The following is a 57,671-nucleotide window of genomic DNA, read 5'->3' on the forward strand; positions in this document are numbered from 1 at the left end:
AACTCGGTATTAATTTTATTCAAATTGGTTAACCCATAAAAGCCTACAAAGCCCAAAACGATTGCCATCAAGGCAAACGCGGAAATTAATTTTACCCCAGTTTTCAAGTTATAAAACCATTTCATTCTAATACACCTCTTCTTAGTTGATAATGCCTGATTGCTTTTCATTCTTTTTGACTATTAATTAGTTGATTGGCAATAAAATGCTTTAAGAATTTATTTGTAAAGATATTAAAACCCCTACGCCTAGCATTACGGTAGGTAGAAATACCCTCTACTAAAGCACCAAAATCTATAATCCTGAGTATACCAATAATTAAATGCTTTTCAACAAATTTCGACAATAATTCTTAATTTTTCAACATATCTTGACATAAAGTGTTCACATTTCATGGTAAATGTCAACATTGTGATACTGGGTCGCAAAGAAGATTTTTCAAGAAAGGTAGTTTTACTATAGTCGGCTCATATTAAACAACATCGGTAACAGTTCTTAAAATACAGATAAAATAAATTCACTTTTTATATTTAACTCAAAAAAAATGGACCATTTATTTGGTCCATTTTTCTAAAACGTGACGTCTCCGAAAAGGCATTTTCCTATAGAAAAAGTCAGTATGAAATCCTCGGTATTGGTCTGTGGCAGAGCTGGATATTTGATTTCTACATATAAAAAGTCATTACATGGGTTTCATTTATAATTACTTAAATATAAAATACCCCGCTGAAACATCTTCAGCGGGGCGGATTGTATATTCTTTTACCCGATAGAACCTTCCATTTCGAACTTGATTAAGCGGTTCATTTCTACCGCATATTCCATTGGAAGTTCTTTCGTGAAAGGCTCAATGAAGCCCATTACGATCATTTCAGTAGCTTCCTGCTGAGAGATACCGCGGCTCATAAGGTAGAATAACTGTTCCTCAGAAACCTTGGATACCTTTGCTTCGTGTTCTAATGAAATATTATCGTTTAAGATTTCATTGTAAGGAATGGTATCAGAAGTAGACTGATTATCCATGATTAATGTGTCGCACTCGATATTAGAACGGGCGCCATCTGCTTTACGACCGAAGTGGACAATACCGCGATATGTTACTTTACCGCCGTGCTTGGAAATCGACTTAGACACAATCGTTGAAGATGTGTTCGGTGCAAGGTGGGTCATTTTAGCCCCTGCATCCTGATGCTGACCTTTACCGGCAATCGCGATTGATAATGTCATACCGCGTGCGCCTTCCCCTTTTAGGATAACAGCCGGGTATTTCATTGTAAGCTTCGAACCGATGTTTCCATCAATCCATTCCATTGTTGCATTAGCATCGCAAACAGCACGCTTTGTAACCAGGTTAAACACGTTATTGGCCCAGTTTTGGATTGTTGTGTAACGGCAGTACGCATCTTTTTTGACGATGATTTCGACAACCGCACTGTGAAGTGAATTGGTTGTGTATACCGGTGCCGTACATCCTTCAACATAGTGCACATGTGCGCCTTCATCCACAATGATCAAAGTACGCTCGAACTGCCCCATATTTTCTGAATTGATACGGAAGTATGCCTGCAGCGGTGTATCAACCTTTATGCCTTTTGGCACGTAGATGAAAGAACCGCCGGACCATACAGCTGAATTCAATGCAGCGAATTTATTATCTGTTGGAGGAATCGTTTTTCCAAAATACTCGCGGAAAATATCTTCATTTTCCTTAAGTGCTGAATCGGTATCTTTAAAAACAATACCCATTTCTTCCAGGTCTTCCTTCATGTTATGGTAAACAACCTCGGATTCATACTGAGCGGATACACCAGCCAGATACTTTTGCTCTGCCTCTGGGATACCGAGTTTATCAAACGTTTGTTTAATTTCTTCCGGAACTTCATCCCATGATTTTTCTGATTTCTCGGATGGCTTAACATAGTACGTAATCTCATCAAAGTTTAAGCTTTGTAAGTCTCCGCCCCATTGCGGCATTGGCATTTTGTAGAAATGCTCCAATGATTTCAAGCGGAAATCGAGCATCCATTGCGGCTCCTCTTTCATTCGTGAGATCTCTTCCACGATTTCTTTCGTTAAACCGCGTTTTGACCGGAAAATCGATACGTCTCTATCAGCAAAGCCATATTTATAATCGCCAATCTCAGGCATTTTCTTCGCCATATCACTTTTCCTCCATTTCAATTAGCATCCGGTGTGAAAACACGCCATTGCTTGTGTTTTGTTTATTCCTGTAAGCCCTTTTCCATCGCTTTCCACGCAAGGGTCGCACATTTAATGCGGGCAGGGAACTTTGACACCCCTTGAAGGGCCTCAATGTCACCAAGGTCAAGACCATTTTCGTCATATTCTTTCCCCTGGATCATTTCCGAAAAAGTGTTTGACAGCTTCATCGCTGTTTCGACATCCTTCCCTTTGATGGCCTGGGTCATCATTGAAGCTGAACTCATTGAGATCGAACAGCCTTCTCCATCGAATTTAGTGTCTGTCACTTTACCGTCTTCCACTTGCATCGTTAACCTGATCCTATCACCACATGTTGGATTGTTCATATCCACTACAAGGTTGCCATTTTCCAAGCTGCCTTTGTTGCGGGGATTCTTGTAATGATCCATGATTACTTGACGGTATAGTGTATCTAGGTTATTAAAAGACATTGCTGAAATACTCCTTTGTTTTGACAAGCCCTTCTACAAGCTTATCAATGTCTTCTTCCGTGTTATAGAGGTAAAAGCTGGCTCTTGCCGTTGCAGATACATCGAGCCATTTCATAAGTGGCTGTGCACAATGGTGGCCAGCGCGGACGGCAATCCCCTCCGCATCCAGTACGGTGGCAACATCATGAGGATGAACATCCGCGATATTGAAAGTAACCACCCCTGCACGTTTGCCCGCATCCCGAGGTCCGTAAATGGTTAGCCCATCGATGGCGGACATTTTCTCAAGTGCATAGGCTGCCAGCTTATGCTCATGCGCTTCAATGTTTTCCAATCCGACTTCTTCCAGGAAATCGATAGCAGCTCCGAGCCCGATGGCTCCCGCGATAATCGGGGTACCGCCCTCGAACTTCCACGGAAGCTCCTTCCAGGTGGATTCGTATAAGCCAACGAAATCGATCATTTCACCGCCAAATTCAATCGGTTCCATTTTTTCGAGATGCTCTTTTTTTCCATAAAGTGCGCCGATACCGGTGGGACCGACCATTTTATGACCAGAAAAAGCATAAAAATCACAATCTAAATCACGGACATCCACTTTAAGGTGGGGAGCGCTTTGGGCACCGTCCACGACCATCACCGCTCCTTTTTCGTGGGCGATTGTTGCGATTTCTTTAATCGGATTAATAACACCTAGGACGTTGGAAACATGCATAATGGAAACAATCTTTGTCCGTTCGGTTACTGTATCTCTCATATCTTCAAGTGAAATCGTTCCATCCTCTTGAAGTGGCACATATTTTAACGTGGCACCGGTTTCCTTGGCAATTTGCTGCCACGGTATGATATTGCTGTGGTGCTCCATATAGGAGATGACGATCTCATCTCCAGCTGATAAATTAGCACCCCCGTAGCTTCGCGCTACAGTGTTTAAGGATGTTGTCGTGCCTCTTGTGAAGATCACTTCTTCGGTAGAGGCCGCATTGATAAACTTTCTGACCTTTTCGCGTGCCCCTTCGTACGCATCCGTAGCTTTCGTTCCAAGGGTATGGACTCCGCGGTGTACGTTAGAGTTGTAACCGCGATAATACTCCTCAATTGCTTTAATCACTGAAACGGGCTTTTGCGATGTTGCGGCACTATCCAGATAAACCAGTGGTTGACCGTTCACTTCCTGATCCAGTATTGGGAAAAGCTTACGAATTTCGTATGGGTTCATTATTTAACTTTCCTTTCAATGACCTCAGTCAGCTGCTTCTTAACTCCTTCAATTGGAAGCTGATTGACGACCGGTGCAAGGAAACCATGAATGACAAGCCTTTCTGCCTCAACTTGCGGAATTCCCCGACTCATTAAATAGTAGAGCTGAATCGGATCAACCCGCCCAACAGAAGCAGCATGTCCTGCGGTAACATCATCTTCATCAATAAGCAAGATCGGGTTGGCATCTCCGCGTGCTTTCTCACTTAACATCAGAACGCGCGATTCCTGTTCAGCATTAGCCTTGGTAGCGCCATGCTCAATTTTTCCGATGCCATTAAAAATGGTAGAAGCGCTGTCTTTCATTACACCATGCTTCAGGATATAACCTTCAGAACGCTTGCCGTAGTGAATGACTTGAGTCGTGAAGTTTTGTTTTTGCTCTCCACGGCCAACAACTACTGATTTGGTATCGCCAAATGATCCGTCTCCCATTAGATAGGTTGTATTGTCGGAAATCGTATCTCCGTCATTCATAAGACCAAGTGCCCATTCAATGCGAGCATCACGGCCTGCAACACCTCGACGATTTACGTATGAAGTATACCCTTTAGCTAATGTATCAACCGCACCATATTCAACCTTTGCATTATCATTAACAAATACTTCTGTGATGATATTTGCTACACCATTTTCTGCTTCTACAGTGGAAATGTAGTTTTCAACATACGTTACAGAACTATTTGCCTCTGCAACGACCAAGACATGGTTGAAAAGCGTAGTATCAGGATGATCAACAATGAATACCGCTTGGACGGGTTCTTTAATTTCGACATTCTTAGGTACATAGAGGAAGGTTCCGCCATTCAATAGAGCAGCATGCAGAGCCGTTAAACGATGCTCATTTACTTTCACGCCGTCTTTCATGAAATACTTTTGTACTAATTCTCCATGCTCGCGAGCTGCCGTGAAAATATCAGTGAAGATAACTCCTTGGCTTTTCAACTCGTCACTAATACTAGCGAACGCAGGTGTGTTATTGCGTTGAATGTATAGATTTTTTGCTTCTTCTATATTAATAAGCGATTTCACTTCCTCTGGAAGTTCTTCCAAAGAAGTAAATGTAGTGCTTTCCACTATATGCGATTTAAAGGAAGTGAAGTTCCATTTATCGATCTTTGTTTTATCAGCCTTTGGCAACGGAAGGTTTTCGAATTCAGCCAAGGCTTGAACCCGAAGCTCTGAAAGCCAGGATGGTTCATTGTTTTGTTGTGAATAGGAGCGGATATTCTCCTTATCAATCGGTAGTTTCGTTTCCGTAGTCATTTCAAATCCCCCTACTTACGCTTCTTGGCCTACTGTTTCGTCTTCAATTCCTAATTCTTGCTTAATCCAATCGTATCCTTCTGCTTCAAGACGCTTCGCAAGCTCAGGTCCGCCAGATTTCACGACACGGCCTTGCATCATAACGTGAACGTAATCAGGAGTAATGTAATTTAGGAGCCGCTGATAGTGAGTGATGATCAAGCATCCGAATTCTCCACCACGCATTTCATTGATGCCTTTTGAAACGACCTTCAACGCATCGATATCCAATCCGGAGTCTATTTCATCGAGGATTGCAATCTTTGGCTCAATCAGCATAAGCTGGAGAATTTCGTTTCGTTTCTTCTCCCCGCCTGAGAACCCCTCGTTAAGATAACGTTGAGCCATATCCTCATCCATTTCGAGAAGCTCCATTTTTTCATCCATTGTGCGAATGAACTTCATCAATGAAATTTCATCGCCTTCCTCGCGGCGACTGTTAATCGCTGAACGAAGGAAGTCCGCATTTGTCACACCATTTATTTCACTCGGATATTGCATCGCAAGGAAAAGTCCGACACGCGCACGCTCGTCAACTGCCATTTCAAGCACATCTTCACCATCGAATGTGATGCTTCCGCTCGTTACTTCATATTTAGGGTGACCCATTATCGCTGAAGATAAAGTGGATTTACCTGTACCATTCGGACCCATAATTGCATGGATTTCTCCACCTTTAACCTCAAGGTTTACCCCTTTTAATATTTCTTTACCTTCGATAGATACATGTAGATCTTTGATTGTTAATGTAGAACCAGCCATTATCTTTACCTCCGTGGAAATTCCTAATTTATAGCATGGAAGCGTTCCGCATTCCTTCTATAATTTCATTCATTCTCAATTTATTCTCATTACAATCTTATAACAAATAAAAAGTGTAAGCAACTAATAAAGGCTTTATAACCCTTTGTACATAGTGGAAATTCTCAGGCAGGCAGTCCAATTAACGAGGAATGGAATAATATGTGTGTTTTTCATGTCAAATACATTGTTATAGCTTTTGTCAATTCGAGTTTCTTCATTCGAAAAACATAGCGATTTATAAACGAAAAGAAGTCTCAAGGCAGCAAGTGCTCATGAAACTTCCATTGTTTAAACTGTATGAAGGTCAAGTTTTGTCTTCTTTTATAAAGCAAACTTACGGATGAAGCTTGCGCTGAAGATCATTAACGATCTGATTGCATTGCTCATACTCTCTTTCTCTTCGTTTTTCCACCTGGAGCCGGACATCTAACTTTCTGCTGTACTCACTATAGCCAATCCCGTGTGACTGTTGCATCGCCTTTTCCATTTCGCTTGTAACGTTTAAATCTAGAGAGTTGATAATGAATCAATCCTTTCTGATTTTCGTTTCTCTTTTATTCTAACACCTGAGCTTTTGTTCACTCAAACTTCATATACCCCTGTAGTTTGCGATTAAACTGGAAATTCCTTACTCTCGAAACGCTCATAATGAATCGGCTCCTTAATCCTCCAAATAGAGAAGTTTAACGGCCTTTTTTAGAATGGATGCATGAATTTTGAATGATAAAAGTATAAGTGAGTCCGAAAATAAATAAAAACCTAAGTTGAAAGTATCGGTACCTCGCCCTACCGAAACCTTCATCTTAGGTTTTTTAATGAACCTCTTTTAGTTCCTGCAAAGCATCCTGAACGAGTGTAACAGCCTGACTCATGACCGCACCACCACCGAAGGCCATCGAAACCCCCATTGCTTCCATGATTTCTTCTTCACTCGCCCCATTATCCAAGCATCCCTTTACATGGTAGAGAATGCAATACTCATCTTGTGTATAAAGGCTAATCCCCAGTGCTATAAGCTGTTTGTTCTTTTGGGAGACTTGGCCGTCCTTGAAGCAAGCTTCTGTAAAGGCGTTATAATGCTGTGCGAGATCAGGCATTTTTTGCATAAACATCCCTAGACCTTCTTTGTAATCATGGATCGCAGTCTCTGTGGCGTTTCTTGGTTCATTGCTCATCAAATCATCTCCTCATTCATTATCCCGTATAGTATTTACATACCGAAAACATATATACGAGTCCATCAAGAGTAAAAAAGAGGCAGATGACTGAAACCGAACTTACGATATTCAAATAAATACATGAAGAATTCAGCGGGAATCTATTAAAATTCAATCACATTTGTGAATCATTCAATCAACTTCAAAAATAAATAAAGAGGACAGCTCTTTATGAGCCGCCCTCTTATCAAATTATTCTGCAGGCACTACCGCACCTTTGTATTGTTCATTAATATAATCCTGAATTTCCTTGGATTTTAAAACTTCAACTAACTTTTTAATTTCCGCGCGGTCTTCATCGCCTTTACGGACAGTGATAACATTCACATATGGGTTATCTTTTTTAGATTCAACAGCGATTGGATCGTTGACCGGATCCAGTCCGGCATCTAACGCATAATTCGCATTGATAACAACTGCATCGCCTTCATCATTGTTATAAATTTGAGGCAGCAATCCAGCTTCAACATCCGGCTTAAACTTAAGCTTCTTAGGATTTTCTACAATATCATCAATGGTTGCGCTTGTCTTATCAATGCCGTCTTTTAGTTTAATAAGGCCTTTTTCTTGGAAAATCATTAAGATTCGGCCATGGTCAGCTACAGAATCCCTCATGATAATTGTTCCACCTTCAGGGATATCTTCAAGGCTTTTGTGCTTCTTGGAATAGATTCCAATCGGCTCAATATGAATTCCGCCAGCATTGGCAAATTTATAGCCTTCTTCCTTCATCTGCAATTCCATGTACGGAATGTGCTGGAAGTAGTTAGCATCGATTTCCTTATCTTCAAGTGCCCTATTCGGAAGGATATAATCCGAGAATACCTGAACTTCAAGCTCTACGCCTTCTTCTTCCAAAATCGGCTTAGCCTTTTCAAGAATTTCTGCGTGTGGAATATTTGATGCACCCACAACAATCTTCTTGTCTTCTGTTTCAGGTTTTGATTCTGATGCACCGCCATCTTCGTCAGTGCCGCAAGCTGCTAAGCTTAATACCAACGCTGTTGAAGCAGCCAATGTTTTTAACCACTTTTTCATTTCTTTTCCTCCTGTAAACTACTAAATTTGATTATCTTTTATCTATTTTAGATGAGATAATATCGCCAATAAATTGAATAATAAACACAATCACTAGGATAAGAACGGTAGCCAGCAATGTCACATCGCTATTACTACGCTGAAACCCTTCCAGATAGGCCAGATTTCCAAGCCCTCCTGCACCGATTGCACCTGCCATGGCAGTATAGCCAACGAGCGCAATCGCTGTTACCGTTATTCCAGAAACCAAAGCAGGCATGGACTCAGGCAAAAGCACTTTAAAGATGAGCGTGCTTGTTCTCGCCCCCATTGACCTGGCAGCCTCAATGACCCCTTTGTCTACCTCACGCAAGCCGATTTCGACCAATCGTGCGTAAAACGGCGCGGAACCTATGATTAACGCCGGAAGCGCCGCGCTTGGTCCGAGCATCGTATTCACGATTGCCTTTGTAAACGGAATCAACAGGATAATCAGAATGATAAAAGGAATTGAGCGGAAAATATTTACAACAGCCGAAACAATAACGTTGATGAATTTATTTTCCCACAGCTGACCTTTCGATGTCAAAAATAGCAACAGGCCGAGCAAGATCCCTATAAAAAAGGTTGCCACGAGCGAGATTCCCGTCATATACAGGGTTTGTTCTGTAGCCGTCCACATTCTTTCCCAAATAACATTCGGAAACAACTCACTCATCATCGGAAATCACCTCCACGCCAACCTGCTGCTCTTTGATGAATTCGATGCCGCGATTGATTTCCTCGATGTCCCCGTTTAGATGAATAAACAAAGTCCCGTAAGAACCGTTTTGAGTTTGCGAAATTTTCCCCTGCAAAATATTCACATCCAGATTATAAGTACGGATCAACTTGGTAATCACAGGGCTTTCTACACTGTCTCCCACAAAGGACAATTGAATCACTTTTCCGTCCGGAAATTGATTCAAAAGATGTGCAATTGTTTCCTTCGTTTCCTCAGGTTCCGTAACCTGTTGTACGAAACGCTTGGTGATTTGTTCAACAGGATTTTTGAAAACATCCAAAACCGGACCAAGCTCGACAATCTTTCCGCTTTCCATAACAGCTACCCGGTGGCAGATTTTACGGATTACATGCATTTCATGCGTGATCAAAACGATGGTTAATCCCAAGCGTTTATTGATATCAACGAGCAAATCCAAGATAGAATCCGTTGTCTGTGGATCGAGAGCGGAAGTGGCCTCATCACACAAAAGGACTTTTGGGTTATTTGCGAGCGCTCTTGCGATACCCACTCTCTGCTTTTGCCCACCGCTCAGCTGGGAAGGATATGCTTGTTCCCTGCCATCAAGGCCAACGAGATTAATCAGCTCTTCGACTCGTTTCTTACGTTGCCCTGCTGGAACTCCGGCAATTTCTAACGGAAAGGAGATATTGTCAAACACAGTTCTTGACCATAGCAGATTAAAATGCTGAAAGATCATGCTTATTTCCTGGCGGGCTTTTCGTAACTGGGCTCCTTTAATTTTGGAAACCTCATTGCCTGCAACCGTTACAGAACCTTCCGTTGGCGTCTCTAACCCGTTCAGCATTCTGATCAAGGTACTTTTCCCTGCTCCGCTATACCCGATCACGCCAAAGATTTCCCCATCCTTAACGGTTACATTCACGTCGTCTACTGCCACTATTGGATCGCCTGATGAAAATCCAGACCGAAATATTTTACTTAAATTTGAAAGTGTAATCATTTGCACTCACCTCTTATCCATAAAACTGTGAACTTCGTAGTATAGTCGACTCTTTTTAAGGCCAATAAAAAAACCTTCCCGCGTGAGCAGAAAGGCAGATTAATTATGAAGCCTTTCTCTCATCTCCCAAAGCATTCGCTTTGCGTGAATTGGCACCTTTTCAAGGTAAAAACCTTGCCGGTTGCCGGGCTTCGTCGGGCACATCCCTCCACCTCTCTTGATAAGAGCTAACTATATTAAATTGACGAAATTTCTTCGTTACGTTCATTTATGATTACTTTTGTGATTTTATCACGGAAAAAGAGAGAGTGTCAAATGTATATCATTTCTACGAGATTATTAGTTATACCTCTGTTGGTATCTATTCCACTTATATAAAGCGTTTTAGCAGCTTTGGATATTTATCCTGTCGCTTTCTCAATCGCCTGTTCTAAGTCCTCGATTAAATCTTCCACGTTTTCAATCCCAACTGATAAGCGCACCAGATCCTCACTGACACCTGACTTCAAAAGGTCCTCCGCGTTCAACTGTTGGTGTGTCGTGCTTGCGGGATGGATAATTAAACTTTTCGCATCACCCACGTTAGCCAGATGCGACCATAGTTCGATTGAATTAATTAATTTTGCTCCCGCTTCTCTTCCCCCTTCTATGCCGAAAATAACAACAGCCCCTGCTCCTTTTGGCAAATATTTATCTGCGAGTTCTTTATCCGGATGATCCGCTTTTCCGGGGTAACTAACCCAAGTTACAGCAGGATGGTTTTCCAAATACTCCACTATCGTCTTCGTATTTGTAATATGCTCCTTCATCCTCACATGCAAAGTCTCTAATCCAAGCGTAAACTGGAATGCATTTTGCGGGCTTATGGCTGGGCCTAAATCACGTAGCAATTGGACCCGTGCTTTCGTGATGAAGGCAGCCGCTCCAACCGCTTCGCTATATACGATCCCGTCATAACTTGGATCCGGTTCAGTAAAGCCAGGGAAGTTCGGAGAATTCCAATTGAATTTTCCGGCGTCAACGATGATCCCGCCAAGTGTTGTTCCGTTTCCTAACAGCCATTTGGTTGCTGAGTGAACGACGATGTCCGCTCCAAAGTCAATCGGACGGCACAAGTATGGAGTAGCAAATGTATTATCAATAATTAATGGGACACCTGCTTCATGTGCGATATCTGCAACCTTTTCGATATCAAGGATTCGAAGGCTCGGATTGCCAATCGTTTCTGCAAAGACCGCCTTTGTTCTTGGTGTAATGGCTTTTCGGAAATTTTCCGGATCAGCCGGATCAACAAAATGCACCTTGATCCCATATTTAGGAAGTGTGTTCGCAAATAGATTATATGTCCCTCCGTACAAGGTAGATGCCGAAACGATCTCATCCCCCGAGCCGGCTATATTCAAAATGGATAACGTAATCGCAGCCATTCCGCTTGCCGTTGCCAGAGCTCCGATCCCACCTTCAAGCAGGGACACCCGTTCCTCAAAAACGGTAACTGTCGGGTTGTGGATACGTGTATATATGTAACCTGGCTCCTTCAACCCGAATAAGTTCGCGGCATGATCGGTATCTTTAAACTGATACGCATTGCTCATGTAAATCGGCAAAGCCCTTGCCCCTGTTACCGGATCAGCTTTTAGTCCTCCATGAATACTCAAAGTCTCAAAACGATAGTCTCTCTTCTTTTCCGTCATAATACAACTCTCCTCCACCATTTGTTTTTCCAGCTCTGATTGTTATCTATTTCATGATGCTATAAAAGATAAAAAAACCTCTTCATAAGAAGAGGCTGATCTATCTCTCCTTATCTTCCAGAGCCAATACTCTGCTGGATTTAGCACCGTGTATGTGTTTACCGGTTGCCGGGCATCGTCGGGCCAGTCCCTCCGCCTCTCTTGATAAGACAATCTGAATATTCAATTTGTTTTGCTCATTTCCTGAAAATATATCATACAACACTACCGTGGTCAACAATGATGCATTTTGTTTTTTTCCTGGCTGTCCCCTTGTTAAGATATCTCCTTCAACACCTCATACAGGTATGGTACTGATTGAAATGCATATATTTTCCTTTCAAGTTTTCCTTCTTTGAATACCATCAGACAGGGGACGCTTTCGATTGTATATTGCGCCGCCAGGTTCTTCGAAAAATTCATGTTCATTTGACCGCAAGTGACGTCTGGAAACATTTCAAGTGACACGGATAACATTTTGGATGCGACCTGGCATGTTCCACACATGGGTGTATATAGATACAGGCAAAATGTTCGCTTCCATTGTATCGCCGTATTTAATTCTTTTTCTGTCCATTCCTCCATAACCCGTTAAATCATCCTTTGTTCTACAAATTCCATTTTCACATCGATATTCGCGCTTAACAGCACGGTAGCAATATGATAGGCCGGGGCCGAGGCAACTTCCCGATACATCCTATCGATATAAAGATGCGAGGCCTCGGGCATTTCCCTTTTGAATTGTTTTCTAAGCTTCTCACCCGACTCATCCGCATCCACAAGAATATAAACATCCCTGTTAAATAACTCATCTACCAGCTCATCCAGCTTCGTTAACGAAATCGTACCATTCGTGCAGATGATTTCAATGTCTTCCTTGAGCACACTTTTCACTTTCTTTTTATCAGAAGTTCCTTCCACAATGATAACTTTATCAAGTAATAGTCCGCTTTCCATTGTCATCACCCGCTATCACAGCCCAGAATACGAGCCCTAAATTATTATTTTTGCAGCTATGGTAAATTCCATTATTGATTTTCAAATGGTCAGGAAATCCACTCGCTTTCCGCGGACGAACTTCACTCGTGCCTCGCTGCGGGGTCTTGCAAGCCCGTTTTTCCGCAGGACGTTGAATCATCATCCTTGAATAGACACCGCACGAGAAAATGCGTATGCATTTTCGAGGAGTCTCGCAGATTCCCTTCCCAAAAGAACATTATCGTTTAACAGAGCCATTTTTATAAAGTGAAACTTCCATCGGTGGGGGTTTTGTTTATCCCCCACCGATGGTTAGTTGAACCAATCGGACTTTTACGGGCAGTTGTTCCCCCACTTATCTTTGTTTTTCCATCCAAGTCTTGAAGTGGGGGTCTTACTGCCCGTTAAAGCGGGATAAAAATGGAGAAGACTTAGACAGCCTTCTCCAACATCTTATCCTTCGTTTGTCATTTCTTCGTATTGTTCTGCAGTCATGAGGTTGTCGATTTCACTCTTATCAGAAGGCTCGATAACAATCATCCATGCTTTTTCGTATGGAGATTCGTTCACATACTCAGGGTTATCATTCAGGTCTTCATTAACCTCAACAACCTTCCCGCTAATCGGTGCATAAAGCTCGGAAACCGTTTTTACCGACTCGACGCTGCCAAATGGCTCGTCAGCCTTCACTTCAGCCCCAACTTCCGGAAGCTCAACGAATACGATGTCTCCAAGTTCGGATTGTGCAAAATGCGTAATGCCGACACGCACATTTTCCCCTTCCGTCTTTACCCACTCATGCTCTTCAGAATAACGAAATTCCTTTGGTGTTGTCATAGTAAATTCCCTCCATACCTATGTAATTAAATGATATCTATTGTTGTTAATAGATTTAGATGATCTTTGGCAATGATTATGAATGCCATATTCGCTCATACTCTTCTTCATTAAAGCCGACTGTTACCTTGCTGCCGTCAGTGGCAATCGGTCTTTTAATCAGCATTCCGTCGCTCGCTAACAAATCCAGCATTTCATCTTCGGTTGCGCTTTTTAGCTTATCCTTCAGGCCAAGTTCCCTATACTTTTGTCCGCTAGTATTAAAGAATTTTTTCAGTTCCAATCCACTATTTCGATATAAATTTTCCATTTCATTTCTTGATGGCGGATTTTCAGCAATATGAACTTCCAGATATGGAATCTCATGGCTATCCAGCCATTTCTTCGCTTTTCGGCAAGTTCCGCATTTTGGATACCAGTAAAAAGTTAAGGTCATTGTTTCACCACCTACTGATAGAATACCCGTTTTTCTTTTCCAATACAAAGTATATGATGTAATTTTTTTTGATTTTACATTTCATAATATTGTTTTAAAGTGAAAAACGGAAATACCCTTAAAAGGATATTTCCGTCTGGCAACGGTCTGACATGTTAAGTTGGATTATAGAGCGTATTTCTCTGTTTCGATCAACTTAGCAGAAGCTTCGCGCTTCTTAGCAATTACGTTGATAGGATTGTGTCTTGTCAATTTACGGAAAGCAGACAGCATCGTGCGTAGAGTGTCTCCGCTCTGTGCAGCAATAAGCGTTTCTCTTGCATGCTGTTCAATTTGGTTGAAAGCTTCCTGACAGAAAATTTCAGTGTAAAGAACCTTTTGTTGGTTCTTTTCAAGTCCTGTAGCTGCAATTGCTTTTTCGGTGCGCAATACCGCTGATTCCATCGCATAGGCGAAAGAGGCAATATCCGCAATGTTAACAAGCACTTCTTGTTCCTGCTCCAGTTCTTTGCCAAATGTTTGGGCAGCAAGGCCTGCAGCCAGTAAGCCGATTTTCTTGGCGTTCTGCACTAGCATTTTTTCTTGTGCCAATGGCTCATCGCCTGGCTCTTCAGGCATCATCATCATTAATTCTTCCTGCAAAGCCTGTGCTTTTTGGAACAAAGGAAGTTCGCCTTTAAGTGCTTTCTTGATGAATGTTCCGGGTACCAAAAGGCGGTTGATTTCGTTTGTTCCTTCAAAGATACGGTTAATACGGGAATCACGATATGCTCTTTCGATTTCATACTCCTGCATGAACCCGTATCCGCCATGAAGCTGAACACCTTCGTCAACAACATAATCTAACACTTCAGATGCAAAGAATTTGTTAAGTGAGCACTCTATTGCGTATTCGGCAATGGAGTTCGCCACTTCTTTACCGTTTCTGACTTCCTCGTCAGTCAGCTTGCTCATTCGGTCTTCAAAAAGCCCAACCGTACGGTAAACAGAGCTTTCAGCAGCATATAGCTTCGATGCCATAGTAGCCAGTTTTTCTTTTGTTAGGTTAAAGGAAGAAAGCGGTGTTTTGAACTGCTGGCGCTGATTTGTATAAGCTGCAGTTATAGCCAATGCATGCTTGGATGCACCTACAGCACCTACCCCTAATTTATAACGTCCAATGTTTAAGATATTGAATGCAATGACGTGGCCTCTACCAGCTTCACCAAGAAGGTTCTCTACAGGAACCTGTGCATCTGCAAGAATTAAAGTACGTGTAGAAGAACTCTTAATACCCATTTTCTTTTCTTCAGCCCCGGTAGAAACGCCAGGGTATTCGCGTTCAACGATGAAAGCTGAGAACTTGTCGCCATCGATTTTTGCATATACTACGAATACATCCGCAAACCCGGCGTTTGTGATCCATTGCTTCTCACCATTTAATACGTAATGAGTGCCTTCAGCGTTCAATTTCGCTGTTGTTTTTGCACCAAGTGCATCAGAACCAGAACCTGGCTCAGTCAGTGCATATGCAGCAAGTTTCTCACCAGTTGCCAGCAATGGAAGATATTTCGACTTTTGCTCTTCATTACCGAATAAAACGATTGGAAGAGAACCAATCCCAACGTGAGCTCCGTGAGTAATCGAGAAGCCGCCTGCACGTGCCATCTTTTCGGAAATCAATGCTGAACTTATTTTATCAAGTCCCAGCCCGCCGTATTCCTCAGGAACATCAGCCCCCAATAATCCGAGGTCCCCGGCTTGCTTTAACAATTTTACGGAACGGTCGAATTCATGGTTTTCAAGGTGTTCAACCTGAGGAAGAACTTCATTTGCTACGTAATCCTCAGTGGTTTTCGCAATCATTTTTTGCTCATCTGTGTAATCTTCCGGTGTGAATACTCTTTCGTAAGAAACGTCTTCGACTAAAAAGCCGCCGCCTTTTATTAAAGCTTCAGTTTGATTTGACATTTTTTAGGCCCTCCTGGATTTAAAGTGGAAGCGCCCTGATTAGCCGCGACAGGTATAAGACACACCGCGCAGGAAATCCTGATTTCTGGAGTGGGGTGGCTTATAACCCCGAGCGGCTGGGCGCTGCAACTAGATATTAGTTTCAATTTAATTTCATTATCCGCTCTGACCATATCAGGGCGGATCGTGTATTCACTTTAAGCTAGTAATTCGAATACACCCGCAGCGCCCATTCCGCCGCCGATACACATGGTAACGATTCCGAATTGCTGGTTTCTGCGTTTCATTTCATGTAGAAGGGAAAGTGTCAACTTTGCACCTGTACATCCAAGTGGATGACCAAGGGCGATCGCACCGCCATTTACGTTAACGATTTCTTCATTAAGGCCCAGCTCACGAATAATTTGGATCGATTGCGAAGCGAATGCTTCATTCAATTCGAATAATCCGATATCCGAAAGTTCCAGACCAGCTAGTTTTAGCGCTTTCGGAATCGCCGCCACAGGCCCGATTCCCATGATTTCAGGAGGAACTCCTGCTACAGCAAAGGAACGGAATTTGCCCATTGGCTGAAGGCCAAGAGATGAAGCCTTTTCACCATCCATTACCATTACAGCTGCCGCGCCATCACTTGTTTGTGAAGCATTTCCGGCCGTAACGGATCCTGTCACGGAGAAAGCAGGCCGTAATTTACCAAGAACTTCGGTAGTAGTTCCAGCGCGCACTCCTTCATCCTGGGAAAATTGGAATGTTTTTTCCTTAAGCTTGTTATCTGCGCCAACGGAACGAAGCGTTACGTCAACCGGTACAATTTCATCAGTAAATTTGCCTTCGGCGATGGCCTTAGCTGCTTTTTCGTGGCTGCGTACGGCAAAAGCATCCTGATCTTCACGAGAAATTCCGAATTTCTTTGCAACTTCTTCAGCCGTGTGGCCCATTCCCATGTAGTATTCCGGAGCTGTTTCCGCTAGCTTCGAATTCGGACGTGTTACATGGCCCATCATTGGTACAAGACTCATTGACTCTGCTCCGCCTGAGATAACTGTATCGCTTTGGCCGAGCATGATTCTTTCAGCGCCGTATGCGATACTTTGCAAGCCGCTTGAACAATAACGATTGATCGTGATGGCAGGAACTTCGTGCGACAGCCCAGCCAGCGCACCGATATTCCTAGCCATGTTCAATCCTTGTTCTGCCTCAGGCATTGCACAGCCTATAATCAAATCATCGATATTTCCATCGTAATTCCCCGCACGCTTTAAAGTCTCTTTGACAACAAGAGCCCCTAAATCATCCGGGCGTACGTTAGCAAGAGAACCTTTTTTCGCTTTACCTACCGGTGTACGTGCCCCGGCTACAATTACCGCTTCTCTCATGGAGATCCCCCTTACTTTTTTTGACTCAATCCATTAAGCAAGTTCTTTTAGTTGCGCAACGGCTTTCCTTTTACAAGCATGTGCTGCATTCTTTGTTGTGATTTTGGTTGAGCGATTAAGCTTAAGAAAGCTTCTCTTTCTAGATCCAACAAATATTGTTCATCCACTTCTGTGCCATACGGTAGTTTACCGCCTGCAATGACATATGCCAGTTTCTTGGCGATTGCCATATCGTGGTCAGAGATGTGACCCGTCAGCCTTAATGATTCCGCACCCAGCAGAAGTGCTGCATAACCAGTCTCGCCTACTACAGGAACTTTAGCTCTTGCAGGTGCCGTATACCCTTGCTCATGTAGGGCAAGAGCAGCCTGTTTCGCATCATGTAACAGGTGATCCGGGTTAACAGAGATTCCGTCTGCGAAGTTCAAGAAATTGTTTTCTCTGGCTTCTTCTCCTGATGTGGAAACCTTCGCCGTCGCAATCGATTCGAATACTTTGTTGGCAACCTTTTGCAGGTCGAACTCAACGCCTTGAGGCATGCTCTTTAAATGCTTGATATAAAGTTCTTTGTTTCCGCCTCCGCCAGGAATCAACCCGACGCCGACTTCAACTAAGCCCATATATGTTTCGCTTGAAGCCTGGATGTGTGTTGCTGGCAGACAAACCTCAGCGCCACCACCAAGCGCCATATTGAACGGAGCGGCTACAATCGGCTTTCCGCTGTATTTGATTTTCATCATCGCTTGCTGGAAGTGACGGATGACCATATCCAACTCAGGAAGGTTGTCATCCTGGGCTTCCATCAGCATCATGGCAAGGTTCGCACCGACGCAGAAGTTTTTCGCCTGGTTGCCGATAACAAGACCCTTGTAATTTTTTTCTACTTCATCTACTGCAAAATTGATCATTTGAATGATATCAAGACCAATTGCATTGTTTGGAGAAGTAAATTCTAATAAAGCTACACCGTCGCCGATATCAATCAAGCTGGCACCGCTGTTGTTCTTAATGACTTTGCCTTGTTTTTTCAATGATTTCAGATTGATGACCTTTGGATTCTCAACCAACTCTTTATATTCACCATTTACATAGTAGGAGATTTTACCTTCTTCGTTTTCCTGATAGAAAGAAGTAGCCCCATTAGCAAGCATGTCTTTAATCCACCCTGGAACTTGAGTGCCCTCTTCTTCCATACGGGCAACTGATTTTTCAAGACCAATGGCATCCCATGTTTCGAATGGGCCCGTACTCCAGCCGAATCCCCATTTCATTGCTTGATCGATTCCTACAATATCATCAGCAATTTCGCCAACTAATTCAGCCGAGTAAACAAGAACAGGGCTAAGGATATTCCATAGCAATTCACCCGCACGGTCATCGCTATATACAAGCGCTTTCATTTTGTTCGCTAGTCCTTTTTGCTGTTTTGCTGCCTCAGTAGAGGCTGTCTTTAATTTCTTTCTTTCAACGTATTCCAATGTTTCCGGGTTCAATTCAAGGATTTCCTTGCCTTTTTTCAGAAAGAAACCTTGACCTGATTTGCTGCCCAGCCAGCCATTATCGATCATTTTTTGCAAAAAGCCGGGAATTTCAAATACTTCCTTCTCCGCACCTTCCACTTGGTCATACACATTCCTGGCAACGTGCGCGAAAGTATCGAGTCCCACGACATCAAGTGTACGGAAAGTTGCGCTTTTCGCTCTTCCGATCATTGGGCCTGTAATGGAATCTACTTCCCCTACACTGTAACCGCCTTTAAGCATTTCACGGACAGTTACAAGCAAGCCGTAAGTACCGATCCTGTTGGCGATGAAGTTCGGTGTATCCTTTGCTTCAACCACGCCTTTGCCAAGAACATCTTCGCCAAATAGCTTCATGAATGAAAGCACTTCAGGATCAGTGTCCTTTGTAGGAATCACTTCCAATAGTTTTAAATAACGAGGCGGGTTGAAAAAGTGTGTCCCTAAGAAATTCTTTTTAAAATCTTCCGAACGACCTTCAGCCATTGCCTCGATCGAAATACCTGAAGTATTCGAACTGACAATGCTGCCCAGCTTTCTGAATTGGTCGACTTTCTCATATACTTGCTTTTTCACCGCAAGATTTTCGACAACCACTTCAATGACCCAATCGACTTCACTAAGACGGTCGATGTCATCTTCCAGGTTACCCGCTTCAATTAACGCTAAGTTCTTCTTAGCTGTCAGCGGTGCCGGCTTTTGTTTTAAAAGCTTTTGCACAGAACTTTGGCTGATGCGGTTCCTGACTTGCTTGTCATCAAGTGTCAGCCCTTTTTTCTTCTCATCCTCTGTCAGTTCACGAGGAACAATGTCTAATAATAAAGTTGGAATGCCAATGTTCGCAAGGTGTGCAGCAATCCCGGATCCCATAACTCCCGACCCCAGAATAGCAGCCTTTCGTATTTGTCGAACCAAATTCATATCCCCCTTACTTAATGTATTGAATGAATACTCATTCATTTTACTTTCAAAAAAATATACATGTTTTTTCCTGCTGATTTAAATATAAGATATTTTCGAAAATTCCGCAATTAAAAACTACTTTAAAAATCATATTTTTCTCATATTTCTTTCTTCTATCATTCTATTCATTCGCAGATAAAGAAAACTCGCCGATTGGCGAGCTCTGAAAGGCGAGGACAGAGGCGTAGTTACACTTATGCAGATAAGAAAGTGCGGCAACTGAGCGTTAGTATATGGACGGTTATTATAATTCGGTTCGGAAAAAATAAACGGGACAAGCAGGAGGTGAGATCAATATGGCGAGACTGAAAAAGAATCCCTCCAAAGCCGGAGTAAGTGCTGCGAGTGTAAAGGGGAATGCAGGTCCTACTGTGGAAAACGATGGCGGCGGGAAAGTGAACAGTCAGAATAACCAATATAAAAAATAAATAAAGAAAACTCGTCGATCGACGAGCCGTAAGGCGGAGATTAGACGAAGTTGAGGCCCACAGGATGTGGGTCACACAGACGAAGACATAAGGACGTGGCGCACTTAGTCTGTGTTCTGTTTTATATGCAGAAAGGAAAGTTTATATTTTTGCCTTAGGAATAGAATGAAAAAATGCGGAGAAATCATCAGGTAGATGTTTTTCCGCATTACGCATTCCCATTATTTTTTAAGCATTCCTTTTAAGACGAAGGCCACGTTAGCCGGACGCTCAGCGAGGCGGCGCATAAAATAACCATACCAGTCTGTGCCGTATGGCATGTACACTCTCATTTTGTAGCCTTCCTTCGCTAACTCCAACTGGCGCTCATTCCGGATGCCATAAAGCATTTGAAATTCGAATTGATCATTTGGAATGTTGTACTCTTTTACCAGCTGTTTTGTATAATCAATGATCGCATCATCATGAGTGGCAACTGCGGTATAGTTTCCATTTAATAAATGGATCTTGATGATCTTTTTATAGTTTTCATCGACATCTTTTTTATCAGGAAACGCCACTTCGTCGGATTCCTTATAAGCGCCTTTTACGAGACGGAGGTTCGGGTTAAGGCTGTTTAGATCATCTATATCCTTTTCGGTTCGAAATAGATACGCCTGAATGACCGTTCCGACATTCTCATAGTCTAGCCTTAATTTCTTGAAGATGTCGATCGTAGTCTCACAACGTGAATAGTCCTCCATATCAATCGTTACAAATACGTCGTTTTTTTTCGCAGCGCTGAGAATCTTTCTCATGTTCTTCATGACGACTTCCTCGGAGATATCCATTCCCATTGAAGTCATCTTTAAAGACAGCTGTGAATTCAATTTATGCTTGCCGATCGCTTCGATAGCCAAGATGGAGTTGTCCGCCATTTCATTCGCTTCTTTTTCGTTATCGACAAATTCGCCAAGATAATCAACCGTTACAGCAAGGCCTTTTTCATTTAAATCTTTTATTTTCTTTACCGCCAAATCAATGGTTTCTCCAGCGACGAAACGGGAGGCGCCAAAGTGCAGGCCATATTTTTTAGCCAGCTTGGTCAGACTTTTATTTTTAGAAAGAAAGAGAAAGAAATCCCTCATGATTTGCTCCATGCGTATAGCCCCCTATATATCTATAAAAGCGACGTATTTATTTTACCATTTGTCATAATATTTGAATATGAAAAATTATTTTGCGTTAATAGAAAATTTCAATGAAGTAAGGTGGCGTAATTTTAAATGTTCGAAATTCCTTTTTCTATATAATAGTTTGTAAACAATTCATAAAAAAAGGCTCTTCCCATCGGAAGAAGCCTGCTCATTATTTATCGGTCTGCTCTGAGCGTTTTGCATCATTTAGCTGTTTGATTTCCTTAATAATATCCATTAGCTCGTTCTTGGCTTCCGGATATTTTTCATTCCAATGCTTTGCGAGGGGTGGCATGGATTTGGCGATGTACGTATAAAGGATGTAATACTGGACTTTTGCTTGCAGATCCTGGTCGGTTTCACCAGTCAACAATTCGGTGTACTTCTCAAGCAGGGCATTAAATTGGGAATCAAATTCTTCATTCATATTATCACCCTTTCATCTTGCAGATACGAGGACAGCCTCCGCAAAAATTATTATTGGTAGATATCTTATATGAAAAGCAACAGGTTTCACGAATCCTCACTTGCTTATCTTGGGCCGGTACATAAATCTTCTCTGTATAATAATATCCTAATGGATTTTCAGCCAGTTTGCCAAAGATACTGCCAGGCGCTTGAACTAATAGATAATGAAAATCAGATTGTATGGTTTCAGCTTCATTTGCATCCTTATACTGTTCAAGAAGATTTTCATACAGCCAAAATAAATAGATGGCTATATTTTCCCACATTATCAACTTTGATAATCCCGTTTCTACTGAAAGAGATTCAATAACAGGATACAAGTGCTCCGCAAAAGTTCCCCTGCAGACCTCCTCCCTCCGCTTAACCCTATCCGATTTCAACGGAACGACCGAGAAGTCTTTATATACAATATTCGGGATCCACCCAGTTTTCCCACTATCCTGAAAAGTAATGTTCTCTATAGGAGAATATATTTTTTTGTTTAAAACCGACATCGTATACATATTAATGACAGCATAAAAACCGTACCGTTTCATCAGCAATGATGCAGCAACCTTTAAATCTGGGGTTTCAAGCCTTTTCTGTATGGCCAAAAGTATACCATTAAGTTTATCTGTACGAAGCAAATCAGTGGCAGGGAAAGAGAAAGATGAGGAATCGGCATGACAAGCAAAACGAAATGGGCTTAAAGCCTCGATTTCCTGTTCCGTTAATGCATGGTTCATTTACAAAACCTCCTTGATAATGCGCCTTCCCTTTCCGTGCGGTATGCAAAGAGGTGTCCCAAATAAAGGATCGACCGTAACCTCACAATCCATTTGGAATACTTCTTTTACCAAAGAACAGTTAATAATATATTCAGGTTTACCCTCGGCAAAAACCTCTTTGTTTTTCAATGCAACAATATGATGTGCGTAACGGCATGCTAAGTTCAAATCATGAAGCACCATAATAATGGTCCGATTTTCTTTTTCATTCAATTCAAACAATAAATCGAGAATATCAATTTGGTGTGCCATATCTAGATAAGTAGTAGGCTCATCTAAAAGAAGTATCTCCGTATCTTGCGCCAAAGTCATTGCTATCCATGCTCGCTGACGCTGGCCACCAGAAAGGGAATCGACAGGACGGTCTTCTAATTCAGCCAGTCCGGTAGCATCAAGAGCCGCTTTCACCTTCCGCTCGTCTTCTTCCGTCCACTGCTTTAACCAACTCTGGTAAGGATATCTTCCCTGTTTGACAAGCTGCATGACTGTCAAGCCTTCAGGTGCGATAGGAGACTGGGGAAGAATCGCCATCTTCCTTGCTACCTCTTTAGTAGGGAACTTCGCGATCGCTTCACCATCCAACAAAACAGAACCGGACTTTGGTTTTAGCAATCGGGCGATAGAGCGTAGGAGGGTAGATTTACCGCAACCATTACTGCCAATGAATACAGTGATTTTGCCTTTTGGAATTTCTAAGTTCAATTCATTAATGATCACATGCTCGCCATATGATAACGTTAATGATTCAGTTTTGATCGCACTATCCATTTTGCTTACTCCTTTTTTACGTATTTCGAGTCCTATACAGCAAATAGATGAAGTAAGGGGCACCGACGCTTGCTGTGAAAACTCCCGCCGGAATTTCCAGAGGCGCAAACATTGTTCGGCCAATTAAATCAGCAGCTATTACCAATACTGCCCCTATCAAGGCAGCTACAGGCAACAGCGCTCCGAAAGCACTTCCTACTAGTCGCCTGGCTATATGCAGAGCCATAAGCCCCACAAATCCTATGCCGCCGGCAAAGGCTACAGCACAACCGGTCAGGGCTGTAGCCATAAGCAATAAAAACAACCTTTGTCTTTGGACCTTGCTGCCAACACCAAGTGCAAGGTCCTCTCCCAACTCCTGAACATTCAGGTCACGAGCCAGGACAAATGCGATCACCATTAAAATTAAAACAAACGGGACAATGATAGAAGCGTCATCCCATCTAGAACCGTTAACCGATCCGGTAATCCAAATATTCGCCTGAGATGCCCTATAGATTGGGCCAAGTATCATCATTGTTGTAGTGCCTGCCTGCATCAGGGCAGAAATTCCAATCCCAATTAGCACAAGGCGGATTGGGGAAACACCATTTTTCCATGCTAAGAAATAAACGAGAAGAGCGGTAACCGCAGCCCCTATAAAAGCTGCAAATGGAAGCCAGCTAATGCTGACAGTAAGCGCATTGTCCTTAGTGCTGAACAAGGTTAAAAACGACACTACAGCAAACGAAGCCCCACTCGTCAAACCGATTATGTCTGGTGATGCAAGCGGATTACGGATAATCCCCTGCAGAATTCCACCGGCAATCGCAAGTCCCATTCCCACCATCATCGCTACCACAATTCTAGGCAACCTGAATGAAGTGATTACTGTTGTATGCAATTTGCTTCCAAAACCGAATATTGCTTTTGCTACATCCAAAGGTGATACATACAACTGGCCGATCCCTGCGCTCAGCAAAAAGACTAAGAGCAAAAGTAAAAACAAGCCTGTAAATACAGCAACTGCTTTTTTATCTACTAAAATGGACAGATAACCATTAAACAAACGGAAACTTTTAAATTTGTTCAATTTGCGTTGAACCCCTTTCTTGCAATGTGTATAAAGAATGGAGTTCCAATTATAGCTGTCATAACGCCAACCGGCACTTCCTGGGGCATGATGACATACCTGGCAAGGATATCCGCAACAAGAAGAAGTATACTTCCGAGCAAGGCGCTGTATGGAATGACCCATCTATGGTCAGTTCCGACAATTGCTCTAGTAATATGAGGGATAACAATTCCGATAAACCCGACTGGTCCGGCAATCGCTACAGCCCCTCCTGCAAGCAAAATGACACAGGATGCAGCAATTAATTTAATGAGGCCAACTTTGAGGCCGAGCCCTTTGGCAATATCATCTCCCATGGAGAGCAAGTTTAATTTTGAAGCAATCAACAAAGAAATAACCCAGCCTACTGCCATATACGGAAGAACCGCTGTCAACGTTTCAAGCTTTCGCCCTTGGACAGAACCCGCCAGCCAAAACAAAACCTGGTCGAGCGTTGTTTCACTTATAACAAGAAATCCTTGTGTAATAGAAGCAAACAAAGCAGCGACAACAGAACCAGCTAACGTCAATTTCAGCGGGGTAAGTCCACTGCTTCCCAACGAACCAACTATATACACTCCAATTGCTGCGATTGTAGCTCCTAAAAACGAAACCCATGTATAAGCAGGCGTACTGCCTACAGAAAAAATCGTAACCGTGATAACTACTGCAAGCCCTGCCCCCGCGTTAATACCGAATATATCAGGAGAAGCGAGCGGGTTCTTCGTAAGCGTCTGCATTAAAACTCCTGAAATGGCCAGGCTTGCTCCAACACAAGCTGCAATCAAAGATCTCGGCAGCCTTACTGACTGCAATATTAGATGTTCCTTTGAACCATTAAAATCAGTAAAGGCCTCCAGCGCGATTTCCCAGGAGGTGTCAGTGTATCCGTAAACAATACTTGCGCACATTAACAAAAGCAAAAGTATTAAAGACAAGTAAAATCCTACTCTTTTTAGAGACCGGGTTTTTAAAAGCATAAAACGTTTTTTCCTCTCATTAAAGCTTAATACTCACCGCCAATAATATGGGGTAAACTTTCTCACATTATTAGTCTAGTGAAAACAGGAAACCCTGTCAATGATATTGAAAATCGTTTTCAATTAGTTATTGACAAATCGTGCGATTGATTCTATCATCTAAATGTGCACAACTGATAATGATTATCACTAGCAAGTTAACTTACATATAAAGGAGTGGTATAATGCCAAAACAACGTGCAATGTTAATGGCAATGCTAACTGTTATTTTGGCTGTGGTGCTGACTGCTTGCGGCGGAAATGACAAACAAGACGAAACTAAAGAAGTTTCAGGACCCAAGAACGAAAGCTACACAGTTAAACATGCCATGGGTGAAACAGAAATTCCTTCAACCCCAAAAAAAGTTGTTATCTTAACAAACGAGGGCACCGAAGCCCTGTTGGCAATGGATGTTAAACCTGTTGGAGCTGTCCAATCATGGTTAGGTGATCCTTGGTATGACCATATTGCGGACGACATGAAAAACGTTGAAGTAGTAGGAACTGAGAGTGAAATTAACCTTGAAGCAATTGCAGCTGTTCAGCCAGATTTAATCATCGGTAACAAACTGCGCCAGGAAAAGCTATACGACCAGTTGAGCGAAATTGCGCCAACTGTTTTTTCGGAAACGTTAAGAGGAGATTGGAAAGAAAACTTTAGTTTATATGCAAAAGCATTAAATCGTGAAGATAAAGCAAAAGAAGTATTAAGCCAGTACGATCAAAAAGTAAATGATTTAAAAGAAAAATTAGGCGATAAAACCAACCAAGAAGTTTCTATTGTCCGTTTCATGGCCGGAGTTACCCGTATCTATTATACAGACTCATTTTCAGGAGTTATCTTTGATGAATTAGGTTTTAAACGTGCTAAACATCAGGCAACACTGTTTACTGATGAAAACAAGCTGGGCAATCTCGCAGTCGAGGTTGGAAAAGAGGCCATCCCTGAAATGGATGCAGACGCGCTTTTTTACTTCACTTATGCGCCAAAAGGTGATAATAAAGCCCTTTCCACCGAAAAAGAATGGACAGGTGACCCATTGTGGAAGAATTTAAATGCTGTTAAAGAAGGCAACGCTCATCAGGTTGATGACGCAACCTGGAATACGGCTGGCGGTGTTATAGCAGCCAACATTATGCTTGATGACATTGAAAAGATTTTTTTAGGTAACTAAGGAGAAATGGCATACAAAAAGGGGTTCGGAATGGTCTCATTCCGAACCCCTTTTTAGTGATTATTTCTATTTTTGCTTATTTTGAGTGTGAATGGACCTCACTTAGCCTTATTTATTAAGCCATTTCTGGACCTTGCCATGTCCAGTTTGCCATCTTCTTCAAATTCATGGCAGCGAAAACGGCGCTCATGTTTCTTGCCGAAAGTGGAGAAATGGGGCACCTTGTCATGGAACCCATAGCCCAGAAAACACCGTTAGGCCATATTGGTTTCCGTCTCCTTGATTGTCTGCCGCGTCAATGCTTGGGCGGCCCACTTCCGAATAGATATCCTTCACCAAGTCATAGATAAATGAGAAGTCAAGGGCTGCTTCCATCTTACGGACCAAATGGTCCTGTGGGACAGGCTGGTCTAAAGTAACCATCTCTAATTGATCTCGCTGGATAGGATTGTTTTCGAAAACATCTTCGTCACCTCAATCATTTTATGTATCCATTTTAAAAAAGATTTTAGGAACGTTCCATAATAAACGTTTAAAAGCCTGTTGATTGGAGTGGAAGGCGCGAAGACTCCTGCGGGAGCAGCGGGACAGGTGAGACCCCGCAGGAGCATGCGACGAGGAGGCTCACCTCCCGCCCCGCGGAAAGCGAAGCGCCTGGAACGGAAATCAACAGACCCCATTAACAGGCCAAATAAAAAAACTTGTGGCAAACTCGATTTCATCGAGTTTGTCTACAGTCTGAGGCATTTGATGCCGCAAATGTCTTTTTAAACGTCAGTAGCAAACATATATTTTTTATAATGATAGCGGATGCTGAAAATGATTCCCATCGCAAGCATATTGCCCATCAAAGAGCTTCCCCCGTAACTGATGAACGGAAGCGGAATACCTGTAATCGGAAGCACACCGATGGTCATCCCGACATTCTGGAACACGTGGAAGGTAATCATGCTGATGACACCGACACAAATATAGGTATAAAAATTATTTTTCGTCTCCATGCCGATTTTCGTGATTTGATAAATAAGCAGGAAAAATAAACTGATGACAATACTTGAGCCGATAAATCCGTATTCTTCACCGATGATGCTGAATATAAAATCGGTCTGGCTTTCCGGCAGATACACCTCGGAGGTACCGACTCCCTTGCCACCCGTTTGCCCTGAACCTATCGCAAGCAGCGATTGAGTCAAATGATACCCTTCAGTGTCCTGATAATTATACGGATCGATCCAGGAATAAATCCTACCGAACTGATACTGCTTAACTCCTAGATATTTTTCTAATATTTCAGGATTCCAGAGTACAAAATACATAATTGTCCCAGCTAATGTGATCCCCACAGAGAAAATCGGTACTAAAATACGCCAGCTTATACCTGAGATAAAAATCATCCCTACTAAAATAGCCAAAAGGACAAGGGAAGTCCCAAGGTCGCGTTGCATCATAATGAGTGTAATGGGAAGAGCTGTAACAAGACCAAGCTTCAACATGAGCCCAAAGTCGGTTTTCGCTGTTTTAATCGGTGTTTTCAGATGATGGCTCGAAATGACATTTGCCAGAGCCACAATCAGAAACACTTTCATAACTTCCGAGGGCTGAAAGGATCCCATCAACGGGACCTGGAACCAGCTTTTCGCTCCATTGATAGGCCTGGCTATACTTTCAGGAGCAATGAGTAAAAATACAAGTAAAAAGCAGCCAAATCCGTATGCGTACCAAGAGAGCTTTTTCAATTGGTCAGAGTCAAAAGTGATAACCCCAAAAATGATGACAACGCCAATCGCATAAAAAATGATTTGTCTAATAACAAAGTTGCCTTCATATTGCCCTGATGTCTGAGCACTATAGATGGCTATAGTACTTGCAAGAAACAAAAGAAATATGATAAATGTCAATCCGTAATCTAAACGGGACGTTAAATTTTTTTCTGACTGCATGGTAACTCTCCCTTTAAAAGGCTCAAGCAAAAAATCAAAGTGATTTACATCTTATTATTATACTTGATAAAGAGAAAATCACAACAGAATAGTAGGATTGGGTATTTTTTCTTATACTTCGAATTTATTGCTTTGCTTTTATCGCAAAATAAGCGGCAACCAATTCGATCGTGCAAAGTAATACTAGACTTAATAGGCCCTGAAGCATTTGAAATCTCCCCTTTCTTCTTAAAAACATGATAAGGGATGAAACGCATACCAGAACAATACCCTTTATTCCCTTTATTTCGTGAGTGAATTTATCGCCCACACACCTTTTCTTGCTCTGAAACGCATTTCATAAGTTAAACTAGTAGTAAAAGATAAGTGGTGAGGGATCATATGGCCAATATTAAGCAAATAGCCGCAAAAGCGGGTGTTTCCGTAACGACTGTTTCAAGGGTGTTAAACAGTCATCCGTATGTGAGCAGCGAAAAAAAAGAAGCTGTTTTGTCGGCGGTTGAGCAATTGCATTATACGAGGAACATCAATGCGATTCATTTAGCAAAAGGAAAAACGAACTTGATAGGCGTGGTGATTCCGTATACGAATCATCCCTATTTTGGCGCGATTATGGAGGGCATTTCGAAGCGGGCAAATGCATTCGGCTATCATTTGGTAATCTTCCAAACTCATTATGAAAAAGACAAAGAGTTACAGGCACTGGAAATGCTAAAAATGAAACAGCTGGACGCGCTCATCATTTGCTCGCGAATCAATGAAGTGAAAACTTTGAATGAATACTACCGATACGGTCCGATTATCTTATGTGAAGATTCAGCTCAATCAGCTTTTCCTTCGATAAGCATTGATCAATATACCGCTTTTTCAACCGCCCTTACTTATCTTATTGAAAGAGGCCATCGTAAAATTGGATACAGCCTTGGACGTAAAAAAGGCCGCAATAGCCATTTGCGTTCAAAAGCCTATCAAGATATTATCCGTGAATTCAAGCTGGAGACCAATCCGGATTGGATCTTCGAAGGCTGTTACAACATGAAGGACGGTGCGGATATTTTCAACAAATGGATCCATTTTGCAGATAAACCTGATGCTTTGATTATTACCAATGATCAGGCTGCTGCCGGATGTATGTTAGCAGGTAAAAATGCGGGAATCGATTTCCCGGAACAATTAGCCGTCATTGGCTTTGATAACGATGAAATCGCTAAGCAGATGGATATTACAACAGTTTCCCTTCCGCTTGAATCCATGGGGAGAACAGCCGTCGACTTATTCATTGATGGAAACGAGCCCCAACAAATTAAACTCGATTTTCAATTGATTGAGCGGAGTTCTTGTTAGTGATATAAGTTGAACTAAAGAATTACGCATCGGTAAATAATATTGTTATTTTTGGCTCATTTAACCTTTCAGCTTTGCTGAAAGGCATGTGAAACCCTGGTTTCACATGAATGAGTCAAAAAAATACTGGTCAACTGTTTGAAATTCATAAATTCGACTTATACATAAAAGCATGAGTAATATTTTATCGGAAAAATAATAGTATTTAAATAATAAGGAAGGGATATTTCTGCCGTGTTAGTGGAAGCTTAGGTAATATTCATATTTATTGCATATCTGCCAAAAAAATATATTGCGTTCTTCATAGACTTAAACTATACTTCAATAATGTAAAACAGAATACTTCCTCATTAACCGATGAGGTAGAGGCTGCGGCTTATATAAGTATGTCGGACGAGATACAGAGAATATCTTTGACTCCGTCAGAATGGATAAGTCGCCGAAGTTTGGATATATTCACTGTATATCCAGGCTGGCGGTGTTACCGAACAGGAACACCACTGTCACGTTTTTAGAAACGTGGGGAGCTACTTTCGGAAGGATTAAACGAGCTATTCAAGCAGCCGTCGATCTTTTTCGACGGCTGTTTTTTTATTTCCTTCCTATTTATTAAAGGAGTGTTACAAATGGAAAACGTAAATACGAATCCTACTGAGCTCAAAAGAGGATTGAAAGCAAGACATTTAACGATGATTTCACTCGGGGGAACGATAGGGACCGGGCTGTTCCTTGCCAGCGGTGGAGCTATTCACACTGCAGGTCCCGGAGGCGCTCTTGTTGCCTACGGAGCCATCGGCATTATGGTTTATTTCTTGATGACCGGTCTTGCGGAAATGGCGGCATACATGCCGGTAGCCGGTTCCTTCAGGGTTTATGCGACAAAATTCGTCGATCCCGCCTTCGGATTTGCACTTGGCTGGAACTATTGGTATAACTGGGCCATTACAATTGCTGCCGAATTGGCGGCCGTGGTCATTATTATGAAGTTCTGGTTCCCGGATAGTCCTTCTATGCTATGGAGCGCGCTATGCCTTGCGATTATGTTCGGCTTGAACTATTTGTCAGTAAAAGGCTTCGGGGAAGCTGAATATTGGTTCTCTATAATCAAAGTTGTAACAGTTGTTGTGTTTTTAATCGTCGGTTTCCTTATGATTCTCGGAATCATGGGTGGGGAAGCGATCGGCTTTAAAAACTTTACGATGGATGACGCACCGTTTAATGGAGGGTTCTTCGCAATCATAGGAATTTTTATGGCCGCCGGATTCTCATTTCAGGGTACTGAATTACTCGGCATAACCGCTGGGGAAAGTGAAAATCCAAGAAAGAATATTCCTTTGGCCATCCGCCAAGTGTTTTGGCGAATTCTTTTGTTCTATATTCTGGCCATCTTCGTGATCGGTTTGATTATTCCTTATACAACAGAAAGCCTTGTAAGCTCCGATATATCCGATATTGCCGTCAGTCCGTTCACGCTGGTTTTTGAAAGAGCCGGACTTGCTTTTGCTGCTTCTGTCATGAACGCAGTCATCTTAACAGCCATTCTTTCAGCCGGTAATTCGGGAATGTACGCTTCAACCCGAATGCTGTGGGATTTAGCACGCGATGGGAAGGCTCCGAAGTTTCTTGGGAAACTTGATAAAAGGGGCGTACCGGTGAATGCCCTAATTGTGACAGCTTTAATGGGAACTCTCGCATTTCTAACCACATTTTTTGATGACGGTATTGTGTATATCTGGTTGTTAAATGCTTCTGGGATGTCCGGATTCGTTGCATGGGTAGGAATTGCCATTAGCCATTACCGGTTCCGCAAAGCATATGTTGCACAAGGTCGTGATTTGAAAGATCTGCCATATCGCGCAAAATGGTTCCCGTTCGGCCCGCTTTTCGCTCTGATTTTATGTATAATCGTCATCCTCGGGCAAAATTACACGGCGTTTACAGGTGGTTCGATCGATTGGACAAGCGTGCTCGTCTCCTATATTGGCTTGCCTCTGTTCCTTATCCTTTGGCTTGGTTATAAATTCATAAAGAAAACAAAGGTCGTTTCCCTGGAAGAAGCAAACTTTGATGTAAAACAATAACTCTTTCTCTATCGCAGAAAATAGACAGACATTGGCAAAAAAGCCAATGTCTTTTTTCATTTTTATTCCGTAATGCCTTCTTGGACCAACTTTATGTCTACCTTTACCTCAATCGGAACTGTCTGGTATTCATCCTCCCAATGCTTCTTATCAAAATGTCTTGTTTGGCTTCGTGCTCGGTCACCAAGAGCAAGGGGATCCACATTATTTTCCTGGAACATTCTCACCATCCTGTACAGCTTTTTTTCAATGAGTTGCTGTGCTTTTTTTTCTATTCTTGGAATGGTTGACGGGTCTTTTAAATCCAAGTCATGAACCTCTAATACACCACCTCTGATTTTAACTTTTATAAAGACCTCCGGATTCCCGTTTCCATCCGTTATTTCGTATTTCACTTTGGAATAAACATTTTGAATATTCAAATAAGAATCTTCTTTCAGCTTAATTTCATATACGCCGTTTTTGAATCTCCCAGAAAGGACTTTAAATAGGAACCCGTCTTCATATGAAATGTGTTTTCCAATGTATTTATCATCCCGAAAAAGCGCAATGCCCTTTAATTTAAGATGTTCCCCATTTACTTCCAGGAGCGGCATTACCGGATCCATATTATCTCCGTAGTAGCGATTTAAAAAGCTGTGCAGGTTGGTATGGGGAAGATTTGTCTGGAAGTTTTGTTCAATCAGCTCTTGCGTCTTGATACCCGGTGTTTTGGTCATTTTAGACTCAAGCTTAATGATGTCCTCCGCCTTGCCTGAAGCAACCGCTAAATAGATATCCCTGCCAACGGAAGGGTCCCGCCTATATGTATCGACATAATCATAAATACCTCTTCTGGCAAGCTCTTCCCCATAGAGAATAGCCGATAAACGGCCTCCGACAAGACGTTTCGGTGTCTCAGATTCCATTTTCTGGCGAATGTTTTTTCCGGTATGGGCTACTGCCGAGTAAACTTCCTTTCCCATCGGGGCTTTGTCGCCCGATGACGGAACAGAAACCAAGGTGGCTCCCTTGACTTTATCGTCTCCTGCCTGATCATAAGCCGTTACTTCGGCAAGCAGGTTATCTTCTAAAATATTGTCCTTTACACCACAGCCTGTTAACATGGTACAAAACAATAAATAAATCAGAGTTCTTTTTTTCATTTAGTTTTATTCCTCACTTTGTGGACAACCATGAATAAAATAAACAATAACGGGATGTAAGCATAGATAATCCAGAAGCCGAATCGGGACACCATGCTATTTAGCTGATCCACCTCTTGGCGTGTTTGAAACCATGTGCAGGCTAAAACGGTGATACCCAAAATATAAACTAACGATTTACGCTGATTCACGGCAAATATCCGTTTCATTCCCCTGCTCACCGCCCATACTCCAAGGCAGACATTTGGGATAACTGCAAAAAGCCAAATAGCAATCCCCACATACTCAAAGCGCTCAACAAATGGCAGGTCGACGATTTTCCATAAGGTTAAAGTAGCCCATACGGAATGTTTCAATTGATCCGGGCTGTAATAAGCAAAGGAAACTAAGGTAGAAATCAAATAAATAATGGTCGAGAATATCGACCCAAAGTGGGCCCATTTTTCCGCCTTTCTTGGTTCATTTAAAAACGGGTAGTACATTAATAGGAACTCAAATCCAAGGTAATTCAGCGTCATGGCTTTCGCCGAAAGCAATAAATCTTTTACCGAATGGTCAAAAAGTGGCATCAAATTGGTAAAATCCGCGTACTTCAGGGGGAAGTATTTCAGTAATAAAAGTGGCAAAGTAATGAGAAATCCCAAAAAGGCAGCTCCCGCAACCACCCTGAATCCACCGGTAACCAGATTAAATACTAAAAGGGCAAAGATGGCCATTAACATCAGGACATTGACACCCGGGAACATCCATACCTGGATTACTTCCGTATAAGTTCTTAATATGGTAATCACTACGGATAAAAAGTAAATGAACAAAATAACGCTTAATCCGCCACCTAGCCACCTTCCGAATAAGTACTTGTGAATGCTGATGATATCATTTCCATCCTTATGTAACATACGAAAGCACATCCAAAGGATCACATTCACGCTAATCCCGGCAATCAATACAGATATCCAGGCATCATATTCCGCATATTTGGCAATAACCCGCTCAAATCCGAGAATCCCAACACCGATTTGCATTTTATAAACAAGGAACATGGCGAAGTATGGAGAAACTTTGTTATGCTCGTTTGGTTTTAAATCCATCATGCACCAACTTTCTATTCGTCAATATCCTTTGGGACAGCTTTTTGTTTGGGCGGGAGTTTTGTTGAATATTCCGGCCTTAAAAAGATAGGTCTCTGCTTTTGTTTTGTAAAAGAAAGCCTGACGAAACTATCTTTTAAATCTTTTAAACGCAAAGGATAGATGGGCTCTAAATAGGGACGTCCAAGCGATGTAAGCTTTAGGAGATGATTGAGAAAGAAAGCGGAACAGATGGCCACCCCTAAAAGACCATAAAGCTGTGCAGCGAACAAGAACGAAAAACGGATAATCCGTAGCGTATTGCTCATCTGATAAATTGGGGTCGTAAACGATGCCAAAGCGGCCAGTGCAACGAGCATTAATAGTACATTGCTGACGAAACCGGCCTCAACTGCAGCCGTACCGATTACAATACCGCCGACGATACCGATTGTTTGGCCGACCTTTGTCGGCAGCCTCGCACCCGCCTCCCGAAGCAATTCAATCGTCCCTTCCAGAAGTAGAGCTTCCATAAGAGGTGGAAAAGGCACAGCACCGCGTGAAGCGATTAAAGTCGGGAGCAATGCCTCCGGAATAGCTTGATAATGATAAGTAATGACGGCAACATACATCGACGTCGATAAGATGGAAAACAATACAGCCAATAATCGCAACAGTCTAATCGATGTGGCAAGATGCCAGGTTACAAAATAATCTTCAAAAGCCGAAAAGAAGTTACCGATTGTAGTAGGACCATTAAGCACATGGGGCGAACCATCTACTATGATGGCTACTTTGCCCTCTGCCAAAACACTTGCAGTCCGGTCTGGACGCTCTGTATCAATGAATTGCGGAAATACCGAGTTATGATTATCGGCAATCATCTGTGCAATAAACGAACTGTCCGCAATTATGTCATATTCAATTTCAGATATTCTTTGAATGACTGTATCAATATTCTCCTGATTCGCAATGCCATCTATATAAAGAATCCCTACTCTTGTTTGCGAAATCTCGCCTACTTTTATTTCCCTCACTTGAAGCTCTGGGACAGGCAGCCGTTTTCGAATTAAATTTATATTAACATCTATTGATTCTACAAAAGCTTCCTTCGGGCCAAGTACAGTATATTCCGTTTCTGGTATGGCAATCTTCCTTTTCTCTGTGCTGGCAGATGGAACAAGAAGACAATGTCCATTGTCCGTGTCAATCTGGATAATTACCGCTCCAGCCATAGCAAGAGACTGAATGGTCTTTAAATCATTTGAAATTTTTATCGTTTCAACCGGAATTCCCTTTTTCACTTCTTCGAGGGTGGATGGATGCTGTGTTGTCATTACAGGCAATATTTCTTTATGAATCTGATCCGGGCTCACGATCGATTTAAAATAAGATACAGTAAAAGCACCATCTGTAGGATATTGAAAGGAGATAAAATCATCTGAAGCTTTAAACTTCCTAAACAGTTCTTCAAAATCCTTTGCAGGATGATTAGCATTAGAAATCGCCGTATCCTTTTGTAAAGGTGGGACCTTTTTCTTCTTTTTGTTCTTAAAAAGCTTCACCAAAGGACTCCTCCTTCCAAATTCCTTCATGCTCATTTCGCGATTAAAAGAAAGGCGAGCCCTCTTTAGGTCAGGTCTATCCAAATAGATAAGACCATATGCCTAACTAGGGTCCAAAGATAAACATCTCTTACCGTTTCACCAAACTCATCTGCCAATCCCCGAACCGGCCTGTCATTTCTAAACCGCTGACATACCCGTCCATTCTATGCCATGATACCGCTTGCGATTGCTGCATATTTCATGAAAGTCACTCCTATAGAAAATCTGCACATTTTTACTATTTGTTAAGCTTATGCTTTTATTCATTAAGGCCAAAGAAAATAAAGAAAACTCGTCGATTGACGAGCCGTAAGGCGGAGATTAGACGAAGTTGCACTTATGCAGAAAGGAAAGTTTATACTTTCCTTTCTGCGAAAACAGCACCCCTCATTTGAGGAGTGCTGGTGTATCGTTTTAAGATAAATTTCCTGTCTGTTTTCTTTTCCTTAAATATCTGCCGATGAGTTTATTTCCCATTACGGTCATCCATAGCTCCTTGAAGGGTGTTGGAGCAAATTTTATAGCTTGAATAGTTCCCTGGACCGTGTCTTTCTTGTACTGGACATCAGCCGTGATTTCTTGCTGGGTCATCGTCAATTTATCCGTTTCAGATTTTATTTGATCTGTTTTCGCCTGTATCATCGCTGTTGTTTTAGTAATCCTGTTCATTACAGGCTTGGTATCCTTAAATGTCTTTACAGCATAAAAGGCTAAGTAAATAAGTGAGCCAGCAATGAGGGCGATGCTTAAGTAAACGATAATCACAGATGGTACCTCCTTTAGAATCGTTTTATGTATCTTTACCCAATCATAGCGGATAAAAACGGGAAAATTTTCAGACTCCCTCCCATAAATCGACGTAGCCTGCTGTCGCAGATGGGATTACTCCTACCAAATTCTGATAAGGCTTGACGAGTAACTGGAGGAGCATGCAATAGAATAATAAAAAAAAGCAGTCAAGAAGTATAAGCTTCTCAACTGCTTTTCATCATTTTTCCTCTTCGGTTGTTTCTACCTTTGGTTCTTCATCGTCGTCGCTATGGGTATAATCATAGTCAGCTGGGTCTATTGGTTTATAGCCATTTGGTGTATAGAAACGCAACAGGTCTCCATTTACCACTTCATCTGAAAGTCCAAGCATGGTCTCAACCATCTCTTGATCCCGAGCAATTTGTTCATTTTTCTCGATTAATTCACCAGTTGCATTATCATAAAATTTGCCTTTTAGAGCCGTGATTTCAGGTGTAACAAAATCTCCGTTTCTAAATGGCACCACTTGATTATGATCTTTCGATAATAAATCGGTACCAAAGTGGACGTAATCCTTTGTATCCATGCCTAGCAAGTGAAGCAATGTCGGCATCACATCAACCTGACCGCCATACTGTTCCATTTTCCCGCCTTCAACACCCGGTACGTGAATGAACAATGGGACACGCTGCAATTGGGCATTTTCGAATTTGCCAACTTCTTTTCCTAACACTTGAGACATCGCTTTGCTATGGTTTTCCGATATACCGTAGTGATCACCGTACATCACAATAACTGAATTATCGTAAAGACCGGACTTCTTCAAGTAATCAAAGAATTCTTTCAGAGCTTCATCCGCATAACGCGCCGTCTGGAAATATCCATCTACAGAAGGATCACCGGTTGTATGCTTAGCGATTGTTGCATCCTCTTCTTCCAATGGGAATGGAAAATGGTTTGACAGCATGATGAACTTGGAATAAAAAGGCTGTGGCAGTGTCTCTAACATCGGTATCGACTCTCTAAAAAAAGGCTTATCCTTCAGTCCATAGTTCATGACATCTTCTTCATTCATCTGGTAATGGCTTGCATCGAAAAACTCATTTATACCAAAAGATTTGTAGACCTTATCCCGGTTCCAGAATGACTTGTAATTCCCGTGGAACACTGCTGATGTGTAGCCTTGCTGACCAAGAATCGCCGGAGCGGCCTGGTACGTATTTTGAGCCTGTGTTGTAAAAGCAGCTCCCTGTGGCAAACCGAATAATGAGTTCTCAATCATAAATTCGGCATCAGCTGTTTTCCCCTGGCTAGTCTGATGGAAAAAGTTATTAAAATACATATGCTCATTGCCGTTCGCAAGTGAATTTAAGAATGGTGTTACTTCCTCACCATTTAATTTATAGTTGATGATAAAATCCTGAACCGATTCTAGATGTATATAAATAACGTTTTTTCCTTCAGCTTTGCCAAAGTACTCAGGGTTGGGCTCTGCCTTAGTTGCTTTCGTATAGTTTACGACCTCAGCGATATCCGTGCTGTTCGCAGTAGCGCGCTGGGCGTATGTTTTAGTATTTTGAATCGCGTCATAAACCGTATAATTGTACATACCAAGATATTTGACAATATAGTTCCGGTCAAATGTCCGACTCAATAGCTGCGGACGATCTTTTTCCGCTAACGCGAGGTTCACGGTAAAAGCCATAACCGCCGCGACAAATACTGTGGTTACCGAACGGCGCTTAGGCTTAAGAGCTTCCGGCTTCACGATTTTAGTTGAAAAAAGCACGATCAGGATAATCGTATCAAGGAAATAAAGAATATCTAATGGACTCATCAGCGCAAAAACACTCTGTCCTAAATCACCGGCATTCTTAACCTGAGTAATGGTCGGCAGGGTAAGGAAGTCGCTGAAGAAACGGTAGTACATGATATTCGCATATAAAAGAAAGGAAAGGATAAAGTTAAGTCCAATAATCCATTTATATGCTTTCTTGCCCGTTGCGAAAAGAGCTAAGCCAAAGAAGAATAGGGCTGAACTTATCGGGTTAATTAATAGAAGAAACTCCTGTATGGAATTATCTACTCCCAAGTTAAACTCAATTCTGTAGCCGCTGTATGTCTTGATCCAAAACAACACAACCGCTATAGCAAAAAAGCCTAATAATTTATTTGTAAAGAAATTTTTATTTTTAGTAAAGAAATTTTTCATTTTATACACCTCTATTAAACTAGGTAATGCCCTCTTCAAATCCGCTCAAGAGAACAGGCATAAACTCAATACTAACACCTGGAAATGTAAACTTCAATACAATTTTATCTATTCCCGTTTTTTACCACTTCACCAGTTTTGTAAATTACACTAGTTTGTTTTGGACAAGATAGCGTCCTCAATACTGATTATCCTATGTTGGACTTTATCAAAAAATTACACTGCATTTACAATAAATTCATATCATTAGTAAATGATAACGTAAGACTGCTTGTTTTACAAAAGAAAATTATCGACATTTTTTCACTTTTTTCAGTTTCTAAGTACAAGTAATTTTGCGAAACTTTTTTCATTATATAACTGGAATAGAAAAAATTCCACTATTTTTCCAATTGGTAAGGAATTGAAGCTTGTAATATATTTTTAGTTTATATTGCCTTCCTGATTTTTCTAGTAAATTTTAAACTTAGCTGAAAATACTTATGCAGTAAAAAAAGCAGCACAGATCCATTTATGAATCCGCGCTGCTTTTATTACAAGAGAGTTACTCTAGGCCTTCTTCCGCTTCTTTCGCCATTTCGGCAACAGATTCCAATCCGCCGCCTGATAAGTACCAGTAGCCAGGGTCCAGATAGACAATTTTGCCGTTTTTATAGGCGTTTGTTTTCTTTACTAAAGCATTTTCAATGACTTTTTTCGCATTATTGCCTTCACCGACAGCGGCATCTCTATCAATAACATAGAGAATATCCGGGTTTTGTTCGGCGATGAATTCAAACGAAATGTTCTGACCGTGCTGAGGATCTGCATCAAGATCTTCAGCCGCTGGTTTCACACCAAAAACGTCATGGATGACTCCAAATCTTGATGATGGCCCGTAAGCTGTTACTTTGCCGCCAGACGTAAGGGTAATTAATGCTTTTTCATTACTTGCGTCCGCTTTTTCCTTTAAGCCAGCAATGGCATCATCTATTTTTGCGAGCTCTTCCTTAGCCTGAGCTTCTTTACCGAAGATATCCCCCAGTGTTGTTACGTTTTCCTTAAAAGATTCCATATACTTCTTACTATCCACATCCATGAAGATCGTCGGAGCGATTTCACTGAACTTATCATAAGAATCTTGCTGCCTAGCCGAGATGATGATGACATCCGGCTGGAGCTCATTGATGGCTTCAAAATCAGGCTCCTTTAATCCCCCGACATTTTCCGCATCCTTGTATTTATCAAGATATTCAGGAAGGTTTTGTCCGGGAACGCCGGTAACATCCACGCCAAGCTTATCCAAAGTATCCAATGTACCGAAATCGAATACCACTACTTTTTCAGGATTTTTCTTAATCTTTGTCTCACCCAGTTGATGCTTGACTGTAACTTCTTCTGATTTCTTATTTCCTTCTGACCCGCCCGCGTTATCAGCAGAATCATCTGAACCGCACGCAGCAACAAAAACAGCCAATAAAGCGATTATAAAAAACAGGAAAAATTTTCTTTTCATTTTAAGTTCTCCTCAAAATATAGTTTTTTGTTAGGCGTAATAAACAGCAATCCTATTTTCATTAATATTTTCAATATTGATATCCATTTCATAAATATCCCCTAAAACAGTGCTGTCAATCATGTCATCCGTAGCGCCTTCCTGAACAATTTTTCCTTCCTTAAGGGCCACAATATAATCTGAATAGCAGGAGGCAAAATTAATATCATGGATGACGATTACTACCGTCTTGCCCAGTTCATCCGTAAGCCTTCTTAAAACCTTCATAATTTGTACGGAATGCTTCATGTCCAGATTATTCAAAGGCTCATCAAGCAAAATATAATCCGTGTTCTGTGCAATGACCATGGCAATGTAGGCCCTCTGCTGCTGTCCGCCACTTAATTGATCAATGAATTTATCCTGAAAGGACTCCAGTTCCATATACTGAATCGCTTCATCCACGAAATGCCAATCTTCTTTTGTCAATCTTCCCTGTGAGTACGGGAAGCGTCCGAATGAAACAAGCTCCCGGATCGTCAGGCGAATATTAATGTGATTGGACTGCTTAAGGATCGAGACTTTCTTGGCAAGATCATTACTTTTGCACTCGCAAACATCGAGCCCATCAATCGTTATCTTACCGGTATCCATAGAAATGAGCCTTGAGATCATGGACAGCAAAGTACTTTTCCCCGCACCGTTTGGGCCGATGAAAGAAGTGATTTTGCCTTTTGCGATTTCCAAAGAAACGTTATCAACGACTGTCTTATTGCCATATTGTTTCGAGACATTGCTTACTTTTACCATGATTTATTCTCCTTTAATAGCAGATAGATGAAATACACACCGCCGATGAAATTAATGATGACGCTAAGCGTTGTTGAAAAGGTGAATACTCTTTCGACAATCAGAAGACCACCTGTCAAAGCAATGATGCTTATCAAAATAGAACCAAAGATTAAATAAGTATGCTGATAGGTTTTTAAGAATTGATAGGCTACATTCGCGACAAGCAAGCCTAGAAATGTGATCGGTCCGACCAAAGCGGTCGAGATCGAGATCAGGATGGCCACTGCAATCAAAAGCCGTTTAACGACATAATCATAATCAACGCCAAGATTAACAGCCTGCTCTTTACCGAGTGATAGAACGTTCAGGTACTTGATAAACCTCGCAAAGTAGATGGAGATCAGCAGGATGAGCACAATCGAGATCATTAGCAGGTCATTGTTGATATTATTAAAGCTCGCGAACATTCGATCCTGGATAATCTGGAACTCGTTTGGATCAATAATCACTTGCATAAATGATGAAAAGCTCTGGAATAACGTGCCCATGACCAGTCCTACTAGTAGAAGAAAGTAAATATTCTGCCCTTCCCGTTTGAAGAGAAACTTGTAAAGCAACCCTGCAAACAAAACCATAAAACCAACCGATATGAGAAAATTCACATTCGTATTCATAACGGTCAAGCTCGATGAACCGAAAACAAAAATTAGGAAAGTTTGGATCAGCATATACAGGGAATCGAGACCAATAATGCTTGGGGTAAGTATTCGGTTATGTGTAATGGTTTGAAACACGACGGTTGAAAAGGCGATTGCAGTTCCCGTCAAGACAATCGCAAGTATTTTAACGCTTCGTCTGGGAAGCACATATTCCCAGTGGTTCCCAAGCTCAGTAAAAAGGAAGACGATAATTAGGACGACGGCAATCGCTGCAAGTATGCCCATTTTGATGTTTTTATGCATATGCCTTTCTCCTTATCAATAAGTAAAGAAAAATGCCGCTTCCTATCACTCCGACCGTTAATCCAATCGGGATTTCATAAGGATAGATGATAAGCCTTCCTAATATGTCACAGAAAAGCAGGAAAACTGCACCTAACAAAGCTGTGTGTGAAAGGTTCTTTTTTAGATTGTCCCCCTGGTAAATGGAAACGATATTCGGAACAACCAGCCCCAAGAAAGGAATCATTCCAACCGTAAGCATGACTACCGTTGTGGACAAAGCAACAATCACCAGCCCGATGTTGACAACGAAGCGATAATTGAGGCCGAGATTTGTGGAGAACTCTTCACCCATGCCTGCTAAGGTAAACTGCCCAGCGAATATGTACGAAATGACGACTAAAGGAATGCTGATATAGATCATTTCATAACGCCCTGCCATGATCATGGAAAAATCACCGTGCAGCCATGAGGAAATACTCTGAATTAAATCATGCTTGTAGGCAAAAAACGTTGTAATCGAGCTAAGGATATTCCCAAACATCAGCCCTACAAGCGGAATGAAAATCGCATCTTTAAATTTGATTCTGTCAAGCAGACGCATAAACAGAAAAGTTCCTGCCAGAGCAAAAAGCGAAGCGACAAGCATTTGTTGCATCATCGTTGCGGATGAAAAAATAATAAGGGAAACAAGTATTCCGAGCCTTGCCGCGTCCATCGTTCCCGCTGTTGTAGGAGAAACAAATTTATTCCGGCTGAGCTGCTGCATGATCAATCCGCAAATGCTCATGCTTGCCCCTGCTATGATAAGGCTCACCAGTCTTGGCACTCTGCTGATCATCATGATTTCCCGCTGGTCCTCGCTTAAATGAAACAAGTCAAACGGGGTGATATCTTTTACACCAACAAACAATGATGTAATGGACAATATAATGAAGGCAATGATCAAATATCTCTTTTTCATGACGATTCCTGCACTTCCCTCAGCCAGGCTGGACTATTTCAGATAATGAGATTCATTATCATTTAAACTTAAAAAAATATCAATAATGAGATTCATTATCATTTTGAAAAATAAAAAAAGCATGGAACCTATTTTTCTCTTTAGTAATGATTTTCATTATCAATTAGACTATTACATGAATTATTGTAATTTTTTACGCTATTTATGTCAATCATTTTCACAAAATGTTAACAAGAAAAGCGCAAGCGCCCTGCAAGTAAAGAAGAACGACTAAGATCGCCACATCGTTATGTCTTCGTCGTTCTGACCCACATCCTGTGGAAGTCCGGAGAGAGGTAGGAAGAACACCTGCCTCTTAGGACCTCGAGGCCGACTAAAATCGCCACGGCCTTATGTCTTCGTCGGCACTAGCACGTCCTGTGCGTCGGGGCTGGGCTGCTTACGCTAGACATCAATACATGCAAGTTAAGTCCTGCACGTCGGAACTAGACAACCTATAGAGAAAGGAGGAAATGTTTCTTCCTCCTTTCCTTTCTATCCTTTTAGTTTTTGCTGAAGAAACACAAGCTCATCAGCGAGTTCGCTCAATCTTCGGTCTACATCACCATTTATAATTTCATTTTCATTATTAAAGCTGTCGTTTGAAACAAAAACATTTTTGCTGGCAACCAATGCTTTAAAGAATGAGAGAATCGGCCTTAACTGATTTTCTGCCACAAGTGAATGATGGTTTGATCCTGCTGTGGAAACATAGCCGATTACCTTTGATTCAAACACCGTTGTCGGCAGATGGTCGAAAAGATTTTTGAGTACCCCTGTAATCGATGCCTGATACACCGGAGTACCGATCACAAAGAAATCAGCTTCGACTATTTTCTCAATGACATTTTTCGTGTCGTCATTGTAGGATTCTAGCGGTTTCCCTACTACAAACTCAATCTGATAATCCCGTAAATCAATAAGCTCTATATCAAGATCCGGATCTTTTTGTTTTGCCCGAATTAAAACTTCATTTACGATTTTGGCTGTCTTGGCGCCAATCAATGCTCCCGAAATCCCCAGTAATTTCAATGTACTTCCTCCTATTGATAAACATTTGCTGCATGATATGTTATTTCCATTATAAACCGTGTAGACGCGATTTATGTATTTAAATGCTTGAAGTTAAGATACCATATTTCTCGGAAATTTTTCATTAAATTGCTTTTTGGTTTCCTCGACTAACCATAAACGGTAAACTATAAATGAAAGTAGTATCAATTTTGAGAATTATAATGATGAGGGAAGAAGATAATGTGAAATCATTTATCACGAAAATGTTCTCTAAAGAAAAACAAATAACCGTCGAATTCTGTGAGAATAACCTTGACCGATTTTTGAATGAAGAGACTTTTTCACTCTTCCAGCAGTTCCTGACCCAGCCAACCGTCAAGTATAAGGAATATGAATGCTTAAGTGAGTGCAAGCTTTGCAAACAGTCCCCATACGCCAAGGTCGATGGCGATATCATTACCGGCGAAAACCCGGATGACCTGTTGAACAAATTAAAAGAATATAAAACTAAAAGATAACGAATAAAGAAGCTAAGCGGTGTTCCGTCAACCGGGGCACTTTTTCCTTTCCTCCATTTTTTTGAAATAAATTGTTTGACATTTCGATTGATAGGAAATATAATTTATTTCATATTGTTATATCTTGAATTTGAGATATATGATTTAAATATTTTGAAGAAATTTGGAGGAGATTTATAATGGCAAAAACAAAATGGGTTGTAGACGCAGCACATAGTAGCATTGATTTTTCAGTTAAGCACATGATGGTAGCAAAAACAAAAGGAACTTTTCAAAAGTTTGACGCAGCAGTTGAAGCCGATCCAGCAGATTTGACTACTGCTAATATCGAATTCACAATCGATGTCTCAAGTATCGATACACGCAATGGCGATCGTGACGCTCACCTTCGTTCAGCAGATTTCTTTGATGTTGAAAAAAATCCATCTTTAACTTTCAAGTCAACAAAGATTGTAAAAACTGGTGCAGATGAGTATGATGTAACCGGCGATTTAACAATGCACGGAGTAACCCGTTCTGAAACATTCGCTATAACTTTCGAAGGCCAAGGAACAAATCCATGGGGTGCAGAAGTAGTCGGATTCAGCGGAAAAGGCACAATCAACCGCAGTGATTATAATCTTACTTACAATGCTGCACTTGAAACTGGCGGAGTCCTTATCGGTGACAAAATTACCGTCTCTCTAGAAATCGAAGCATCAAAAGAAGCATAATATTTAAAGCGAATGGAAGCACATCAGAGGCCTCCATTCGTTTTTTTTGTGGATTAATCACGGCTTATCTCGAGAAATTCCAATATTTCAGCATCAGGTCCTGTTGAGAAAAACGTTTTCCAGCCATTTGCAAGAAAATAAGGACCTTCCGTTATGTGATACCCATCTTTTTTAAGTCTGTTCAGCATCCGTTCCATATTCTTCACCTCAAAACAGAGATGTAACCTCATCCTCCCTAAGGTTACATATGCACTATATTGCGTTTGAATAAGTTCTATCCTGAAATCACCCAAAGTCAAAAAAGCGATTTTTTCTCCCATTAATTCAAATTGTGTTTCTTTTTCCAACCCCAGATAATCCTGATAGAATCTCCTTGATACTTCTATATCCTTCACTTCAAAAGCTATGTGGTGGAACTTCATGGCATTTTCCCCTCATATAATTAGATTCATGTCCCCAAATTCATGCCAAAGGTAGCCTTGATCAATAGCTTCTTGGTATGCACATATTAATTTATCCTCGCTGATGAAAGCTGCAAGCATATCTAAATGGCTGGCTTCAGGTTCATGAAACCCTGTTAATATCCCATCAATCATTTTTAATTGATACTTCGAATCAATGTAAAGTTTAGTAGAGCCCTCAAGTTTTCCGCTGCTTATTGACGATTCGATTGCACGGACTACAGTTGTCCCGACAGCAATGACTCTACCGCCTTCGTCTTTCGTTCGAAGGATGCTCGCCATCGTTTCTTCAGGTATTTTGTATTGTTCAACCTGATCAACAGGACCGAGGTGCCATTTATCTTCCAATAAATAGCTTAGTCCGGTATGAAGCTGTAAGAAAGCGATCTTGACTCCTTTTTGCTGAAGAGCAAGTAGAAGCTCCCAGCTGAAGGCTCTACCCGCAGACGGCATTTCCACTGAACCCGGGACCGTCCCATAAACGGTTTGATAATAATTCAAATCCCACGGTTGATGAATGTATTCATAACGCACCGGTTCACCCAAGCTATAGATATCATTGAATAGCTCAGAACCCGTTTTCGAAAAATGCAAAGTCTTAAGGGGGGAGTTTACCTTTACTCCCGTGACCTTTGCACAGAGGGAGTATGAAAAATGCAATGTATCACCAAGCTTCACTGTATCGGAAACGATTAACGACTCCCAAACCCCCTCATTTTTACGCCTGGCAAGCCTTACTTCCACATCTTCATGCACTGAAACGCCATTTCTTTTCATAGTAGCTTTTAAAATGGCCGGTATGGTCCGACTGTTATTCAACACGAGCATATCGCCCCCGTTAAGATACTGATCCAAATGAAAGAAAAGATCATGGTCCACCTCACCGGATACGCGGTCCAAGGTCATCATCCGCACCCGGTCTCTTCTAATCCCTCGACGTTCCGGCGGTGTACCGGCGTGTAAAGCTGGCGGCAGTTCAAATAATGTATATATAGATGCCATTATCCTTCTTCCTTTCGATTAAATTCCTGAGCTTCAAAACGCATGCCGTTGATGGCACTCAATTCTGTAGAAGCGAGATATAAGAAAACATCAACTACATCATTGGGGTTAGCTAGTGGATAATCGCAATCCGGAACTGCTAATGCATGCATATTCGTATCCATTTCTCCGGGGTCGACCATATTGACCCTTACATTTGTTCCTTTGACTTCATCTGCCCACGTTTGCGTAAGACCCTCGACAGCAAATTTAGAAACACCATATGCCCCCCAGCCAGCATAGCCTGTATGTCCTGCTTCAGATGTGAGATTAATGACAGCACCTTCATTCCTTTGCAGCATTCCGGCAATCACCCTTTTTGTTAGTAAAAAAGAACTGACTGTGTTGACCCGTATAACTTCCTGAAAATCTTCTTCCGGAAAATCCAATAATAATGGGATGGGGCTGGGACCTAACATCGAGGCATTATTTATCAGCACGTCGATCCTTCCGAAGAAGTCCTCTGCCATTGAGGTGAACCTTTCAACATCACGGGAAACCGACACATCAGCTGTAACCGCAAGAACTTCGGTGCCGAGCTCCTGCGCCTCTTTTTGAACCTTTAGCAAGTCGTCCTCCCCTCTCGCACAAATCGCAAGCTTCACTCCCTGTTTCGCAAAGGCTAACGTTAATGCCTTACCCAGGCCTTTTGAAGCGCCCGTAATCATAACCACTTTACCGACAAATGAGTTCACAAAAATCACTCCTGATCTACATTTATTAATCGCCTTCCTATATTCATCTTACGTTTTTGCTATCTTACATTCGTCGATAGAAAGTTTGAATGTTCCCTACAACTTTAGTCTGAGGGCTTAAAAATCCCCGATTTAAGATTCATAGTTTTACTAAGCGGGTTTACGGGAATTTAACTAGTAAAAGCTATGGAGGTTAACTATGAATAGAAATAATCTGCAAACATATTGGTTCGAAGATGATGGTGTCATTCCAAACAATCCTAATCTGCCCGTCCTGTTTTATCCCGGGGCATTTTCCGAGCAACCTGAACGGACAGAAGAAACGTTCAATAAGAATAATTGGCGAAATAGCTGGACAAATGGGGTTTTTGACTTTCATCATTATCACAGCAATGCACATGAAGTGCTCGGTGTAGTCCAAGGTACAGCCACACTCCAGCTTGGCGGCGAAAAAGGAAAAGCGGTTGACATAAAGAAAGGCGATGTAATCATCCTGCCGGCGGGAACCGGGCACAAAAGACTGCAATCCAGCGATGATTTCAAGATTGCGGGGGCTTATCCAGATGGAATGGGGCATAATCTCAAAACGGAAAAGGAGGAAGATAGGCTGTTTGCTTCTGAAGACATCTCCAAATTGCCCCTGCCTGATACCGATCCGGTTTTCGGAAACAACGGGCCATTGATGAAGGAATGGAATGTAAGATAGAATATTTCTAAAAAACCTCCCGCTAGCACCATGATGAGTGAAAAGCGGGAGGTTTATTAAATCTATCAATTTCTCAGGAATCATGTATGGTTCTGCTATGAAAGCTGATTAATTGCTATAGAAAATGCTCAAAATACCATATTGTTATGTTCGGTTACATATTTTAATCGGTTTCTGCTCGATTATTTGGATTTCTGCTCGATTATCGAATTTTCTGCTCGATTATTTGGATTTCTGCTCGATTATTGAATTTTCTGCTCGATTATTTGGATTTCTGCTCGCTTATTGAATTTTCTGCTCGATTATTTGGATTTCTGCTCGATTATTGAATTTCTGCTCGATTATTTGGATTTCTGCTCGATTATTGAATTTTCTGCTCGGTAACAGTTCACCACAGGTCAAAAAGCCTCCGTAATTAAACGGAGGCTTTTTCACATAAAGATTATTCAGCAACAATTTTCAATTTATCTTCTTCAATAACCGCTTTAAAATTCTTCACTTCCGGCTGTTCAAAGATAAAGTCAGCGATTCCATCTTCCAGATGCTCTTGGATGCTGCGGCGGAGCGGTCTCGCGCCGAATGCAGGATGGTAACCGAGCTCGGCTAATTTTTCTTTTGCTTCGACAGTTACTTCGAGTGCCAATCCTTCAGTTGAAAGTGTTTCATACAGGTCTTTCAACATAATATCAACGATTTGCAGCAAATCTTCTTTCTTCAATGCAGAGAACTCAATAATATTGTCAAATCGGTTTAAGAACTCAGGCTTAAAGTAATTTCCAAGTGATTGGAGGATGGTAGCCTCTTCCACCGCTGAGTTAGTACCGAAGCCCATTACCTTTCTCTTCTCGCTGACTCCTGCGTTACTAGTCATAATAATCACTGTATTCTTGAAGTTAACGGTACGTCCTTGGCTGTCAGTCAGGCGGCCGTCTTCAAGAATTTGCAGGAACATATGCATGACATCAGGATGAGCTTTTTCAATTTCATCCAACAGGATGATGCTATACGGCCTGCGGCGAACTTTTTCAGTCAGCTGCCCTGCTTCCTCGTGGCCAACATAACCAGGAGGTGAACCAATTAGCTTGGAAACGCTGTGTTTTTCCATGTATTCACTCATGTCAAGGCGGATCATTGCATCCTTGGAGCCGAATAGCTCTTCAGCTAGCGTTTTTGAAAGTTCCGTTTTACCGACACCTGTTGGTCCGACGAATAGGAAGGAACCAATCGGGCGGTTTTTGGACTTCAAGCCAGCCCGGCTTCTGCGGATCGCTTTAGCCACTTTCTTAACTGCTTCTTCCTGTCCGATTACCTTTTTAGAAAGTTCTTTCTGCAGGTGAACCATTTTTGCTTGTTCATCTTCCTGCAACTTGCCTACAGGGATGCCTGTTTTTTGCTCGATAATCTCTTGAATATGGTCTACTGTAACGACTGGGCGGACTGCCTGTTCATTTAATTGCAGCATTTCTTCAAGTTTTTCTTCTTCATCCCGAAGCTTAGCGGCTTCTTCATAAGCTTCTTTAGCAAGAGCCTGCTCTTTTTCCTTATTGATCTGGGCAAGGCGTCCTCTAATATCCTCTTCTTGGGCGCCTTCGATGGTCAAGTTCAATTTAGAACCGGCCTCGTCCATTAGATCAATGGCTTTGTCAGGAAGAAAACGATCCTGGATGTAGCGGTGTGAAAGTTCAACAGCTGCCTTAAGCGCTTCTTCACTAAATGAAACTTCATGGAAGGCTTCATACCGTTCCTTCAAGCCTTGCAGGATGGCATAAGCTTCTGCTGGAGTTGGCTCGTCAATATGAACAGGTTGGAAACGGCGTTCGAGAGCTGCATCCTTTTCGATTTTTCGATATTCAGCCAGTGTAGTTGCACCGACAAGCTGAAGCTCACCGCGTGCAAGCGCTGGCTTCAGGATATTTCCTGCATCCATTGACCCTTCAGCGGAACCGGCACCGACAATTTGATGAATTTCATCGATAAATAAGATCGTGTTCTTTCTTTCCTGTAATTCGGAAATTAGCTGCTTCATCCGTTCCTCAAATTGTCCGCGGATGCCTGTATTGGAAACAAGGGATGCAACATCAAGCAAATAGACTTCCTTAGAAAGCAATTTAGCTGGTACGTTGCCTTCCACTATTTTTGATGCAAGTCCTTCTGCAACTGCAGTTTTACCTACACCTGGTTCCCCGATCAACACAGGATTGTTTTTATTTCTTCTATTTAATATTTCAATTAAACGCTTAACTTCCTCATCACGGCCAATAACCGGATCAATAAGGCCCGCTTTAGCATTCTGGGTAAGGTTCCGTCCGTATTGGTCAAGTAACCCATTACCGCTGCGCCCGCCGCCCCCGGCAGGTTTCGCTTTATTATTTTGAATGCCTGAATCCATATGGTTAGGTTGGCCAAATGATTTAAAGAAATCATCTAAAGGAAATCCGTTATGTGGTCCCATATTCATGCCTCCCATAGCTGCTCCCATTTTATTGTGTTCTTCTTTATAGCAAGTGGAGCACAAATTAAAACTCTGTTGATGGCCATTTACACTTACATGCAACGAAATAGCTGCTGGATTACTATGACACTTCTCACAATTCATATTTGACTCCTCCTTTAATTTCTGTTCAATGCATAGAAAGTCATTGCTAGTTTTTGTTTTTGACTTTGACTTTCTTTGACCTTGTGAAATTATTATAACCTGACCTTTTTTGACTTTCAACTATTTTGTTTATTGATTAAAAAAATATTTCTATTCTATTGAACAGAAGTGTTAAAGGTCTGACAGGATTATAATCTCCCTTAAAAACTGAATGTCTTTATATATTTTCCCTTTAATATTAATATCGCGGCAATTGGAGTATTCAACGGACAGCTTATCGAGTTCTTTTTTAAATATGAACAATTCATCTCGTTGTATCATTTCGATGCTCCTATCGAAATTACTTTATTTGACATTATATTACCCGAAATTCGATTTATAAAACGTAAAGGAAAGAAAAAGAGCAATGACGGCTGTCATTGCTTGTAAAGAAAAATTGCTATTTTCATGGTTTTAATTATGTGCACCAATGGCTTGAGACAGTGTGGATTTAATGGATACTTTGTCGAAAGGAATTCCGAGCTTTACAGCCGTTGAGGCGATCTCCGGCCGAAGCCCGGATAGAGTTGTTGTTACCCCGATCAGGTTTAGTGCTTCGATTAATTGAAAGATCTGGTGAGCTACCATTGTATCAATTATAGCCACTCCGGATAAATCAATATAAAGCTGGTCAACCCCTTTTTCGGCACATTGCTCTAACGTATTTTCGAGCATGAATTTTGCACGGGCGGTATCGATATCGCCAACTAAAGGAAGCAATGCGGCATTATTATTGAGTGTAATAACTGGAGAACTTAATTCGTTGATTAATTCCTGCTGACTTTGCAGTTTATGGAGAGAATATTTATGGTTTTCTTCCACGAACCACAGGATCACTTCGCCAAAAGTTTTCACAATCATTCGATTCCAGGATTCAATTGTCTCCAAAGAGTATTTCCCTTCGTGTATGGCAATAAATTCTTTAATAAAATCGAGATATTGTTCCTGGACTCTAAAAAACTCTCTCATCACGAACTGAACCGGTGTATTTATATGCTCCTCATCTTGCGCAACTTCAACGATCCATTTCTCAAAATCCTTAATGAGCTTGGACTTTTCTTCAACAAAGATCTTACAAAAATGTAAATGAAATTCATAATTTTGTTGTTTTACTGCTTTAACTGTCTCGGGATCTGTAGAAGCATAAACTCCTTTGGAGTCACTTTTGTCCAATGATTCATACCATTCCTCAGTCAGCTCCCAGGCTTTATCTAATAAGAATGTATACAATTCCTGATTTCTATGCATCCTCTCATCCCTTCTTAAAACTCAGTGAAACTATCTATTAAAATAGTATATGTTATATGTTACATGCTCAGGTACTCATTTTAACTTATAGGAATTTGAAAAGTCCATTTTTAACATATAAAGGATGAAAGGAAATCTATTTAGATAGTAGAGGGGATTATCAAGGCTCGCCAACAGAGCTGTTTGCTTTTAGTTCTAACTTTGGACTAGCTTTGCAAGCCGCTTAGGAGCCGTTCGAAGGTATCCTTCGGTTATGAAGCTCTCCAAGTCATCCCACTCGGGGACAACAGTAAAATCGAAAGAAGTCCATCCATGCTGACCAATATACGGAGTTTTAGAGAAGCCTTCCTTCTGTAAAAGAAACTCTTGTGTTTCTGGAAGCGTCTTGACAGCTATCGAAAGCCTCTCTTCTTCACCCATCATCACAAAAGGCTTGTCTTTCACACGAAACGACGTATGGCCAAAAGAATCTACTTCCTCAAACACTTCAGGGAATTCCATGCAAATTCCTCTTACTTTATCAAGAATTTCTATAGCTTCTTCAGATTTTACCCTTTTATCATGATCGGTTTTCGTCCAAACCGGTCGGATAAATGCCCGCCAACAAAGCCGCCGACCGTTCCCATTAACGGACTGATTCCTATTGTCAATCCTATAAGCAAAGGGTGAAGCTCCATTTTTGACAAATATATTGCCAGAAACGGGAGCGTCATAAATGAAGCCCCCCTTGCTAAAACCGTTCCAATTAACAATACCCATACGATTATATGAAATTGGCTGATATAACTTTTTATCCGGCTCACCGCTGCGCTCCTCTAGCCTAATGAATTTGAGTTGTATTTGGGTAACTCCCCTCCAAATCATAATGCTTTCATCGTCTATAAGTAAATAATCGATTTTTTATATAATTGCATTAGAAACGCTTATCGCTTTAATGAAATATAAATATCAACTTGACTGTTCTCAGGATCTGCACATCGTTCATCATATACTTCAAAATCCGTAAGGAATGCTCGTTTATTATTTTTGGACCACTCCCAAATATACTGCCACGCTTCCACGACAATTTCTTGAATCGGTCCCTTTCTTGTCGTGAACACGATATATTCGTTTTCCGGTATTTCAAATTCGTTCATTTCAGCTGGAACTGCATCACTACTCATTACCTCAGCGCCGATAACAAAAGAATAAGAACCATTTTCATCTGATTCATAATCCGTATAAGCAGCTAACACGGTTTTGTTCTTTTTATTTTGGGTCGTTTCTAACCAGTTCTGGTTATAAAAGCTTTCCCATAATGCCGGAATTACGCCTTCGCCCTTCATCTCTGCTTCGTTTGTTGTTTTTACAGCTCTTCCGATTAACTTTAAATGTCCTAATGTAGTTAATTTACTTTCGATAAGTGATGATGACATGTACAACCCTCCATTTTGAATATAACAGTATGGATAATAATACCATAAAATCAGTCATCCTTATGAAAATAATTGATGAATCTGGTTAAAGACAAAACCTTGTAATTTTAAAAAGATCATCCAGCCGCCGACTCCCAGTATGATTGCCAGCAAAAACGGCAAAGAGTATTTCAATGAAAGAGCTACAATCAGGATCAGAATAATCGTGCCAGGCAATCCGTATAAAACGCCAAAGAGAAAATTTCCAAGATTGCTTGCTGGTTCCCCTTGCACGTATAACCAAAAAAGACTTAATAAACTGACTAGCGGCAGGGCAGCAATAATTCCTCCATATTTCGGGTATTGTTTCGCTATCAAGGTAACGATAGCAATAATCAAAGCAGAAACGAGTGTCTTAACGACGAAATTCATGAATAGCCACCTGCCTCAGTAATTCAAATGAGTGATAAATTTGATCGCACTGTTCTTCAGTTAATCTCCCAAAAACCATTTTTAGTTTTTCTTTATCCAGTTCAGTGTTTTTTTCCAATACCGACTTCCCTTCAGCAGTAAGCTCAATATAAACGATCCTCTTATCTCCTTCTTGCTTATATTTTCTTACATAACCTTTTTGCAATAATCTTTTAATATGTTCAGAAGCCGTATTATGGGAGATGCCCATTGTATCAGCTAAAATTTGAACAGTTACGTATTGATTTTTATGCATGGTCTGCATGCACCTAATGTTTTGGTGAGTTAGATTTTCTTTATGTTCGTAATGCAGCAAATAATAAATATCGGTCCAAGCTTCATTTATTGATTGAATGTCCAAAGGATTCTACCTCCAATAATATATCGTATTATACGATATATTATAAACATTTTTTCCCCGCCTGTAAAATAAGCCCTCTTTTTGTACGGTATTAGTTAAGTAGGTCGCGTCGAAAAATGGTAGTTCTTGTCGAGAAATCGATATATCGGAAAAGTTGATAATAAATAGGCTGAAATTGATAATAAACTGCGAATCTCGATAATAAATCATAAAAACTCGATAATAAAAATGTCTGGGGCCGCTCACCAATTAGAGCACCCCTACACATTCTTAATAATGAAAGGAACCTCCATTAAATCATTAATAATATAATCAGCCTGGACATTTGTCCATTGTTTATCTTCCTTCCAGATCGCTTTAATCCCTGCATTTTGTGCTGCTTTTACATCATTTTCGGGATGGTCTCCAACGAAAAGGCACTCTTCCGCCGATACGTTTAGCTTCCGCATAGCTCTTTCGAAAATCTCAGCGTCCGGTTTTTTAATGCCTTCCCATTCTGAAATTAAGATGCTATCAAAATAATCTTTAATCTCTAGAGCTTGTATATTATCCATTTGAAATTGGCCTTTTCCATTTGTAATCATGCCTAAAAGGAGCGAATTGCTTTTTAATTCATTTAGCATTTCGATTAGATTGGGAAATCCAATGCAGCTGCTCTTAAAATGATTTAAATAATCCTGAAGTAACATTTCCCACGTTAATCCTTGAATATCACATTCACGGACCATTTCGCGATAAACTTTATCCTTCCAAACATATCCCCGGCAATCCAGCTCGATAAATCTAGAAGAATATTCATCTTTCTTTATATGAGCCAGCCATTTGTTCAGTCGATCATACTGATTATCGATAAATTTCTTAACAGAAGCATCCCGATTTAGCAAAGTGCCATCCAGATCAAATAGAACTGCCTTAATCATAGTTTCACCTCTTTTTCGGTTATATGAACCAGGCTTTTTTCAATAATCCAATGCCCTCATCAATCTGTAATTCCGTCAATCCTCCGTAACCAAGTAATATCTTTGGATGTTGGATATTATCTTTGTTTTGTTGATAGATCGTTGTTGGATAAACCCTAATATCTTTCATCGCAGCCGTCCGGATTAATTCATCTTCAGACATGTTGTTGTGAACTTCTAAGAGAATATGCAATCCTGATTTATCGCCAATGATTGTTACTTGATTGTTAAAATTTTTTTCAATTGCTGAGAGCAATACAGTATGTTTTCTTCGATATATATTTCTCATTTTATTTAAATGCCGCTCCCAATGGCCATCTAGCATAAATTGATAGAGCGTGTTTTGGTTTAGCCGGGAAACGGTTTGTTTATAAAGTTGAAACTTTTCATGATACTTCCTAGCTAGGTCAGGTGGCAAAATCATATAGCTAATCCGGATGGAAGGGATTAAAGATTTAGAAAAAGTCCCAAGATAGATAACCCTTCCATGAGCATCCAGTCCTTGGAGAGATGGGATCGGTTTACCCACATGCCGAAATTCCCCGTCGTAATCATCCTCAATAATATAGCCGTTTTTTTCTTCCGCCCATTTCAATAACTCCATTCTTCTCGTAATGGGCATGACGTTTCCATTCGGAAATTGATGGGAGGGTGTTACATAAACAATCCGGGCATTGCTATCTTTTAAATGACGGATGCTGATTCCTTCCTCATCCAATGGTATGTGCTTTAACCCGACTCCCTGGTCTTCCAGCACCGTTCTGATTCTGTGAAAACCGGGGTCCTCCATGGAATAGATGGGTTCTTTGCCTATTACCAAACATAGCAGGCCGATTAAATATTGCGTTCCTGCCCCAATAATCACTTGATCCCGCGCGCAACGCACACCTCTCGATTGGAAAAGGTATTTTGCAATTTCCTCCCGAAGTAACACTTCACCTTGGGAATCTCCGCTTAAAAATAATTCACGTTCTTCGAAATATAGACTTTGCTGTGTCAGCTTTCTCCATATAGAAAATGGGAAATGATCCAAATCAACTTTTCCATGATTAAAATCAATTTTATACTTCTTTTCATCGTTTTTTTCTTTTATGTATTGTGTTTCAGGTGATTGGAAGAAAATCGCATCTTCCTCCAATTTATTTACGAATATCCCTTTTCGTGATTTCGCTTCCACATATCCCTCTGCGTTCAATTGCTGATAGGCAGCCTCGACTGTATTTTGGCTAATCTCAAGATGGTTTGACAGCTTTCTTTTGGAGGGCAATTTTGTTCCCGCGCTTATGCCGCCGCTTTGGATTTCCTTCTTTATGTATTCGTAAAGTTGCATATATAACGGTGTACTATTGGATCTGTCTAAGTCAGGAGTTATCTCAAACATCTGGCTCCACCTCCATAAACTGATACCATCAATTATATCAAATCTGGAACTTAACGGAGGTTCAGATTTGCCATATAATCAGTGTAAATAAAAGGGGGAGTGAATTTGATGAAAATAAAAGAACTAACTAATGAAAGTGAATGGAAGCAAGCTTTTCCAGTTATGAAGCAGCTAAGAACTCATCTAGACGAAAAAACTTATCTTTATTTAGTGAAAGAATCACAGGAAAAAGATGATTATAAAATGTTTGCACTATTTGAAGAGGGTAAGATTGCTGCTGTTACGGGGTTTATGCCAATGGTTACTTTGTACAACGGCCGCTTTATTTGGGTGTGCGATTTGGTTACAGACCAAAACCAACGATCGAAAAATTATGGGGAACAACTTCTTTCTTATGTTCATAAATGGGCACAGGAAAATGGATATCATCTTGTTTCGTTATCATCTGGATTACAAAGGGCTGATGCCCACCGCTTCTATGAAGAGAAAATGAACTATGATAAAACCAGTTATGTTTTTGTTAAAAAAGTCTAAAAAAATGGCCGGGTGGACATCCCCCGGCTTTTAGATTATCTTCCAGTATCGGCAAATTGTTTGATACGTTCCCCGATTTGATCGCGCACACGCTGGAACACAGACCATTTCTCTTCATCAGATCCTTGTGCTTTTGCCGGATCATCAAAACCCCAGTGATCTCGTTTTACATGGGGCGGTGTCGTCGGGCACTTATTCTCTGCATCTCCGCATAATGTCACTACAAAATCAGCACTGTTCAAGATTTCAGGGTCAATGATATCTGACGTCTGATTCGAAATATCAATATCCACTTCTTTCATTGCTTTAACGGCATTTGGATTTAAGCCGTGTGCTTCAATCCCGGCACTAAGGACCTGCCATTCGTCCCCTAAATACTTTTTACCCCATCCTTCCGCCATCTGGCTGCGGCAAGAATTACCTGTACATAGAAAATAAATTGTCTTTTTAGCCATGTTTGTTTTCTCCTTTGTTTAATGAATAATAAGCA

Annotated in this window: 60 protein-coding genes, 1 pseudogene and 3 riboswitches (2 of these 64 running past the window's edge); of the genes and pseudogenes, 8 read left to right on the plus strand and 53 right to left on the minus strand. The window is 41.3% G+C overall.

Features of this window, described 5'->3' with window-relative positions:
* The 20 genes from LQ216_RS04450 to LQ216_RS04545 all read right to left on the minus strand — a co-directional run.
* Positions 1-125, minus strand: the beginning of a protein-coding gene (locus LQ216_RS04450; RefSeq protein ID WP_230127100.1) for a methyl-accepting chemotaxis protein. 1,465 nt of this gene lie to the left of the window's left edge; only the first 125 of its 1,590 coding nucleotides appear in the window; it begins with the start codon at positions 123-125; its stop codon lies beyond the left edge, outside the window.
* 637 nt (positions 126-762) lie between these two features.
* Positions 763-2,160, minus strand: coding sequence for a Fe-S cluster assembly protein SufB (sufB, locus tag LQ216_RS04455; RefSeq protein ID WP_230127102.1), 1,398 nt, complete (start codon positions 2,158-2,160; stop codon positions 763-765).
* A 62-nt stretch (positions 2,161-2,222) separates the two neighbouring features.
* The gene (gene sufU, locus LQ216_RS04460) at positions 2,223-2,654 is read right to left on the minus strand and encodes a Fe-S cluster assembly sulfur transfer protein SufU (protein WP_230127105.1); all 432 of its coding nucleotides are present in this window, start codon (positions 2,652-2,654) and stop codon (positions 2,223-2,225) included.
* A complete protein-coding gene (locus tag LQ216_RS04465; protein WP_230127107.1) occupies positions 2,644-3,873 on the minus strand; it encodes a cysteine desulfurase in 1,230 nt (409 codons plus the stop codon). The genes sufU and LQ216_RS04465 overlap by 11 nt, the downstream gene beginning before the upstream one ends.
* Positions 3,873-5,180, minus strand: coding sequence for a Fe-S cluster assembly protein SufD (sufD, locus tag LQ216_RS04470; protein ID WP_230127109.1), 1,308 nt, complete (start codon positions 5,178-5,180; stop codon positions 3,873-3,875). Before sufD ends, LQ216_RS04465 begins: the two co-directional genes overlap by 1 nt.
* Positions 5,181-5,195: 15 nt before the next feature.
* Positions 5,196-5,981, minus strand: coding sequence for a Fe-S cluster assembly ATPase SufC (gene sufC / locus LQ216_RS04475; RefSeq protein ID WP_230127110.1), 786 nt, complete (start codon positions 5,979-5,981; stop codon positions 5,196-5,198).
* 376 nt (positions 5,982-6,357) lie between these two features.
* Positions 6,358-6,498, minus strand: coding sequence for a hypothetical protein (locus LQ216_RS04480; protein ID WP_230127507.1), 141 nt, complete (start codon positions 6,496-6,498; stop codon positions 6,358-6,360).
* A 337-nt stretch (positions 6,499-6,835) separates the two neighbouring features.
* The gene (locus tag LQ216_RS04485) at positions 6,836-7,198 is read right to left on the minus strand and encodes a carboxymuconolactone decarboxylase family protein (RefSeq protein WP_230127112.1); all 363 of its coding nucleotides are present in this window, start codon (positions 7,196-7,198) and stop codon (positions 6,836-6,838) included.
* A gap of 234 nt (positions 7,199-7,432) precedes the next feature.
* Positions 7,433-8,278 (minus strand): MetQ/NlpA family ABC transporter substrate-binding protein, encoded by an 846-nt coding sequence (locus tag LQ216_RS04490; RefSeq protein WP_230127114.1) that lies wholly within the window; start codon positions 8,276-8,278, stop codon positions 7,433-7,435.
* Between the two features lie 31 nt (positions 8,279-8,309).
* A complete protein-coding gene (locus tag LQ216_RS04495; protein ID WP_230127116.1) occupies positions 8,310-8,978 on the minus strand; it encodes a methionine ABC transporter permease in 669 nt (222 codons plus the stop codon).
* Entirely contained in the window at positions 8,968-10,005 is a 1,038-nt protein-coding gene (locus LQ216_RS04500) for a methionine ABC transporter ATP-binding protein (protein WP_230127118.1), read from the minus strand. Before LQ216_RS04500 ends, LQ216_RS04495 begins: the two co-directional genes overlap by 11 nt.
* Positions 10,006-10,121: 116 nt before the next feature.
* A riboswitch (SAM riboswitch) is annotated at positions 10,122-10,232 on the minus strand.
* A gap of 174 nt (positions 10,233-10,406) precedes the next feature.
* Positions 10,407-11,699, minus strand: coding sequence for an O-acetylhomoserine aminocarboxypropyltransferase/cysteine synthase family protein (locus LQ216_RS04505; RefSeq protein WP_230127120.1), 1,293 nt, complete (start codon positions 11,697-11,699; stop codon positions 10,407-10,409).
* Between the two features lie 107 nt (positions 11,700-11,806).
* Positions 11,807-11,910, minus strand: a riboswitch (SAM riboswitch).
* Between the two features lie 104 nt (positions 11,911-12,014).
* Complete coding sequence (locus LQ216_RS04510; protein WP_230127122.1) at positions 12,015-12,323, minus strand: thioredoxin family protein; 309 nt, start codon at positions 12,321-12,323, stop codon at positions 12,015-12,017.
* A 6-nt stretch (positions 12,324-12,329) separates the two neighbouring features.
* Positions 12,330-12,695, minus strand: a complete 366-nt coding sequence (locus LQ216_RS04515; RefSeq protein ID WP_230127124.1) for a toprim domain-containing protein — start codon at positions 12,693-12,695, stop codon at positions 12,330-12,332.
* Positions 12,673-12,879, minus strand: coding sequence for a hypothetical protein (locus tag LQ216_RS04520; protein ID WP_230127126.1), 207 nt, complete (start codon positions 12,877-12,879; stop codon positions 12,673-12,675). Before LQ216_RS04520 ends, LQ216_RS04515 begins: the two co-directional genes overlap by 23 nt.
* 290 nt (positions 12,880-13,169) lie before the next feature.
* Positions 13,170-13,553, minus strand: a complete 384-nt coding sequence (gene gcvH / locus LQ216_RS04525; protein ID WP_230127128.1) for a glycine cleavage system protein GcvH — start codon at positions 13,551-13,553, stop codon at positions 13,170-13,172.
* Positions 13,554-13,629: 76 nt separating this feature from the next.
* A complete protein-coding gene (locus LQ216_RS04530; protein WP_230127130.1) occupies positions 13,630-13,989 on the minus strand; it encodes an arsenate reductase family protein in 360 nt (119 codons plus the stop codon).
* A gap of 165 nt (positions 13,990-14,154) precedes the next feature.
* The gene (locus LQ216_RS04535; RefSeq protein ID WP_230127131.1) at positions 14,155-15,939 is read right to left on the minus strand and encodes an acyl-CoA dehydrogenase family protein; all 1,785 of its coding nucleotides are present in this window, start codon (positions 15,937-15,939) and stop codon (positions 14,155-14,157) included.
* 197 nt (positions 15,940-16,136) lie between these two features.
* Positions 16,137-17,315 (minus strand): acetyl-CoA C-acetyltransferase, encoded by a 1,179-nt coding sequence (locus tag LQ216_RS04540; protein ID WP_230127133.1) that lies wholly within the window; start codon positions 17,313-17,315, stop codon positions 16,137-16,139.
* A gap of 47 nt (positions 17,316-17,362) precedes the next feature.
* Positions 17,363-19,750: a 3-hydroxyacyl-CoA dehydrogenase/enoyl-CoA hydratase family protein gene (locus LQ216_RS04545; protein WP_230127135.1), complete on the minus strand. Its 2,388-nt coding sequence runs from the start codon at positions 19,748-19,750 to the stop codon at positions 17,363-17,365.
* Between the two features lie 344 nt (positions 19,751-20,094).
* Here LQ216_RS04545 and LQ216_RS04550 point away from each other — a divergent pair, with 344 nt between their 5' ends.
* The gene (locus LQ216_RS04550; RefSeq protein ID WP_117306777.1) at positions 20,095-20,226 is read left to right on the plus strand and encodes a YuzL family protein; all 132 of its coding nucleotides are present in this window, start codon (positions 20,095-20,097) and stop codon (positions 20,224-20,226) included.
* A gap of 221 nt (positions 20,227-20,447) precedes the next feature.
* Here the strand turns inward: LQ216_RS04550 and LQ216_RS04555 are convergent, their stop codons facing one another.
* From LQ216_RS04555 to LQ216_RS04580, 6 genes are all read right to left on the minus strand, one after another.
* Positions 20,448-21,365 carry a proline dehydrogenase gene (locus tag LQ216_RS04555; RefSeq protein WP_230127137.1) on the minus strand — a complete coding sequence of 306 codons (918 nt, stop codon included), beginning with the start codon at positions 21,363-21,365 and terminating at the stop codon, positions 20,448-20,450.
* 208 nt (positions 21,366-21,573) lie between these two features.
* Positions 21,574-21,828, minus strand: a complete 255-nt coding sequence (locus LQ216_RS04560; protein ID WP_230127140.1) for a DUF2573 family protein — start codon at positions 21,826-21,828, stop codon at positions 21,574-21,576.
* Positions 21,829-21,832: 4 nt separating this feature from the next.
* Positions 21,833-22,594, minus strand: a complete 762-nt coding sequence (locus LQ216_RS04565) for an IucA/IucC family C-terminal-domain containing protein (RefSeq protein WP_230127142.1) — start codon at positions 22,592-22,594, stop codon at positions 21,833-21,835.
* Positions 22,595-23,404 carry an ABC transporter ATP-binding protein gene (locus LQ216_RS04570; protein WP_230127143.1) on the minus strand — a complete coding sequence of 270 codons (810 nt, stop codon included), beginning with the start codon at positions 23,402-23,404 and terminating at the stop codon, positions 22,595-22,597. It abuts the gene before it with no gap.
* A gap of 16 nt (positions 23,405-23,420) precedes the next feature.
* Positions 23,421-24,476: an iron ABC transporter permease gene (locus LQ216_RS04575; RefSeq protein WP_230127145.1), complete on the minus strand. Its 1,056-nt coding sequence runs from the start codon at positions 24,474-24,476 to the stop codon at positions 23,421-23,423.
* The gene (locus tag LQ216_RS04580) at positions 24,473-25,477 is read right to left on the minus strand and encodes an iron ABC transporter permease (RefSeq protein WP_230127148.1); all 1,005 of its coding nucleotides are present in this window, start codon (positions 25,475-25,477) and stop codon (positions 24,473-24,475) included. The genes LQ216_RS04575 and LQ216_RS04580 overlap by 4 nt, the downstream gene beginning before the upstream one ends.
* A 224-nt stretch (positions 25,478-25,701) precedes the next feature.
* Here LQ216_RS04580 and LQ216_RS04585 point away from each other — a divergent pair, with 224 nt between their 5' ends.
* On the plus strand, positions 25,702-26,691 hold the full coding sequence (locus LQ216_RS04585; RefSeq protein ID WP_230127150.1) for an iron-siderophore ABC transporter substrate-binding protein: 990 nt from the start codon (positions 25,702-25,704) through the stop codon (positions 26,689-26,691).
* Between the two features lie 173 nt (positions 26,692-26,864).
* On the opposite strand, the pseudogene LQ216_RS04590 reads toward LQ216_RS04585, so the two are convergent.
* Positions 26,865-27,114 (minus strand): annotated as a pseudogene (locus LQ216_RS04590) (transposase); the annotation flags it as partial.
* A 344-nt stretch (positions 27,115-27,458) separates the two neighbouring features.
* A complete protein-coding gene (locus LQ216_RS04595; protein ID WP_230127152.1) occupies positions 27,459-28,631 on the minus strand; it encodes an FtsW/RodA/SpoVE family cell cycle protein in 1,173 nt (390 codons plus the stop codon).
* A gap of 381 nt (positions 28,632-29,012) precedes the next feature.
* On the opposite strand from LQ216_RS04595, the gene LQ216_RS04600 reads away from it, so the two are divergent.
* Both LQ216_RS04600 and LQ216_RS04605 read left to right on the plus strand, forming a co-directional pair.
* The gene (locus LQ216_RS04600) at positions 29,013-29,975 is read left to right on the plus strand and encodes a LacI family DNA-binding transcriptional regulator (protein ID WP_230127154.1); all 963 of its coding nucleotides are present in this window, start codon (positions 29,013-29,015) and stop codon (positions 29,973-29,975) included.
* 355 nt (positions 29,976-30,330) lie between these two features.
* Positions 30,331-30,513, plus strand: a riboswitch (Lysine riboswitch).
* An 88-nt stretch (positions 30,514-30,601) separates the two neighbouring features.
* Positions 30,602-32,056, plus strand: a complete 1,455-nt coding sequence (locus LQ216_RS04605; RefSeq protein ID WP_230127156.1) for an amino acid permease — start codon at positions 30,602-30,604, stop codon at positions 32,054-32,056.
* 62 nt (positions 32,057-32,118) lie between these two features.
* On the opposite strand, the gene LQ216_RS04610 is transcribed toward LQ216_RS04605, so the two are convergent.
* From LQ216_RS04610 to LQ216_RS04655, 10 genes are all read right to left on the minus strand, one after another.
* A complete protein-coding gene (locus tag LQ216_RS04610; protein ID WP_230127158.1) occupies positions 32,119-33,201 on the minus strand; it encodes a Ger(x)C family spore germination protein in 1,083 nt (360 codons plus the stop codon).
* On the minus strand, positions 33,198-34,295 hold the full coding sequence (locus LQ216_RS04615) for a GerAB/ArcD/ProY family transporter (RefSeq protein WP_230127160.1): 1,098 nt from the start codon (positions 34,293-34,295) through the stop codon (positions 33,198-33,200). The genes LQ216_RS04610 and LQ216_RS04615 overlap by 4 nt, the downstream gene beginning before the upstream one ends.
* Before the next feature lie 11 nt (positions 34,296-34,306).
* On the minus strand, positions 34,307-35,836 hold the full coding sequence (locus tag LQ216_RS04620) for a spore germination protein (RefSeq protein ID WP_230127162.1): 1,530 nt from the start codon (positions 35,834-35,836) through the stop codon (positions 34,307-34,309).
* A gap of 456 nt (positions 35,837-36,292) precedes the next feature.
* Positions 36,293-36,643 carry a DUF948 domain-containing protein gene (locus LQ216_RS04625; RefSeq protein WP_230127163.1) on the minus strand — a complete coding sequence of 117 codons (351 nt, stop codon included), beginning with the start codon at positions 36,641-36,643 and terminating at the stop codon, positions 36,293-36,295.
* 223 nt (positions 36,644-36,866) lie between these two features.
* A complete protein-coding gene (locus tag LQ216_RS04630; RefSeq protein ID WP_230127166.1) occupies positions 36,867-38,840 on the minus strand; it encodes an LTA synthase family protein in 1,974 nt (657 codons plus the stop codon).
* A gap of 544 nt (positions 38,841-39,384) precedes the next feature.
* Positions 39,385-40,335: a siderophore ABC transporter substrate-binding protein gene (locus tag LQ216_RS04635; protein ID WP_230127168.1), complete on the minus strand. Its 951-nt coding sequence runs from the start codon at positions 40,333-40,335 to the stop codon at positions 39,385-39,387.
* Positions 40,336-40,365: 30 nt separating this feature from the next.
* Positions 40,366-41,124 (minus strand): ABC transporter ATP-binding protein, encoded by a 759-nt coding sequence (locus LQ216_RS04640; protein ID WP_230127170.1) that lies wholly within the window; start codon positions 41,122-41,124, stop codon positions 40,366-40,368.
* Positions 41,118-42,068 carry an iron chelate uptake ABC transporter family permease subunit gene (locus LQ216_RS04645; RefSeq protein ID WP_230127172.1) on the minus strand — a complete coding sequence of 317 codons (951 nt, stop codon included), beginning with the start codon at positions 42,066-42,068 and terminating at the stop codon, positions 41,118-41,120. Before LQ216_RS04645 ends, LQ216_RS04640 begins: the two co-directional genes overlap by 7 nt.
* Positions 42,061-43,011 carry an ABC transporter permease gene (locus tag LQ216_RS04650; RefSeq protein ID WP_230127173.1) on the minus strand — a complete coding sequence of 317 codons (951 nt, stop codon included), beginning with the start codon at positions 43,009-43,011 and terminating at the stop codon, positions 42,061-42,063. The genes LQ216_RS04645 and LQ216_RS04650 overlap by 8 nt, the downstream gene beginning before the upstream one ends.
* A 534-nt stretch (positions 43,012-43,545) precedes the next feature.
* Complete coding sequence (locus LQ216_RS04655) at positions 43,546-44,082, minus strand: NAD(P)H-dependent oxidoreductase (protein WP_230127175.1); 537 nt, start codon at positions 44,080-44,082, stop codon at positions 43,546-43,548.
* A 224-nt stretch (positions 44,083-44,306) separates the two neighbouring features.
* Here LQ216_RS04655 and LQ216_RS04660 point away from each other — a divergent pair, with 224 nt between their 5' ends.
* Both LQ216_RS04660 and LQ216_RS04665 read left to right on the plus strand, forming a co-directional pair.
* Positions 44,307-44,582 (plus strand): DUF1450 domain-containing protein, encoded by a 276-nt coding sequence (locus LQ216_RS04660; protein ID WP_230127177.1) that lies wholly within the window; start codon positions 44,307-44,309, stop codon positions 44,580-44,582.
* Between the two features lie 179 nt (positions 44,583-44,761).
* The gene (locus tag LQ216_RS04665; RefSeq protein WP_230127179.1) at positions 44,762-45,295 is read left to right on the plus strand and encodes a YceI family protein; all 534 of its coding nucleotides are present in this window, start codon (positions 44,762-44,764) and stop codon (positions 45,293-45,295) included.
* 53 nt (positions 45,296-45,348) lie between these two features.
* On the opposite strand, the gene LQ216_RS04670 is transcribed toward LQ216_RS04665, so the two are convergent.
* From LQ216_RS04670 to LQ216_RS04680, 3 genes are read right to left on the minus strand one after another with little or no spacing between them, the layout of a single operon-like run.
* Positions 45,349-45,717 carry a VOC family protein gene (locus LQ216_RS04670; protein WP_230127181.1) on the minus strand — a complete coding sequence of 123 codons (369 nt, stop codon included), beginning with the start codon at positions 45,715-45,717 and terminating at the stop codon, positions 45,349-45,351.
* Positions 45,718-45,729: 12 nt separating this feature from the next.
* Positions 45,730-46,758: an S-adenosylmethionine:tRNA ribosyltransferase-isomerase gene (locus LQ216_RS04675; RefSeq protein ID WP_230127183.1), complete on the minus strand. Its 1,029-nt coding sequence runs from the start codon at positions 46,756-46,758 to the stop codon at positions 45,730-45,732.
* A complete protein-coding gene (locus tag LQ216_RS04680; RefSeq protein WP_354958433.1) occupies positions 46,758-47,492 on the minus strand; it encodes an SDR family oxidoreductase in 735 nt (244 codons plus the stop codon). The genes LQ216_RS04675 and LQ216_RS04680 overlap by 1 nt, the downstream gene beginning before the upstream one ends.
* 199 nt (positions 47,493-47,691) lie before the next feature.
* Between LQ216_RS04680 and LQ216_RS04685 the strand changes: the two genes are divergently transcribed.
* Positions 47,692-48,198 (plus strand): cupin domain-containing protein, encoded by a 507-nt coding sequence (locus LQ216_RS04685; RefSeq protein ID WP_230127185.1) that lies wholly within the window; start codon positions 47,692-47,694, stop codon positions 48,196-48,198.
* 442 nt (positions 48,199-48,640) lie between these two features.
* Here the strand turns inward: LQ216_RS04685 and LQ216_RS04690 are convergent, their stop codons facing one another.
* The 10 genes from LQ216_RS04690 to LQ216_RS04735 all read right to left on the minus strand — a co-directional run bounded on the left by LQ216_RS04690 (position 48,641) and on the right by LQ216_RS04735 (position 56,647).
* On the minus strand, positions 48,641-50,794 hold the full coding sequence (locus LQ216_RS04690) for an ATP-dependent Clp protease ATP-binding subunit (protein ID WP_230127187.1): 2,154 nt from the start codon (positions 50,792-50,794) through the stop codon (positions 48,641-48,643).
* A gap of 171 nt (positions 50,795-50,965) precedes the next feature.
* Positions 50,966-51,115, minus strand: a complete 150-nt coding sequence (locus tag LQ216_RS04695; RefSeq protein WP_230127189.1) for a hypothetical protein — start codon at positions 51,113-51,115, stop codon at positions 50,966-50,968.
* Positions 51,116-51,247: 132 nt separating this feature from the next.
* Positions 51,248-52,081, minus strand: a complete 834-nt coding sequence (locus LQ216_RS04700; RefSeq protein WP_230127192.1) for an STAS domain-containing protein — start codon at positions 52,079-52,081, stop codon at positions 51,248-51,250.
* 195 nt (positions 52,082-52,276) lie between these two features.
* Entirely contained in the window at positions 52,277-52,582 is a 306-nt protein-coding gene (locus tag LQ216_RS04705; protein ID WP_230127194.1) for an MmcQ/YjbR family DNA-binding protein, read from the minus strand.
* A gap of 47 nt (positions 52,583-52,629) precedes the next feature.
* Positions 52,630-52,884 carry an MFS transporter gene (locus tag LQ216_RS04710; RefSeq protein WP_230127195.1) on the minus strand — a complete coding sequence of 85 codons (255 nt, stop codon included), beginning with the start codon at positions 52,882-52,884 and terminating at the stop codon, positions 52,630-52,632.
* Positions 52,885-53,004: 120 nt separating this feature from the next.
* Positions 53,005-53,496 carry a GyrI-like domain-containing protein gene (locus tag LQ216_RS04715; protein ID WP_230127197.1) on the minus strand — a complete coding sequence of 164 codons (492 nt, stop codon included), beginning with the start codon at positions 53,494-53,496 and terminating at the stop codon, positions 53,005-53,007.
* A gap of 60 nt (positions 53,497-53,556) precedes the next feature.
* Complete coding sequence (locus LQ216_RS04720) at positions 53,557-53,907, minus strand: DUF3147 family protein (RefSeq protein ID WP_230127199.1); 351 nt, start codon at positions 53,905-53,907, stop codon at positions 53,557-53,559.
* Entirely contained in the window at positions 53,891-54,307 is a 417-nt protein-coding gene (locus LQ216_RS04725) for a MarR family transcriptional regulator (protein WP_230127201.1), read from the minus strand. Before LQ216_RS04725 ends, LQ216_RS04720 begins: the two co-directional genes overlap by 17 nt.
* Positions 54,308-54,567: 260 nt before the next feature.
* Positions 54,568-55,227, minus strand: a complete 660-nt coding sequence (locus LQ216_RS04730) for an HAD-IA family hydrolase (RefSeq protein WP_230127203.1) — start codon at positions 55,225-55,227, stop codon at positions 54,568-54,570.
* A gap of 19 nt (positions 55,228-55,246) precedes the next feature.
* Positions 55,247-56,647 carry a PLP-dependent aminotransferase family protein gene (locus tag LQ216_RS04735; protein ID WP_230127205.1) on the minus strand — a complete coding sequence of 467 codons (1,401 nt, stop codon included), beginning with the start codon at positions 56,645-56,647 and terminating at the stop codon, positions 55,247-55,249.
* Positions 56,648-56,755: 108 nt separating this feature from the next.
* Between LQ216_RS04735 and LQ216_RS04740 the strand changes: the two genes are divergently transcribed.
* Positions 56,756-57,181 (plus strand): GNAT family N-acetyltransferase, encoded by a 426-nt coding sequence (locus tag LQ216_RS04740; protein WP_230127207.1) that lies wholly within the window; start codon positions 56,756-56,758, stop codon positions 57,179-57,181.
* A gap of 35 nt (positions 57,182-57,216) precedes the next feature.
* Here the strand turns inward: LQ216_RS04740 and arsC are convergent, their stop codons facing one another.
* Positions 57,217-57,636 (minus strand): arsenate reductase (thioredoxin), encoded by a 420-nt coding sequence (gene arsC, locus LQ216_RS04745; protein WP_230127209.1) that lies wholly within the window; start codon positions 57,634-57,636, stop codon positions 57,217-57,219.
* Positions 57,637-57,654: 18 nt separating this feature from the next.
* A protein-coding gene (locus LQ216_RS04750) for an arsenic transporter (RefSeq protein ID WP_230127211.1) crosses the window boundary here: on the minus strand, positions 57,655-57,671 show its final stretch. 1,282 nt of this gene lie beyond the right edge of the window; the window shows 17 of its 1,299 coding nt (coding positions 1,283-1,299); its start codon lies off the right edge, out of view; its stop codon occupies positions 57,655-57,657.

It is taken from the genome of Bacillus sp. CECT 9360 (assembly GCF_918741275.1).
GTDB lineage: Bacteria > Bacillota > Bacilli > Bacillales > DSM-1321 > Peribacillus.

Bases quoted from the DNA above. Each gene is read 5' to 3' on its own strand.
- LQ216_RS04530 (WP_230127130.1), bottom strand. From the start codon at position 13,989: ATGACCTTAACTTTTTACTGGTATCCAAAATGCGGAACTTGCCGAAAA.
- LQ216_RS04505 (WP_230127120.1), bottom strand. From the start codon at position 11,699: ATGACGGAAAAGAAGAGAGACTATCGTTTTGAGACTTTGAGTATTCAT.
- LQ216_RS04670 (WP_230127181.1), bottom strand. From the start codon at position 45,717: ATGAAGTTCCACCACATAGCTTTTGAAGTGAAGGATATAGAAGTATCA.
- LQ216_RS04630 (WP_230127166.1), bottom strand. From the start codon at position 38,840: ATGAAAAATTTCTTTACTAAAAATAAAAATTTCTTTACAAATAAATTA.
- LQ216_RS04565 (WP_230127142.1), bottom strand. From the start codon at position 22,594: ATGAACCATGCATTAACGGAACAGGAAATCGAGGCTTTAAGCCCATTT.
- sufC (WP_230127110.1), bottom strand. From the start codon at position 5,981: ATGGCTGGTTCTACATTAACAATCAAAGATCTACATGTATCTATCGAA.
- LQ216_RS04595 (WP_230127152.1), bottom strand. From the start codon at position 28,631: ATGCAGTCAGAAAAAAATTTAACGTCCCGTTTAGATTACGGATTGACA.
- gcvH (WP_230127128.1), bottom strand. From the start codon at position 13,553: ATGACAACACCAAAGGAATTTCGTTATTCTGAAGAGCATGAGTGGGTA.
- LQ216_RS04490 (WP_230127114.1), bottom strand. From the start codon at position 8,278: ATGAAAAAGTGGTTAAAAACATTGGCTGCTTCAACAGCGTTGGTATTA.
- LQ216_RS04685 (WP_230127185.1), top strand. From the start codon at position 47,692: ATGAATAGAAATAATCTGCAAACATATTGGTTCGAAGATGATGGTGTC.
- LQ216_RS04715 (WP_230127197.1), bottom strand. From the start codon at position 53,496: ATGTCATCATCACTTATCGAAAGTAAATTAACTACATTAGGACATTTA.
- LQ216_RS04695 (WP_230127189.1), bottom strand. From the start codon at position 51,115: ATGATACAACGAGATGAATTGTTCATATTTAAAAAAGAACTCGATAAG.
- LQ216_RS04560 (WP_230127140.1), bottom strand. From the start codon at position 21,828: ATGAATGAAGAATTTGATTCCCAATTTAATGCCCTGCTTGAGAAGTAC.
- LQ216_RS04645 (WP_230127172.1), bottom strand. From the start codon at position 42,068: ATGCATAAAAACATCAAAATGGGCATACTTGCAGCGATTGCCGTCGTC.
- LQ216_RS04585 (WP_230127150.1), top strand. From the start codon at position 25,702: ATGCCAAAACAACGTGCAATGTTAATGGCAATGCTAACTGTTATTTTG.
- LQ216_RS04510 (WP_230127122.1), bottom strand. From the start codon at position 12,323: ATGGAGGAATGGACAGAAAAAGAATTAAATACGGCGATACAATGGAAG.
- LQ216_RS04555 (WP_230127137.1), bottom strand. From the start codon at position 21,365: ATGGAGCAAATCATGAGGGATTTCTTTCTCTTTCTTTCTAAAAATAAA.
- LQ216_RS04615 (WP_230127160.1), bottom strand. From the start codon at position 34,295: ATGATGGATTTAAAACCAAACGAGCATAACAAAGTTTCTCCATACTTC.
- LQ216_RS04640 (WP_230127170.1), bottom strand. From the start codon at position 41,124: ATGGTAAAAGTAAGCAATGTCTCGAAACAATATGGCAATAAGACAGTC.
- LQ216_RS04700 (WP_230127192.1), bottom strand. From the start codon at position 52,081: ATGCATAGAAATCAGGAATTGTATACATTCTTATTAGATAAAGCCTGG.
- LQ216_RS04720 (WP_230127199.1), bottom strand. From the start codon at position 53,907: ATGAATTTCGTCGTTAAGACACTCGTTTCTGCTTTGATTATTGCTATC.
- LQ216_RS04495 (WP_230127116.1), bottom strand. From the start codon at position 8,978: ATGATGAGTGAGTTGTTTCCGAATGTTATTTGGGAAAGAATGTGGACG.
- sufB (WP_230127102.1), bottom strand. From the start codon at position 2,160: ATGGCGAAGAAAATGCCTGAGATTGGCGATTATAAATATGGCTTTGCT.
- LQ216_RS04500 (WP_230127118.1), bottom strand. From the start codon at position 10,005: ATGATTACACTTTCAAATTTAAGTAAAATATTTCGGTCTGGATTTTCA.
- LQ216_RS04515 (WP_230127124.1), bottom strand. From the start codon at position 12,695: ATGGAAAGCGGACTATTACTTGATAAAGTTATCATTGTGGAAGGAACT.
- LQ216_RS04570 (WP_230127143.1), bottom strand. From the start codon at position 23,404: ATGGATAGTGCGATCAAAACTGAATCATTAACGTTATCATATGGCGAG.
- LQ216_RS04705 (WP_230127194.1), bottom strand. From the start codon at position 52,582: ATGGAATTCCCTGAAGTGTTTGAGGAAGTAGATTCTTTTGGCCATACG.
- LQ216_RS04740 (WP_230127207.1), top strand. From the start codon at position 56,756: ATGAAAATAAAAGAACTAACTAATGAAAGTGAATGGAAGCAAGCTTTT.
- LQ216_RS04635 (WP_230127168.1), bottom strand. From the start codon at position 40,335: ATGAAAAGAAAATTTTTCCTGTTTTTTATAATCGCTTTATTGGCTGTT.
- LQ216_RS04610 (WP_230127158.1), bottom strand. From the start codon at position 33,201: ATGAAAAAAAGAACTCTGATTTATTTATTGTTTTGTACCATGTTAACA.
- LQ216_RS04730 (WP_230127203.1), bottom strand. From the start codon at position 55,227: ATGATTAAGGCAGTTCTATTTGATCTGGATGGCACTTTGCTAAATCGG.
- arsC (WP_230127209.1), bottom strand. From the start codon at position 57,636: ATGGCTAAAAAGACAATTTATTTTCTATGTACAGGTAATTCTTGCCGC.
- LQ216_RS04735 (WP_230127205.1), bottom strand. From the start codon at position 56,647: ATGTTTGAGATAACTCCTGACTTAGACAGATCCAATAGTACACCGTTA.
- LQ216_RS04540 (WP_230127133.1), bottom strand. From the start codon at position 17,315: ATGAGAGAAGCGGTAATTGTAGCCGGGGCACGTACACCGGTAGGTAAA.
- LQ216_RS04465 (WP_230127107.1), bottom strand. From the start codon at position 3,873: ATGAACCCATACGAAATTCGTAAGCTTTTCCCAATACTGGATCAGGAA.
- LQ216_RS04600 (WP_230127154.1), top strand. From the start codon at position 29,013: ATGGCCAATATTAAGCAAATAGCCGCAAAAGCGGGTGTTTCCGTAACG.
- LQ216_RS04485 (WP_230127112.1), bottom strand. From the start codon at position 7,198: ATGAGCAATGAACCAAGAAACGCCACAGAGACTGCGATCCATGATTAC.
- sufD (WP_230127109.1), bottom strand. From the start codon at position 5,180: ATGACTACGGAAACGAAACTACCGATTGATAAGGAGAATATCCGCTCC.
- LQ216_RS04665 (WP_230127179.1), top strand. From the start codon at position 44,762: ATGGCAAAAACAAAATGGGTTGTAGACGCAGCACATAGTAGCATTGAT.
- LQ216_RS04580 (WP_230127148.1), bottom strand. From the start codon at position 25,477: ATGCTTTTAAAAACCCGGTCTCTAAAAAGAGTAGGATTTTACTTGTCT.
- LQ216_RS04690 (WP_230127187.1), bottom strand. From the start codon at position 50,794: ATGAATTGTGAGAAGTGTCATAGTAATCCAGCAGCTATTTCGTTGCAT.
- LQ216_RS04605 (WP_230127156.1), top strand. From the start codon at position 30,602: ATGGAAAACGTAAATACGAATCCTACTGAGCTCAAAAGAGGATTGAAA.
- LQ216_RS04520 (WP_230127126.1), bottom strand. From the start codon at position 12,879: ATGATGATTCAACGTCCTGCGGAAAAACGGGCTTGCAAGACCCCGCAG.
- sufU (WP_230127105.1), bottom strand. From the start codon at position 2,654: ATGTCTTTTAATAACCTAGATACACTATACCGTCAAGTAATCATGGAT.
- LQ216_RS04480 (WP_230127507.1), bottom strand. From the start codon at position 6,498: ATGCAACAGTCACACGGGATTGGCTATAGTGAGTACAGCAGAAAGTTA.
- LQ216_RS04550 (WP_117306777.1), top strand. From the start codon at position 20,095: ATGGCGAGACTGAAAAAGAATCCCTCCAAAGCCGGAGTAAGTGCTGCG.
- LQ216_RS04535 (WP_230127131.1), bottom strand. From the start codon at position 15,939: ATGTCAAATCAAACTGAAGCTTTAATAAAAGGCGGCGGCTTTTTAGTC.
- LQ216_RS04675 (WP_230127183.1), bottom strand. From the start codon at position 46,758: ATGGCATCTATATATACATTATTTGAACTGCCGCCAGCTTTACACGCC.
- LQ216_RS04650 (WP_230127173.1), bottom strand. From the start codon at position 43,011: ATGAAAAAGAGATATTTGATCATTGCCTTCATTATATTGTCCATTACA.